This window comes from Gordonibacter sp. An230 (genome assembly GCF_002159915.1).
Taxonomy (GTDB): Bacteria; Actinomycetota; Coriobacteriia; order Coriobacteriales; family Eggerthellaceae; genus Rubneribacter.
This window is the reverse complement of sequence record NZ_NFJP01000018.1, coordinates 1-57,671: the sequence shown is the minus strand read 5'-3', so window position 1 is coordinate 57,671 and position 57,671 is coordinate 1. Positions and strand designations below refer to the sequence as shown.

Annotated in this window: 45 protein-coding genes; 15 read left to right on the top strand and 30 right to left on the bottom strand. The window is 66.2% G+C overall.

Annotation, left to right across the window (positions count from 1 at the left end):
* The first annotated feature begins 200 nt into the window (after positions 1 to 200).
* The 4 genes from B5F40_RS10285 (at position 201) to B5F40_RS10275 (ending at position 2,613) form a co-directional block, all read left to right on the top strand.
* Complete coding sequence (locus B5F40_RS10285; RefSeq protein WP_204217376.1) at positions 201 to 500, top strand: HIRAN domain-containing protein; 300 nt, start codon at positions 201 to 203, stop codon at positions 498 to 500.
* A gap of 64 nt (positions 501 to 564) precedes the next feature.
* Complete coding sequence (locus tag B5F40_RS16285; protein ID WP_162610958.1) at positions 565 to 876, top strand: hypothetical protein; 312 nt, start codon at positions 565 to 567, stop codon at positions 874 to 876.
* A gap of 97 nt (positions 877 to 973) precedes the next feature.
* Positions 974 to 1,615, top strand: a complete 642-nt coding sequence (locus B5F40_RS16280) for a DUF3841 domain-containing protein (protein ID WP_162610957.1) — start codon at positions 974 to 976, stop codon at positions 1,613 to 1,615.
* A 479-nt stretch (positions 1,616 to 2,094) separates the two neighbouring features.
* On the top strand, positions 2,095 to 2,613 hold the full coding sequence (locus B5F40_RS10275; RefSeq protein WP_162610956.1) for an LOG family protein: 519 nt from the start codon (positions 2,095 to 2,097) through the stop codon (positions 2,611 to 2,613).
* 354 nt (positions 2,614 to 2,967) lie between these two features.
* On the opposite strand, the gene B5F40_RS10270 is transcribed toward B5F40_RS10275, so the two are convergent.
* The 4 genes from B5F40_RS10270 to B5F40_RS10255 are packed head-to-tail and all read right to left on the bottom strand — an operon-like array spanning position 2,968 to position 6,366.
* Positions 2,968 to 3,621, bottom strand: a complete 654-nt coding sequence (locus B5F40_RS10270; RefSeq protein ID WP_087194246.1) for a tyrosine-protein phosphatase — start codon at positions 3,619 to 3,621, stop codon at positions 2,968 to 2,970.
* The gene (locus tag B5F40_RS10265; protein WP_087194245.1) at positions 3,622 to 4,437 is read right to left on the bottom strand and encodes a CpsD/CapB family tyrosine-protein kinase; all 816 of its coding nucleotides are present in this window, start codon (positions 4,435 to 4,437) and stop codon (positions 3,622 to 3,624) included. It abuts the gene before it with no gap.
* 12 nt (positions 4,438 to 4,449) lie between these two features.
* Positions 4,450 to 5,100: a YveK family protein gene (locus B5F40_RS10260; protein WP_087194244.1), complete on the bottom strand. Its 651-nt coding sequence runs from the start codon at positions 5,098 to 5,100 to the stop codon at positions 4,450 to 4,452.
* Positions 5,101 to 5,151: 51 nt separating this feature from the next.
* Positions 5,152 to 6,366, bottom strand: a complete 1,215-nt coding sequence (locus B5F40_RS10255; protein ID WP_239443004.1) for an LCP family protein — start codon at positions 6,364 to 6,366, stop codon at positions 5,152 to 5,154.
* 446 nt (positions 6,367 to 6,812) lie between these two features.
* Between B5F40_RS10255 and B5F40_RS10250 the strand changes: the two genes are divergently transcribed.
* Both B5F40_RS10250 and B5F40_RS10240 read left to right on the top strand, forming a co-directional pair.
* Positions 6,813 to 7,232 carry a peptide deformylase gene (locus B5F40_RS10250; RefSeq protein WP_087194242.1) on the top strand — a complete coding sequence of 140 codons (420 nt, stop codon included), beginning with the start codon at positions 6,813 to 6,815 and terminating at the stop codon, positions 7,230 to 7,232.
* 279 nt (positions 7,233 to 7,511) lie between these two features.
* A complete protein-coding gene (locus B5F40_RS10240) occupies positions 7,512 to 9,680 on the top strand; it encodes a HelD family protein (RefSeq protein ID WP_239443003.1) in 2,169 nt (722 codons plus the stop codon).
* A gap of 63 nt (positions 9,681 to 9,743) precedes the next feature.
* Here the strand turns inward: B5F40_RS10240 and B5F40_RS10235 are convergent, their stop codons facing one another.
* Positions 9,744 to 12,725, bottom strand: a complete 2,982-nt coding sequence (locus B5F40_RS10235; protein ID WP_087194240.1) for a DEAD/DEAH box helicase — start codon at positions 12,723 to 12,725, stop codon at positions 9,744 to 9,746.
* 397 nt (positions 12,726 to 13,122) lie between these two features.
* On the opposite strand from B5F40_RS10235, the gene thpR reads away from it, so the two are divergent.
* Positions 13,123 to 13,653, top strand: coding sequence for an RNA 2',3'-cyclic phosphodiesterase (thpR, locus tag B5F40_RS10230; protein WP_087194239.1), 531 nt, complete (start codon positions 13,123 to 13,125; stop codon positions 13,651 to 13,653).
* Between the two features lie 18 nt (positions 13,654 to 13,671).
* Here the strand turns inward: thpR and B5F40_RS10225 are convergent, their stop codons facing one another.
* Complete coding sequence (locus tag B5F40_RS10225) at positions 13,672 to 14,679, bottom strand: asparaginase (protein WP_087194238.1); 1,008 nt, start codon at positions 14,677 to 14,679, stop codon at positions 13,672 to 13,674.
* A 710-nt stretch (positions 14,680 to 15,389) separates the two neighbouring features.
* Between B5F40_RS10225 and B5F40_RS10220 the strand changes: the two genes are divergently transcribed.
* Both B5F40_RS10220 and B5F40_RS10215 read left to right on the top strand, forming a co-directional pair.
* Positions 15,390 to 16,814 (top strand): amidophosphoribosyltransferase, encoded by a 1,425-nt coding sequence (locus B5F40_RS10220; RefSeq protein ID WP_087194237.1) that lies wholly within the window; start codon positions 15,390 to 15,392, stop codon positions 16,812 to 16,814.
* A gap of 146 nt (positions 16,815 to 16,960) precedes the next feature.
* Positions 16,961 to 17,230 carry a hypothetical protein gene (locus B5F40_RS10215; RefSeq protein WP_087194236.1) on the top strand — a complete coding sequence of 90 codons (270 nt, stop codon included), beginning with the start codon at positions 16,961 to 16,963 and terminating at the stop codon, positions 17,228 to 17,230.
* 89 nt (positions 17,231 to 17,319) lie between these two features.
* Here the strand turns inward: B5F40_RS10215 and B5F40_RS10210 are convergent, their stop codons facing one another.
* From B5F40_RS10210 to B5F40_RS10200, 3 genes are all read right to left on the bottom strand, one after another.
* A complete protein-coding gene (locus B5F40_RS10210; protein ID WP_087194235.1) occupies positions 17,320 to 18,309 on the bottom strand; it encodes a diaminopimelate dehydrogenase in 990 nt (329 codons plus the stop codon).
* A gap of 784 nt (positions 18,310 to 19,093) precedes the next feature.
* Entirely contained in the window at positions 19,094 to 21,808 is a 2,715-nt protein-coding gene (gene fdhF, locus B5F40_RS10205) for a formate dehydrogenase subunit alpha (RefSeq protein WP_087194234.1), read from the bottom strand.
* Entirely contained in the window at positions 21,801 to 23,639 is a 1,839-nt protein-coding gene (locus B5F40_RS10200; protein ID WP_087194267.1) for an NAD(P)-binding protein, read from the bottom strand. Before B5F40_RS10200 ends, fdhF begins: the two co-directional genes overlap by 8 nt.
* A gap of 213 nt (positions 23,640 to 23,852) precedes the next feature.
* Between B5F40_RS10200 and B5F40_RS10195 the strand changes: the two genes are divergently transcribed.
* Both B5F40_RS10195 and B5F40_RS10190 read left to right on the top strand, forming a co-directional pair.
* The gene (locus tag B5F40_RS10195) at positions 23,853 to 24,179 is read left to right on the top strand and encodes an HIRAN domain-containing protein (RefSeq protein ID WP_087194233.1); all 327 of its coding nucleotides are present in this window, start codon (positions 23,853 to 23,855) and stop codon (positions 24,177 to 24,179) included.
* Positions 24,176 to 24,646 (top strand): hypothetical protein, encoded by a 471-nt coding sequence (locus tag B5F40_RS10190; protein ID WP_087194232.1) that lies wholly within the window; start codon positions 24,176 to 24,178, stop codon positions 24,644 to 24,646. Before B5F40_RS10195 ends, B5F40_RS10190 begins: the two co-directional genes overlap by 4 nt.
* Before the next feature lie 23 nt (positions 24,647 to 24,669).
* Here B5F40_RS10190 and B5F40_RS10185 read toward each other — a convergent pair whose 3' ends face one another.
* From B5F40_RS10185 to B5F40_RS10160, 6 genes are all read right to left on the bottom strand, one after another.
* Complete coding sequence (locus tag B5F40_RS10185; protein WP_087194231.1) at positions 24,670 to 25,656, bottom strand: helix-turn-helix transcriptional regulator; 987 nt, start codon at positions 25,654 to 25,656, stop codon at positions 24,670 to 24,672.
* A gap of 529 nt (positions 25,657 to 26,185) precedes the next feature.
* On the bottom strand, positions 26,186 to 26,446 hold the full coding sequence (locus tag B5F40_RS10180) for a hypothetical protein (protein WP_140396480.1): 261 nt from the start codon (positions 26,444 to 26,446) through the stop codon (positions 26,186 to 26,188).
* Between the two features lie 185 nt (positions 26,447 to 26,631).
* Complete coding sequence (locus B5F40_RS10175; RefSeq protein WP_087194229.1) at positions 26,632 to 27,432, bottom strand: ABC transporter ATP-binding protein; 801 nt, start codon at positions 27,430 to 27,432, stop codon at positions 26,632 to 26,634.
* 15 nt (positions 27,433 to 27,447) lie between these two features.
* On the bottom strand, positions 27,448 to 28,938 hold the full coding sequence (locus B5F40_RS10170) for an FtsX-like permease family protein (RefSeq protein WP_087194228.1): 1,491 nt from the start codon (positions 28,936 to 28,938) through the stop codon (positions 27,448 to 27,450).
* A 182-nt stretch (positions 28,939 to 29,120) separates the two neighbouring features.
* The gene (locus B5F40_RS10165) at positions 29,121 to 30,554 is read right to left on the bottom strand and encodes a sensor histidine kinase (RefSeq protein WP_087194227.1); all 1,434 of its coding nucleotides are present in this window, start codon (positions 30,552 to 30,554) and stop codon (positions 29,121 to 29,123) included.
* Positions 30,555 to 30,558: 4 nt separating this feature from the next.
* A complete protein-coding gene (locus B5F40_RS10160; RefSeq protein ID WP_204217375.1) occupies positions 30,559 to 31,284 on the bottom strand; it encodes a response regulator transcription factor in 726 nt (241 codons plus the stop codon).
* Between the two features lie 601 nt (positions 31,285 to 31,885).
* Here B5F40_RS10160 and B5F40_RS10155 point away from each other — a divergent pair.
* Entirely contained in the window at positions 31,886 to 32,842 is a 957-nt protein-coding gene (locus B5F40_RS10155) for an L-lactate dehydrogenase (RefSeq protein WP_087194226.1), read from the top strand.
* 70 nt (positions 32,843 to 32,912) lie between these two features.
* Here the strand turns inward: B5F40_RS10155 and B5F40_RS16275 are convergent, their stop codons facing one another.
* The 6 genes from B5F40_RS16275 to B5F40_RS10125 all read right to left on the bottom strand — a co-directional run bounded on the left by B5F40_RS16275 (position 32,913) and on the right by B5F40_RS10125 (position 40,811).
* Positions 32,913 to 33,536, bottom strand: a complete 624-nt coding sequence (locus tag B5F40_RS16275) for a hypothetical protein (RefSeq protein WP_162610955.1) — start codon at positions 33,534 to 33,536, stop codon at positions 32,913 to 32,915.
* Positions 33,537 to 33,731: 195 nt separating this feature from the next.
* Positions 33,732 to 34,109: a TrmH family RNA methyltransferase gene (locus tag B5F40_RS16680; protein ID WP_446718593.1), complete on the bottom strand. Its 378-nt coding sequence runs from the start codon at positions 34,107 to 34,109 to the stop codon at positions 33,732 to 33,734.
* A 14-nt stretch (positions 34,110 to 34,123) separates the two neighbouring features.
* Entirely contained in the window at positions 34,124 to 34,555 is a 432-nt protein-coding gene (locus B5F40_RS16675; RefSeq protein ID WP_239443002.1) for a DUF3592 domain-containing protein, read from the bottom strand.
* 60 nt (positions 34,556 to 34,615) lie between these two features.
* Positions 34,616 to 35,002 (bottom strand): DUF3592 domain-containing protein, encoded by a 387-nt coding sequence (locus B5F40_RS10135; RefSeq protein WP_087194222.1) that lies wholly within the window; start codon positions 35,000 to 35,002, stop codon positions 34,616 to 34,618.
* Between the two features lie 20 nt (positions 35,003 to 35,022).
* Positions 35,023 to 38,817 carry a VWA domain-containing protein gene (locus B5F40_RS10130; protein ID WP_087194221.1) on the bottom strand — a complete coding sequence of 1,265 codons (3,795 nt, stop codon included), beginning with the start codon at positions 38,815 to 38,817 and terminating at the stop codon, positions 35,023 to 35,025.
* Positions 38,818 to 39,401: 584 nt separating this feature from the next.
* Positions 39,402 to 40,811: a response regulator transcription factor gene (locus tag B5F40_RS10125; RefSeq protein ID WP_162610954.1), complete on the bottom strand. Its 1,410-nt coding sequence runs from the start codon at positions 40,809 to 40,811 to the stop codon at positions 39,402 to 39,404.
* Positions 40,812 to 41,035: 224 nt separating this feature from the next.
* Between B5F40_RS10125 and B5F40_RS10120 the strand changes: the two genes are divergently transcribed.
* A complete protein-coding gene (locus tag B5F40_RS10120) occupies positions 41,036 to 42,700 on the top strand; it encodes an FAD-dependent oxidoreductase (RefSeq protein WP_087194220.1) in 1,665 nt (554 codons plus the stop codon).
* A 240-nt stretch (positions 42,701 to 42,940) separates the two neighbouring features.
* Here the strand turns inward: B5F40_RS10120 and B5F40_RS10115 are convergent, their stop codons facing one another.
* The 3 genes from B5F40_RS10115 to B5F40_RS10105 all read right to left on the bottom strand — a co-directional run bounded on the left by B5F40_RS10115 (position 42,941) and on the right by B5F40_RS10105 (position 45,361).
* The gene (locus tag B5F40_RS10115; RefSeq protein WP_224758777.1) at positions 42,941 to 43,693 is read right to left on the bottom strand and encodes a TatD family hydrolase; all 753 of its coding nucleotides are present in this window, start codon (positions 43,691 to 43,693) and stop codon (positions 42,941 to 42,943) included.
* Positions 43,694 to 43,920: 227 nt separating this feature from the next.
* Complete coding sequence (locus B5F40_RS10110; RefSeq protein ID WP_087194218.1) at positions 43,921 to 44,667, bottom strand: tRNA threonylcarbamoyladenosine dehydratase; 747 nt, start codon at positions 44,665 to 44,667, stop codon at positions 43,921 to 43,923.
* 169 nt (positions 44,668 to 44,836) lie between these two features.
* Positions 44,837 to 45,361: a DUF6933 domain-containing protein gene (locus B5F40_RS10105; protein WP_087194264.1), complete on the bottom strand. Its 525-nt coding sequence runs from the start codon at positions 45,359 to 45,361 to the stop codon at positions 44,837 to 44,839.
* Positions 45,362 to 46,420: 1,059 nt separating this feature from the next.
* Here B5F40_RS10105 and B5F40_RS10095 point away from each other — a divergent pair.
* Positions 46,421 to 47,917: an ATP-binding cassette domain-containing protein gene (locus B5F40_RS10095; protein WP_087194216.1), complete on the top strand. Its 1,497-nt coding sequence runs from the start codon at positions 46,421 to 46,423 to the stop codon at positions 47,915 to 47,917.
* 90 nt (positions 47,918 to 48,007) lie between these two features.
* Here B5F40_RS10095 and B5F40_RS10090 read toward each other — a convergent pair whose 3' ends face one another.
* Positions 48,008 to 48,913 carry a hypothetical protein gene (locus tag B5F40_RS10090; RefSeq protein WP_087194215.1) on the bottom strand — a complete coding sequence of 302 codons (906 nt, stop codon included), beginning with the start codon at positions 48,911 to 48,913 and terminating at the stop codon, positions 48,008 to 48,010.
* A gap of 313 nt (positions 48,914 to 49,226) precedes the next feature.
* Here B5F40_RS10090 and B5F40_RS10085 point away from each other — a divergent pair, with 313 nt between their 5' ends.
* Complete coding sequence (locus B5F40_RS10085; protein WP_087194214.1) at positions 49,227 to 50,927, top strand: FAD-dependent oxidoreductase; 1,701 nt, start codon at positions 49,227 to 49,229, stop codon at positions 50,925 to 50,927.
* Positions 50,928 to 50,962: 35 nt separating this feature from the next.
* Here B5F40_RS10085 and B5F40_RS10080 read toward each other — a convergent pair whose 3' ends face one another.
* The 5 genes from B5F40_RS10080 to B5F40_RS10060 form a co-directional block, all read right to left on the bottom strand.
* On the bottom strand, positions 50,963 to 52,522 hold the full coding sequence (locus B5F40_RS10080; RefSeq protein WP_239443001.1) for a DUF92 domain-containing protein: 1,560 nt from the start codon (positions 52,520 to 52,522) through the stop codon (positions 50,963 to 50,965).
* Positions 52,519 to 53,400: a phytoene/squalene synthase family protein gene (locus B5F40_RS10075; protein ID WP_087194213.1), complete on the bottom strand. Its 882-nt coding sequence runs from the start codon at positions 53,398 to 53,400 to the stop codon at positions 52,519 to 52,521. The genes B5F40_RS10080 and B5F40_RS10075 overlap by 4 nt, the downstream gene beginning before the upstream one ends.
* Positions 53,397 to 54,914, bottom strand: a complete 1,518-nt coding sequence (locus B5F40_RS10070; protein ID WP_087194212.1) for a phytoene desaturase family protein — start codon at positions 54,912 to 54,914, stop codon at positions 53,397 to 53,399. Before B5F40_RS10070 ends, B5F40_RS10075 begins: the two co-directional genes overlap by 4 nt.
* A 255-nt stretch (positions 54,915 to 55,169) precedes the next feature.
* Positions 55,170 to 55,604 carry an RrF2 family transcriptional regulator gene (locus B5F40_RS10065; RefSeq protein WP_087194211.1) on the bottom strand — a complete coding sequence of 145 codons (435 nt, stop codon included), beginning with the start codon at positions 55,602 to 55,604 and terminating at the stop codon, positions 55,170 to 55,172.
* A 772-nt stretch (positions 55,605 to 56,376) separates the two neighbouring features.
* The coding region (locus B5F40_RS10060; protein ID WP_204217374.1) for a response regulator transcription factor at positions 56,377 to 57,671 on the bottom strand (1,295 nt) is incomplete at its 5' end.

The window sequence follows — 57,671 nt, the reverse complement described above, 5'->3', positions numbered from 1 at the left end:
CCTCGCAGAACGAGCAGAACCCCCAACAAGCCCCACCCGCCTCCGCAATGCCCCGCATAAATGGAGGGCAGGATGGAATGCAAACAGACCTGTCCCATGAAAGGGACAGGTCGAGCGAGCCGATGCCGTATCATCACCCTAGGAGAAGACGAACGGAGGAAACCGTGTACGAATGATCGAGGCATCTCGCCACCTGCTTCATTGCAGGATTCCAATATTGGGACGGCCCAGCCGCCATCAGCGAACTTGCGCCGGGAGCAACCCTTGTCCTGGAACCGGAACCGGACAACCCGTACGACCCTTCCGCTGTCGCCCTGCGCACGAATGGCATGAAGCTCGGTTATCTGCCAACCGAGAAAAACGATATGGCGTTCGCCCTGCTGCATTTCGGGCATGCCGACGCGCTGGAAGCCCGTATCCTGCAGGCAAACCCCGAAGCCGACCCTTGGAAGCAGGTGCGCATCGGCCTCTACATGGCCGATGCCAGAAAGAAAGCATAGCAAGGAGAACTGCCCCAGTCAGCGAATGCATCCAGCAAGCCATCGAGAGCCGAGGTACGAAACCATGTCAGAATCTCCCGAACCGCACCAACCCCCCATCGAGAACCGCAGCTATGCGGATATGCTCCAAGAGCGCGATTCGCTCATCGACCGTATCCGGGAGATCGAGGAGTTCATCGAGGGATCAAATGATGACGAATGGCGCGCGGCAACCAACCCCGGCGCTCAACTCGCATCGGATCTCGAACGCTTATCGGACATCGCAAAACGCATGTCCGATAAAGCATGCGGTTACCGTCAAGAAAACGACGAAGGAAGAAAGACCGTGCTCTCCTTCGAATGCGGGCCTTTTGGCATACAGATCCAAAAAGTATAGCCCTCCGGGTCTCGCCGAACGCGGGTTCAATCAAAACGTGCAAACGCAAAGAAAGCAACAGCCGCCGAAACTCCTCTTCGAAAAGGGAGATAGATCCATGATCCTCTGGACCCTCCAGCACCCCGCTGTTCTAGACGCCCTCGAAACGAACGGGCGCTATCTCGTCGAACCGAAGAACATAGTGTTTCCACCCGAGCAGGACAGCGCCACCGTTCACCTGCATGCCGCCTACCAGTGGCTCATCTCCAAAATGGAAGCCCGGATCGGACCGCCGCCCAAAGGAGCCGAGTATCCCATTTGGGCTTGGTACAAGCAGCAGGGACGCACCGACGGCAAGCCCGACATGCGACGATCCGGCCACGCCAAACCCGGAGAACCCCTCGTCCGGATGAAGCTCGACGTCCCCGACAACCTTGTCCTCTTGTCTGACTTCAACGACTGGCATTTCGTCCTCAATTACTGGCATTGTTCAAAAACCGAGGAGGAATCAGTCGCCTTCGACTTGGAATGCGAAAGCAGCGGCGTTTCCTTCCTCGATCTTGGAAACTTCGACCTCGACTCCCCCGCTTTGCGCAGATTGAGGCGAACGATAGTGAACAGCTGGGATTACGTCCTCGACGTCTATGCACCCCGCAATGAGGACTGGCATTCTCCTTGGCAGAAGCGAAGCATCCAAGCAACGTTTTGGGCGCTCGAAAAACGCCATGCCCTCTCGATCGAGCGATTCACGGCCCGGTAGCGAACGCCAAAGCGAAAACGCTCTAGCAGCGCCCCATGCCCCGCTTGCTACTGAGACGATTCGGTGCCAAACGAAAGCGGGCATGGTTTTAGCCGACCGCGTCCGCGGCTCCATGATAGAATCTTTCCGCAGGCAGAACGAGAGCGAAACGTGGGGAAACCGCCTATCGAGAGGAAGCGCGCCCAAGGGGAAGAAGCCCTCTCGCTCAAAGGAAAACCCGCTTGAACGCTTTGGATCGATCACACGCCGAAAACAGGCAGAGGCCGAACGAGGCATCCAAGCACAAAGGAGGCGTCAGCCGCCAAAGCCTGAAGCGCGGGAAGCACAAACGTAGCGAGTGAGAAACCCTGCTTGATCGGCAGGAGACGTTGCACCCGAGAACGAGGCGACCAAAAGCTGCCAGAATGCGCCCGGCTTCTCAGAAACCGCACGTCGATCATCCCTCCCCGACAAACCCGCCCCGGCGAAGGAAGAGATACATGAACATCACCGTCTATTGCGGGTCGAACCGCGGCATCAACCCTCGATTCGCTGACGCGGCAAGCGAATTGGGCACTTGGATAACCGAAAACGGCCATACGCTCGTATACGGAGGAAGTTCGGTCGGACTAATGGGAGCCTTGTCGCGCGCCACGCTCGATGCAGGCGGCGAGGTGCATGGCGTGGAACCTGGCTTCTTCGTCGAAGCCGGCGTGGCGCAGCACGACCTCACCGAGCTCCACGTCGTGGACACTATGAGCGAGCGCAAAGCGAAGATGGTTGAACTGGGGAATGCCTTCGTCGCACTGCCCGGCGGCGTCGGCACGTTGGAAGAGGCCTCCGAGATCCTGGCGCGAATACGTTTGGGATTCGATCCCGCCGAATGCTTCCTCTTGAACATCGACGGCTTCTACGACCCCCCCCCTTCAAAGCGCTTCTCGACGCCATGCTTGCGCAAGGATCCCTCGCGCAAGCCGACCTCGACCGATTCCACTTTCCTGGAAACGTCGCGGAACTGACCCGCCTCATCGAAACCGAAACCGAGCGAAAACCCTCATCCCAAGCAACAGCAACGGAATTTCATCCGAACGCTGAGTAGATTCAAATCCACCTTCGCCATCTGCGCAGCAGACAACATGTTAGCGCTCATTCAAACGGCGCTTAATGTCACCGTAGCGCAAGTCCCTATCATATCCGAAGAGGATCGAAGGGAGCCCTGTTGCGAATGGGAGGAGTACGGCAAAGCCAATTACTTGCAACCTTGAAACCCCATCGCGACACCCGCCCATCGCATGCAGTCCGAACAGCAGCGAAACGCGACAACGACGCCTCGCGCGCTCGTCGGCAAAACCGCCGCCGAAGCGCCGACACCCCTACACGCGCGCGTGGGCGCCGCGGGTTCGGTAGGTGCGCTTCGCCTCGGCGAAGAGGTCGTAATGCTCGACGCTGTGCGCATCGCTTGCGATGTAGCTGTAGAGGTTCTCGTCGAACAGCCGCTTCGCCGGTCGCTTCTCCTTGCCCAAGCGACCGCCGGCCACGAAATCGGCCGACGCCTGCAGCTTGCAGCCCATCCGCACGAGATCGCGCGCAATCCCAATGTCCTCCTGGATAGCCCGGTAGCGCTCGGGATGCGCGATGATCACCGTGTACCCTTTGCCCTGCAGCTCGAAGATCGTCCGCTCGTACACCTCGAAGTCGTGCTTGTGGCAGCGGCTTGAAAGCTCGAGCAAAAACTCATTCGAGCCGTCGAAATGCAGCCAGTCGGCCCACTCCATGCCCAGCTCCATGAGCTTGGAGTGATTGACCTCCCACCCCATGGTGAGCGGAAACCCATCGGCATGCGCGCGCAGGAGCTCGAACGCCCCGAGCATGGCCTCGTAGTCGAAGTAGGGGTCGCGCACGTGCGGCGTGCATACGATGGACGTGATGCCCACGCGCTTGGCCGCCTCGAGCATCGCGAGCGACGCCTCGAGGTCGGGAGCGCCGTCGTCGACGCCGGGCAGGATATGGCAGTGCAGGTCGCGCACTTACCGCCTCGCTCCCCGCTGGGACGCGCCGCCGTACGGCGCCTGCGAACGCGGCGAAGCCGCAAACGACCCGGAGCGCCCGCCGTGACCGGGGCTCGGAGGCGTCGCAACGGACGGAGCGCTCGCGGAGCCTTCGGCTTTCACGCGCTCGCCCGAGTTCGTGTAGTACGCATAGTAGTACTCGGAGCCCGAGCCCTCCACAAACGTGGCGCATACGCCGATGACGTTGGCATTGGCCTTTTGGAGCTGCTCGTAAGCTTCGACGAGCTCGGCGCGCTTCGTCTGGTTGGGGCGCACCACCATGACCGTCGCGTCCACAAGCGTGGACAAGATGGCCGCATCGACGAACGTCCCCACAGGCGGCATATCGAAGATCACGTAGTCGTAGCGCTCCTCAAGCGTGCGCACGAGCCGTCCGAAGCGCTTCGAGGAGATGAGGTCGGCCGGGTTGGGGATGTTCGGCTCGGTGTCGAGGAAGTACAGATTAGGCGTCGTGGTCCCGGTAACGGCAACGTTGAGCGGCGCCGCATCTGTGAGCACCGCGTACAAACCGGCGGAGGAGTGCACATTCAGCATAGCGTACAGGCTGCGACGACGCATGTCGGCCTCCACGAGCAAGACCTGCTTGCCCGACGTTGCGATAGCCTGGGCCAGATTCACCGATACGGTGGACTTGCCCTCGTTGGGCACCGAACTCGTGATGACGATGGACTTGATGGGATCGTCAACCGACATAAAGCGGATATTCGCGAACAGCGTCTTCGCGGCATTCTGGATCTCAAGCTGGTTCGACGACTGCTTTTTCTTCTTGGCCACGGCTCTTCCCTCCTAATCCTTGATGGTGGGAATACGGCCGATGACCGGCAATCCCAGCAGCTCTTCGGCTTCCTCGGCGCTGCGCACGCGCGTGTTCACCATGTCTATGACCACCACGATGGCCACCGCCAAGAAGACGCCCGCCAGAAACGCCACGGCAGTGTACATGGCCCGCGGCGGACCAGAGGGCGCAGCGGGCTCTTTCGCCTCGTTGATGGCGTTGATGGCCTGCACGTCCATGACCTCCTGCGCCACGCTGTCGGTGGTGGCGGCCAGCTGGTTGGCTATGATGGCCACCGACTGGGCGGACTCTCCGGTCACGGTAAGCGTGACGATGCGCGTGGTAGACTCGCTCGCCACGGATATCTTATACCCCTTGAGCGAATCCATCTGAAGAGCGCTCGCCGTGTCCTCCGCGACGCGCTCATCGGTGATGAGTGTGGCCACGTCGTTGGCAAGCTGCTGACTGGCCGAAAGATCCGTGTTGGCGAGGGAACCCTCGGCGCTGGCCTTGGTCAGCACGTACATCGAGACGCTCGCCGAATACTGGTTCGGCAGCGCGAGCCAAGAGAAGGCGGCGGTCGCCAAGGCGCACACGATGGGCAGCGCCACGACGAGGTTCAGGTGCTTGCGTATGAGCTTGAAGAGTTCGAGCAGGGTCATGGATGTCCTTTGCGCATGTCGGATCGGTCATCTGGTTCGAGCGCCGGTCGGCTACGCCGATCCCGCCTCCGCACCGGGAGATTCCCCCTCGGCCGGAGCCTCGTCTGAAACGGGCGCGTCTGCCTCAACGGCGGTGGGGTCCTCCCCGGCATCGACGCGCTCCATCATGGCCGCCCAATCGGTAGGGTCGACCACGACGTAGCTCACGCCGTCGAGCGTCATCGTTGAAGATGGCGCGAGCGCCGAGTAGAACGTCGTCGAAGTGGATTGGAACTGCCGCGCCAAATCGATGATGGCGGTGAGATCGTAATCCGTGCTCACGCAGCCCGCCAGCTTCTGGATAGTACCGGGAAGGTCGATCGGCGAGGAGCTGAGAACTTTCTTGACGATGGCTTCCGCAAGGATGCGCTGATTGTCTGCACGCTGAAAGTCACCCCGGACGTAGCCGTAACGCTCGCGAGCGAACGCGAGAGCCTGCTCGCCGTTGAGCAACTGCTCTCCGGCCTCGATATGCATGCCCGAGTTGCTCGAACCCGTCTCATCGTTGGTGACGGGAACGTCCACCCACACGCCTCCCAGCATGTCGACGAGCTCTTCGAGCTCTTCGAAATGGATTTCGGCGTAATGGCTGATGGGCACCCCGGCAAACGCGGAGACCGCCTCGACCGCGCCCGCCGCGCCCCCGTAAGCGTACGCCGCGTTGATCTTCTGGCGGCCATAGCCCTCGAGCTCGACCATGGTGTCGCGGGGGATGGACACCATGGTGATGAGGCCGTTGCTCGGATCGACCCGGGTGAGGATGATGACGTCCGAGCGCGACGCGGTATCGCCCTCGCGCGCGTCCGAGCCGAGAACGAGCACGTAGTAGGGCTGCTCGCCCTTCTCGTCATCAACCACAACCGGCTCGAGGACCGACTTCAGACTCTCGATCGTTTCTTTGTCCTCGAACGACAGCGCCTGGTTAATGGAGTTGAAATACAGCGCGGCGGCACCTCCGACCACGCCGAACACGCAGACGATCACCGCGACAACGATGAGCAGCGCCTTGCGGCCCGAGTGCTTCTTGCGCTTCTTGCGGATGCGGATGATGTCCTGGGATTTGGCGAGATCAGGGCCAACGGGCATGTAGGCGGATCCTTCGGCGCCGCGCGGCCGATCAGGCTCAAACGCACGGTGCGCGCCAACCCTGCCCTGATCGGCGGCGTGCTTCATCCCGGCGGGCCGCTCGCCAGCACGCCCGAACTCGTTGTGGGGTCGCTCCTGCATGCAGTAACTCTCCTGAACGCGTCTCAGACGCGCAAATATCTCGCATTCTGTCAGAGTATCGAAAGCAATGATATGCACTCTCCCACGATTTGGCAACAAGCCGACGATTGGACACCCCCTCCCATCGACATTTTCTCCATCAGTGCCGATCGAAAAGTCTCCTTTTTGTCAACTTTCCCGAAAGGCGGGCAAGGCGCGACGAAGGAGGTTCGGAAACGAACGCGTCCTCCGCAGCGGAAAGCCGCATGTGGCGGGAGAGGCCCGAAGACGCCCTCCTCGCATCGCGCAGGGCACCTGCCCGGAAGGTTTTCGCAAAAGCGGGAAGGCAAAAGGGCCAAAGCTTGAAAGAATTGCCGCTCGCGCGGGGGCCTCGTGATAGAATTCTTCGAATCGCATACCACCGTCCCAGGCCGCAAGAGAGCGGCGCGCATCGACAAGGAGCGACCATGATCAAAGAACTCGTGAAGGACGAAACCCTCCTCTCTAAACCGTGCGAGGAGGCCACCGCCGATGACGCCGACGTGGCGCAGGACCTGCTCGACACGCTTGCCTCCCTCGAGGATGCCGCGTGCCTGGCGGCCAACCAGATCGGCGTGGCGAAGCGCGTCGTCGCCTACCTCGACGAAGACGACCAGCCGCACGTCATGTACAATCCCGTCCTCAAGCTCGGCCTCGATGCGTTCAAGACGACCGAAGGGTGCCTCACGCGCGACGAGGAGTCGAAAGTGACGCGCTTCGATCGCATCAAAGTAGCCTACGACGAGCTGGCGGACGGCGAGCTCAGGCCGTGCAAACGCGATTTTTCCGGCTGGACGGCGCAGACCGTGCAGCACATGATCGACCATTGCAAGGGCAAGCTGGTGTAGCGAGGGCCCGCTCGGAGCCGACACGGCGAGGCCGTCCGGACGGTGTCCGGAGAACCGCGGAGGAGATCGATCGATGAGCGCATCTCGCGACGACGCGCACTGCGCACGGCGCGCGGAGTGGAAGCAGGCGTCGCGCGCCAAAAACGCGACGGGACGCCCCCCGAAGCCCGCGCCAGGACGGTTCCACGCGGGCTTCGGACCGAACAAGGCGGCCGGACGCAAGGGCGGCATACGCCGCCAAGGCTCGAAACGGGGATAGACGAACTGCAAGGAGAACCGGTGCAGCAAAAGGACAGCCAACCGTCCGAAACGCGGACGGACACACCAACCCAGCCTGACGACCCGATCTTTCGCGACGAGCAGCATCACCTTTCGGACACGTACGGCAAGATTCGGGAAATCGGACGCGACCTGGCGCACAAGATGGAACGCACGCGCGCGGCGGCTGCCGAGGACAAGCGATCCATGGCCGAGGAGCTGGCCCCGAACTTCGCAACGTATGCGGACGCGATGGAGACGTACGCCGACTTCGCCGCCATGAACCGCGTGATCGACGGGTACAACGCGGCGCAGGACGCCGACGCCGAGAAGCTGGCGAAGGTCGAGCTTCTGCTCAAACAGCCTTATTTCGCGAAGGTGGTCCTGCAGTTCAAGCCCGGCCAGGCGCCCAAGGAGCTCTACATCGGCACGGCGGGGATATCGGACGAGGCGTGCCGGCGCCTTGTCGTGGACTGGCGCTCGCCCGTGGCTGAGGTGTACTACAACCAAGACACAGGGCCAACATCCTACGTGGCCGACGGACGCACCATCGAGGCGGACCTCAAGCTGCGACGCCAGTTCGACATCGACGAGGACCGCCTGAACGCCTACTTCGACACCTCCGTCGCCATACAGGACTCGCTTTTGCTCGCATCGCTCTCGAAGCGCCGCACAGCGCAGATGCAGGCCATCACCGCCACCATACAGAAGGAGCAGAACCTCGTCGTGCGTCACGAGGACGTGCCGGTGCTCCTGGTGAGCGGCATCGCGGGCAGCGGAAAGACGTCCGTGCTGCTCCAGCGTATCGCGTACCTGTTCTACCGGATGCGCGGCACCCTCGATCCTCGCGACGTCTTCCTCATCACGCCGAATCCGGTGTTTCGCGACTACATCGCAGGTGTGCTGCCGGATCTCGGCGAGCGCAATCCCGAAAGCCTCACGTGGGACGAGTTCGCGCACGGCCTTTTGCCGAATGATCGAGGCATCGGCGAGGCGAACGTGCCCCTCGCATCCTTCGAGCGCATCGACGAAGCCCTCGCAGACTTCGAGTTCGACCCTTTCGACTTCTGCGACATCCGCGCAGGCGGCAGACGCCTCATCTCGGCCGACTCCATCCGGAAGCTTTCGGACAAGCTGCGCCGCGCCCCTGCTGGCCCGCACCGCGTCACGCTCATGCGCGAGGAGCTCGAAGCGCGTCTGGAGGCCAGGCTCGCCCAGTTGTCCGGCACCGACGAGATCCTCGACGAGCTTTCCGCCCTCACCCTCGACGAGCAGATGCGCATCTTCCACGAGGCTGTCGTCCCTGCAGACGAGCAAGAAGAGCGGGCGCTCGCGCTGCGCCTTGTGCGCGAGCGCTGTGCGGACGCTTTCGCCGCCGTCGGCAACGACGACTGGCTGCGCATCGACCGCATCGGCATGCGCCTGCTCGGCACCGACGGCCTCGCGCCCATCGAATGGCTCTACTTGAAGATGGCGCTCACGGGCCTCGGAAACCCGGATGCGAAGTACGTGATGATCGACGAGGTGCAGGACTACACCGCCGCCCAGCTGGCCGTGCTCGCGCGCTACTTCCGACGCGCGCGCTTCCTGCTGCTCGGCGACCCGAACCAGGCCATCGCGTCCGGCACGGCAACGTTCGACGAGGTACGGGAGGTGTTCGAAGCCGCGCGCGGGCAGGTGGAGGAATGCCGCCTGATGACGAGCTACCGTTCAACCCCCGAGATCACCAGGCTGTTCGCAAGCCTGCTCGGCGAAGGCGAGCGCACCTGCATCTCGGCCGTCCAGCGGGCCGACGAGCCCCCGGCCATCGTGCGCTGCCCCGACGAGGCGTCCTACGTCGCGGCGCTGCGCGAGGCTGTGGCCGCAGCACGCGCCGACGAAGGGCTGGCCGCCGTCGTCGTGCCGTGGAAGCACGAGGCGAAGCGCCTCCAGGCGCTGCTCGGAAGCGACGCTCCCCCGCTTGCGGACGACACGACGGCGCTCCCCGAAAGCGGCATCGTGCTCATCACCCTCAAACTGGCGAAGGGCCTCGAGTTCGACCGGGTCATCGTGCCCAACGCCTCGGCCCGCATCTTCCCCGACGGCGACCCGCTCGCGCGGCGACGCCTCTACACCACGCTCTCCCGCGCCACCCGCTCGCTCGTCATCCTCGCGCACGGCGAGCTGACGCCGCTGCTGCACGATGCCTAACGGGCAGGACGCCGGAACGCACGACGGAGGGGCTCCTCTGATCGCCTGCGCGTCCGAAACCGCTCACGCCCGCAGGATATCCTCCATCCGCTCGGCCAAGTGCTCTCGCGCCTCCCGGGAGTACTCCGGGCAAACGTACGGTCCGTCGGCGCTCCGGCCATGATACGAGGTCATGCCAATGCTCCTTCCCTGTTCGGAGGGCACGCGACGGCGAAGATCCCCTCCTTCGAGCACCTGGTAGCCCGCCCGCACCAGGCGAGCGTTCAGGTCGGCGGCGCTCACGCCCTTCAGCAAGCTGGCGAGCCGCGCATCCTTTCGCCATTCCGCCAGGCACTCCGTGATCTTCATAGGACGATTTCCGGACACGGAGCCGCAGTCCCGAGCGGAAACGGAAGGGGCGAAGCGGCCGGAAGCCGACCCCACCGCGCGCCACACGTCCTCGGCCACGCGCACCTCCGCCGCCTCGCCCCCTTCGAAGATCCCCTGCTGCGCCCGCACGTACTCCTCGATGGTCGGCGGTTCGTACGAGCTGGCGATGCGTTTGTCGGCGCCGATTCGGCGCGCCTCCCGGCGCAGCGCGTCGGTCTCCCAAAACGTGCTGCCGTCGGACGGAACGCGCAGGAACACGAACGACGACGAGGCCTTCATCCGGCTCGGAAAGCACGTCCAATCGCCCTGAGCTGTCCTTAAGCCCTGGGCGCCGCAAGGCAGGGATCCGTCGCGCACGGGCCCCAACCACGCGAGCGTCGCATGGCAGACGTCCCTCGCCACGACGTTCTTGGCGTCGTCGGCAAGCATCTGGGAATAATCGATGCGTCCCTTCTTCCTCTTGAAACGGTGGTTGCACCCGTCGACTTCGAGAGCCATCACCACCCGCCCGGTCGCGACTTCGACAATCACGAAGTCAAAGTGGGCCTCGGACGGACAGTCGTACTCGCTTTTGCAGCAATCGCTCAACCGGATGCGTCCGCCTTCGAGCAGCACCTGGTCGAACGTCACCTGCTTCACGACCGCCAATCCGGGGAGGCGCATCGCCCTCAACGCCTTTTCGATGCACCGTTCGGGAGCGTAATCCCCGCCCTCCCTCTTCGGATTCTGCTCGAAGGGGATATCGTCGAACACCGACGATATCACGGACCGATGGAACCCGAACGACGGATGGGCACGCTGGCGCTCGGCATCCCCTTCGGAAAGCCCGTCGATCGTCCGGCGCGTGTACTCAACGAGCTTGCGCACGAACATCTCCTGGTTCTCGGGATCGTCCTCGCTTTTCGCCGGCCTCTTGGCGTACGCCTGCCGACCTGCGAGCCACTCCTGGGTGTCTCCATCGAGGAGCTTCGTGGACAAGATCACCCGCAGCTCCTCCTTCGCGCGGGACGCCGCCACGTTCACGAGCCGCCGTCCCTGCGACCAAGGCCACTCCCAGTTGCCGTCCTCGACAGGAAGGAGATACACCACATCGAACTCCTGTCCCTGCGATTTATGAATGGTGAGCGTGTACACCTGCTCGAGTCCGACCGCCTCGCGCTCCTCCCCCTCGCCCGTCTCCAATTCGATCTCGTTTTCGGCGACGACGCCTTTAAGCAGCTGCCGGACGAACGCCCTCAGCAGGTAGATCTGCCCCCTGAACGGCGAGAGGATGCAGATGGACTTCCCCTTGGTCGCAAGGCTGAGGAGCTGCGCGCCCTCCTCCTCGCGGAGAATCGCCATCTGCTTGCGGTTCACGCAGGTTGCGCGCAGTTTCTTGTCGGGCTCTTCCTCGGGAGGGGCCGTCGGCGGCCAAACGCCCTCGCGGTAGTCGCCCTCGTACCAGCATATCCTAATGGGGCACGGGGCGCTCCCGCTTTGCACGGGCGTCTCGATCTGCAGTTCGCGGCCGTACACCTCCTCGTTGCAGAACCCGATGATGGCGGGATGGCACCGGTAGTGCTCGGTGAGCATCGTGCGCAGTTCGGGATTCTCGTCGCCGAACACCTCGTAGCACGATGAGAGGAAGCTATGGCCCTCGCGTGCCATGTCGTAGGGCGACACGCGCTTTTTCTTGAACGGCTTGAGGTCGTCGGAAACGCCCTTCACGGCGATTCGGTAGTCGTCGCTGATCACCGGAGGAAGCTGCTCCTCGTCGCCCACGACCACCATCCTGCGCGCGCAGCTCATGGCGACCACCCCCACAACGAGATTGGTCTGCGACGCTTCGTCCATGATCAGCAGGTCGTAACGTTTGGCATCGCCGTCGACGAAACACTTCTTCAAAGAGTGCACCGTGCTCGTGACGAACGGGAACTTGGCCGTGAAGGAATCGAACTCCTTGTTCAGCTCCCACCCCGTGACGACCTCGCCGTTGGGAAACGCGTGCTCTCCCGATTCGAACGCCAAAGACGCGCCGGTCAACGGATCGACGGCCCCCTCCCGGTTCCCCTTGCTGCCAAGGGCGACGTGCTTGCAGGCGGCCTGGTACGCGAGATCCCCTTCGAACAGCCTTTTGGCATCGGCGGGACTCCTGCGCCCGTAACGCTCGAGCGCTTCATCGACCTTCTTCTCAACATGTCGCACCGCCGCGGAATTCGTCGACACGACGGCGACGCGCTCGCCGCGCGCTACCGCCATCGCGGCGATGCGCAAGATGGTCTCGGTCTTGCCCGTGCCCGGCGGCCCTTTGATGATGGACAAAGGGAAATGGAGCGCCTTGTGCACGGCGATGCGCTGATTGCCGTTGAGCGGATACCTGCTTTGCGGGAACAGGCGCTCGAGCAGCTCGTCTTCGGCGCGCGTCGACTCCGGCTCGAGCGCCGGGGGATGGAAGACGTCCGGGATGTCGGCGCCAAGGTACGCATCGAGAAGCGGCGAATAGCGGTCTGGCTGGTCCCTGTCCAGATCGTCGCAGATGCAATTGCGGAAGTACCAGAGCAGGGAATAGAACGCCTGACCGTCCCGGTAGCAATCGTGACCGCGGACCGCCTCCGGCCCGGCCTCGCCGGCAATCCGCGCAGCCTCCTCCAGATACGCGAGAAGCCTCTTGCGCGTTTTGCCGCGTTTCTTTCCCATCGACCCTCTTCTCCGTCAAGCACGGGGTAGCAGCCCCCGATTCTCCTACAGTCGTCGATTATATAACAGCGCCGTCGAACTCGCCGAGCGCAAAACGAGGCCGTCCCGTATGCGCGCGACCCTAGCGGAAAAGGGCCCAAAGGGTTACAATCGCCTCGCGCGGATGGCCGCCGCATGAAGCTTCCCCGAAGCGCCCGGCCGCCGCTTCCGCAAGATCAGAACGCCGCCGGTCGATGTCGCGTGCGGCTCACTGCTCGCCGCCGAACGCAGGGCGTCCCGCAAAGCGCGCCGGACAGCAGCGCCGTCGCCGACCGTGACCGCACCGCGCCCTTCCCGAGCCCGCGGCAAAGGAGCCGCCCGGCATCTGGCAGCTGGAGAACTCCGAAAGGAAGCAGCCATGCGCACGTTTATCGCCCTCGAACTGCCCACGCGCTTCGCAGATGACACGTCGGCGCTCGCCCACCGGCTGGAAGCCGTCGTGAAGGGCCGCTTCCTACCACGCGAGGCCCGCCACCTTACGCTCGCGTTTTTGGGAGAGGTGCCCGAAGCCGACGTGCCGGCCGCTGCGGAAGCCCTGGAGGCTGCGTGCAAAGGCTCGCCGCGCATCCCGCTTCGCACTGCGGGCCTGGGCACGTTCGGCCATGAGAGCGACACGACGCTGTGGCTCGGCATCGATCGATCCTCGGAACTCGAGCGCCTTGCCGCCCGCGTGCGGCAAGAGCTTGCCGCGCGCGGGCTCTCTTTCGACGGCAAGCCGTTCAAACCTCACGTCACGCTTGCCCGACGCGCTTGCGTTCCCCGCAGAAGCCTGCCGCCTCTGCCCTTCCCGCTTGCCGATCAAGCCGAGACGGCCACGCTGTTCAAAAGCGCGCTTCGCAGCGACGGCGCCGTGTACGAGCCTCTCAGCTCCGTCCGTCTCGGCGGGTAGCACCCGGAATGGACGACCTCACGCCGTCGTGCGGTCGTGGTTCACCACGCGGCCGAACAGCGCGCGCACCTCGTCGGCACCGCTCGCCTGCCCGCGCGCCCACATGGTTTTCGCCACGAGCGCCTCGGTGGTCATATCGCCGCCGTCGAGAATGCCCGGATGCTCGGCGAAGGCGCGCCCAACTTCGTAGACTCCCAGGTCACACCCTTCTTCAGGCACCTGCGTGGTCAGCACGAGCGTGCGACCGGCATCCACCCAGTCGAACAGCGCGCGTTGAAAGCCGCCATAGGCGGGAACGCCGCCGACGCCGAACGTCTCGAGGATGAGGGCATCATAGTCGTGCGCGAGCAGGGAGAAGAGCCCCGGGCTCATGCCCGGCATCAGCTTGAGCACGCACACGCGCTCGTCGAGCCGATCGTAAACGCGGAGGGCGCTCTCGTCGGAAGCGGCGCGCGTCCGCGTCGTCGAGCCGGCGCGGACGATGCGATCGTTCCTGATGAGCGCGATCTCGGGGAAGTTCACGCTCGAAAACGCGTTGAAGCTCATGGTGCGCTGCTTTCGCGCGCGCGTGCCTGCGATCACGGCGCCGCCGAACACCACCGACACGTCGCGCGAGCGGTCGTCGGCGGCGTAAAGCAGGCTTTGGTACACGTTGAGCTTCGCATCGGTGAAGGGGTTCGCCATGGGCTTTTGCGACCCGGTGAGCACGATGGGCTTCGGGCTTTCTTGGATGAGGTAGGACAGCGCGGCGGCCGTGTAGGCCATGGTGTCGGTGCCGTGGAGCACGACGAAGCCGTCGTAGGCGTCGTAGGCGCGCACGATCTCGTCGCGGATGCGCATCCAGTCGGCGGGGCGCATGTTGGTGCTGTCGATGTTCATGGGCTGCACAACGTCGAGATTGCATAGGCCAGCGACCTCGGGCACGTAGCACGCGAGCTCCTCCCCGGTGAGGGCGGGACGAAGCCCGCCTCCGTCCTCGACCGAGGCGATCGTACCACCAGTGGCTATCATCAGGATGTTCTTCATGTTGACGACTCCTCGCTGCTCGCTATCGCACGCGCCCCGCAAAGTGGGGCCGCATCGGCGAGGCCGCTCGCCTCGACCGACTCGCCATCACGCGCTCGCGCCCTGCAGGCGCAGCGCCCCAGTATAGAAGTCGGCCGCTCAAACGGTCAAGCGCCGCTGCGAGCGAGCGCCCGACAAGCGGATTTGAAGCGCGGCGCGCCTGACCCCGGCCCCGGAGCCCTTCCGATGGCCGCCCCCGCCGCGGTTGCTGAAGTTCTTCGGACCTCCATGCGGCGCTCTCGGCAAAATCCGGCCATGAAAGCCCGCTCTAGCACGAAAGCATCTCTTCGCGCCATGGTTGCACCCATACCGCCTGGGCATTCGCGCCTTCTCCTTCCGCCTTCGCGCACAGGACGAAGCGAATCCGTGCCAAAACGGGCTTTCATGGCCAAAAGGCGCCCGAAACCCGCACGAGGCTCCTCCTCCTTCGCAAGCCCCTCTGAGAACCGCCGACGCGTCGAAGCCCGTTCGCGGCGGTCGTGCAGCCCTCACCCCCGCCCTCCCCCGTATCGCTGCCTGCGCCAAGCTCGTTCGCGCGCGCGGTCGTGCAGAAAACGCGAATCGTCGAGCAGCCTCGGCCCATTCGCGCGCGCGGAGCCGTATACTGATCTTTTCGCCGACGCGACAGCGAAAACGCGGCGCGGCGCATGGGTGACGAGGAAAGGCTGGCAATGGGCGGATTCTTCGGGGCGGCGTCCCACAACGACGTGGTGCTCGACGTGTTCTTCGGCGTGGACTACCACTCGCATCTCGGCACGAAATGCGCGGGCATGGTGTTTCACGATGCCGACGAGGGCTTTCAACGGGAGATCCATTCCATAGAGAACACGCCGTTCCGCACGCGCTTCGAGGACGACCTGCCCGGCTTCCACGGCGGCAGCGGCATCGGCTGCATCAGCGACACCGACCCGCAGCCCCTGCTCGTGCGCTCGCACCTCGGGACGTTCGCCATCACCACGGTGGGCGCCATCAACAACGCGGAGGAGCTCGTCGAGCAGAACTTCGCCAATGGAGGACGCCAGTTCATGGCCATGAGCTCCGGAAAGGTGAACACCACCGAGCTCGTCGCCGCGCTCATCAACCAGAAAGACGACTTCGTCTCGGGCATCAAGCACGCCCAAAACGCCATCGAAGGCTCGCTCACGCTGCTCATAATGACAGACGAGGGCAAGATTGTCGCGGCGCGCGACAAGATGGGCCGACTGCCGGTGCTCATCGGCAAAAACGAGGCGGGACACTGCATCTCGTTCGAGTCGTTCGCATACCACAAGCTGGGCTACCGCGACGAGTACGAGCTGGGACCCGGCGAGATCGTCCTCATCGACGCCGACGGCTACCGAACCATCTCCCCCGCCGGCGACAAGATGAAGATCTGCGCGTTCCTCTGGGTGTACTACGGATATCCGAATTCGAACTACGAGGGCGTCAACGTCGAGGTCATGCGCTACCGCAACGGCGCGATCATGGCGCGTGACGAGATTGCGCGGGCGGAGGCGCCGCAGGTGGACTACGTAGCCGGCGTGCCGGACTCGGGCGTGCCGCACGCCATCGGCTACTCCACTGAATGCCGCACCCCATTCGGACGGCCGTTCATCAAGTACACGCCCACCTGGGCGCGCTCGTTCATGCCGAGCAACCAGGATGTGCGCAACCGCGTGGCGAAGATGAAGCAGATTCACATCCCCGAGCTCATCCGCGGCAAGAAGCTCCTGTTCGTGGACGACTCCATCGTGCGCGGCACGCAGCTGCGCGAAACGGTGGACTTCCTCTACGAATGCGGCGCCTCGGAAGTGCACATGCGCTCGGCCTGCCCGCCCATCATGTTCAGCTGCAAGTACTTAAGCTTCTCAAGCACGAAGTCCGAGATGGACCTGATCGCACGACGCGTCGTGCAGGATCTCGAAGGAGACGAAGGGCACAAGCACCTGGCCGAATACGCCGACGGATCAACGGAGCGCGGGAAGTGCATGCTGCGGACCATCTGCGAGCGGATGGGCTTCGACTCGCTGGGCTATCAGTCGCTCGACGGCATGCTCGAGGCCATCGGCATCGACCCTGCGAAAGTGTGCACGTACTGCTGGACCGGCGAGGAGTGAATCACTCGATAGTTGCGATTCGGGCCTGGCGAGACATATCGCCAGGCCTTTTTTCCGCTGCGTCAATGTCCCATTATTGGTACTTTTAGATATGCGCGAGACGATATGATGCACGCGTACTCGAAAACGCGTCGCAAGGAGCCGCCATGAGCACAGTAGCACCCGTCTTAGCCGACACGCCGCGCCATGCCCCGAGAGGACGCTGCGCGACCGAGATCCGCGTTATTGCGGGCGGCCGCATCGATACGCAGAGCATCCCCCGGCACGCCCGCGTCGAACCCGTCGAAAACCGAAGCTCCCAACCAGCTTGGACCATGGCGGGAGCGCCCTACCCCCTCAGCGCCGACGACCGCGCTTTCGCCGTGATGATCGGCATCGCATTCTCCATCGTCTCGTTCGCCAGCGCGCTTGCATAAGGCAGAGAAACGGCGGACGGCCCCGCCGCATGCGGCGGGGCCGTCCGATCAAGCCCGAGCCCCCTCCGAAGGAGCCGATTCATGCGCGCCTACAGCAGATGGGCGCGCAATTCCTCGGCGCTGACCGCAGACAAGTATGCGGGCGGAACGTCGAACAGCGTCTTGCAGCCCGCCTGCCCCTCTTGGCTCATGCGATGGACGGCGCGAGCGCAGGCCACGAGCACGCTCCCTGTGAACTCGGGGTTGGAGTCGAGCTTGAGAGAGTACTCCACCACGTGGCGATGTTCGCCAGACTCTCCGGTCGAACCGGAGCGGATGACCGAGCCGCCGTGCGGGATGCCGGCATGATCGCGATCGAGCTCCTCCTGCGTGACGAACGTCACCGTGGTGTCGTAGTCGGCGAAGTAGTTCGGCATCTCGACGATGGCCTTCTCGATGGCGGCTTTGTCAGCGCCCTGCTCTGCCACGACGTAGCACTCGCGCGTATGCTTCTGACGGGTCGTCAGCCGGGGATTCTCGCCCGAGCGCACGGCTTCGAGCGCAGCGGGCACGGGGACGGTGTACTGACGCGCATCGGCGACGCCCTCAATGCGCCGGATGGCGTCGCTGTGCCCTTGCGAGACACCACGGCCCCAGAAGGTGTAATCCGAGCCGTCGGGCAGGATGCTCGTGGCGTAAAGGCGCGCAAGCGAGAACATGCCGGGATCCCAGCCGGCCGAGATGAGGGCCACCTTGCCGCCCTCCCGAGCCGCTGCATCCACGCGCGAGAAATGGTCGGGGATGTTCGCATGTGTGTCGAATGAGTCCACAACGTTGAACAATGCTGCGCAGGCAGGCGTCTGCTCGGGCAGGTCGTTCGCGCTGCCGCCGCACAAAACGAGCACATCGAGATCGCCCGCATGCGCCGCGAGATCGTTGGCAGAGTGCACCGCCACGCCCTCGGTAAGCAGCTTCACACCGGCAGGGTCGCGGCGCGTGAACACCGCCACGAGCTCCATGTCGTCGTTTTGACGGCAGGACAGCTCCACGCCCCTGCCAAGATTACCGTAACCCAGAATGCCGATGCGCGTCTTCGCCATATCTTGCTCCTTGCCTCTATCTTGTCGCCTGTCTGTCGCAACGATCATCCACGAACATCGTCCGCTCAGTCAACATGTGCAGGTCAACTCCAAGAAAGACCCATCGCAACGAAACGAGTTGGAAACGTTGGCTCCCTTTGCGCGGCCTCCTTCCGCTTAAAAGCTCGTTTCGGCAAACTCGAACCTGAGAAGCTTTAAGCATACGTTTGCCGCGAGCCCCGTGTCGACATGCCGTCATCTCACGACGTCCACCTTGAAAACCATTCTCGACACCGTACCCCCCCCCTCGAAAAAGGGACGGGACGCTACATGCGATTCGGGTCCGTTTCGGCAGAACATCCCGAGGTCCTGTTCAACCCATCCGAATCGGAGGATTCGGACAGAGCGGCTTTATCGCTGAACCTATTTTGGAGCAATCAGCAAATACCTCTAAACAGATTGTCGAAAGCGGCAACGACGATTTCAGCCCGGCATCGCCTCAAAGCCCTCCTCGCACGGAACAAGATGCCGAGCAGAAGGCGGAGCCGAAAACCCAGAACCGCAAGCGAAGCGCTCTCGCTCGCCAGACGAACAACGCAAACGGAAGCGACGGAGGGATTACACGCGCAGATCGAGCGAACCTCGAACATGGGCATCCGCTCCGTCCGCAAGGGAACAGGACGGAGGCACCCAGCCCTCCGACCAAGCCCGCCTTTCGCACGCAGGAAAATAGCAAACGCTCATACTCGCGCGCTCGGCACAATGCTCATTCTACGAGACGGAGCGCGTCCGTCCATCCCGTCGGCTAGCCGATCTTCTCCACCTTCACGGCGCACACCTTGTACTCGGGCGCTTTCGACACGCGGTCGAGAGCGGCGTTCGTGAGCCAGTTGCTGTTGCCGTCTTGGAAGTGGAAGGGCATCCAGGTTTGGCCGGGATTCGTCTTGCCGGACACGCGGGCCGTGGACTGGATGGCGCCGCGACGAGACGAGACGCGCACGCGGTCGCCGTCGGAAATGCCGAGGGCCGCAGCGTCACGCTCGTTGATCTCGATGAACGATCGATCGACGATCTCGTTCACACCGTCCGTCCTCCCGGTCATGGCGCACGCGTTGTACTGGTAGAGCACTCGCCCCGTCGTCAGCATAAGCGGGTACTCCGCATCGGGCAGCTCGGCCGAAGGCTGGTACTCGGGCGTCGAGAACGCGCCAAGCCCCAAGGAGAACTCGCCCATGTGCAGAATGGGCGTGCCAGGATGGGCCTCGCTCGGACAGGGCCATTGCAAACCACGGCCGGCAAGCGCCGCGCTGTCAAGGCGCTCGTGGCTCATCCCGCCGTAGGAGGGCGTGAGCGAGGCGACCTCGTTCATGATCTCGGCGGCGCTCAGAAGCGGCTGATCGTAGCCCATGCGGTTCATAACCTCGGTGAATATCTCGGTGTCCAACCGCGCGCCCACCGGCCCCTCGACCGCCTTGCGCACGCGCTGCACGCGCCGCTCGGTGTTCGTGAACGTCCCCTCCTTCTCGGCATAGCTGCGACCGGGCAGAACGACGTCGGCGTACTTCGCCGTTTCGGTGAGGAACAGGTCGTCCACCACGAGGAACTCGAGCGCCTCAAGCGCCCGGATGACGTGCGCCGTGTCGGAATCGGTGCGCACGGGATCCTCTCCGAAAAGGAACAGCCCCTTGATGCCGCCTTCGATCATGGCCGGGAAGCACTCGGTCGCCTTGAGGCCGCGCGTGCGGGGCAGCGGCACGCCCCACGCCTTCTCGAAGCGACGCGCCACCTCGGGATCGGCCACTTTCTGATATCCGGGCAGATCGTCCGGACCCGCGCCCATGTCGCAGGCGCCCTGCACGTTGTTCTGACCGCGCAGCGGGTTCACGCCGCCACCCGGTTTGCCGAGGTTCCCCGTGACCATCGCGATGTTCGACAGCGCCATGACGCCGTCGGTGCCTGTCGAGTGCTCGGTCACGCCGAGGCAGTACATGATGGCCGCGGCGTCGGCAGCGGCGTACATCCGAGCCGCCTGCACGAGATCGCGCCGATCGATGCCGCACGCCTCCTCCACCCATGCGGGCGTGCAGTCGCGCACGGTGGCGGCAAGTATCTCGAAACCCTCGGTGCGATCGCGCACGAAGTCCTCGTCGTAGAGGCCGTTTTGGATGAGGTAGTTCACAACGCCGTTCGCGAACGCGACGTTCGTGCCCGGCTTCAGCTTCAAATGGATGTCGGCCTGCGCCGCCAGCCCGATGTCGCGCGGGTCGACCACGATGAGCCGGCACCCCCGCTCGACCGCGGCGCGGATCTGCATGCCGACGACCGGATGCGCCTCCTCGGGGTTCGACCCCACGAGCATGATGATGTCGGCCTTGCGCGTCACGTCTTCGATTGAGTTCGTCATCGCCCCCGAACCAAGCATGGTCGCCAGACCGGCGACCGTGGGGGCGTGTCAAACACGCGCGCAGCAATCCACGTTGTTCGTGTGGAACGCTGCGCGGGCCATCTTCTGGAACAGGTAGATATCCTCGTTCGTGGAGCGTGAGCACGCGAACGCGGCGAGCGATTCGCCCCCGTGCGCGTCGCGCAACTCCGTGAAGCGGCGCGCCACAAGATCGAGGGCGTCGTCCCAAGCGGCGGGCTCGAGCTCTCCCGTGACGGGGTTGCGCACAAGCGGCGTGGAGAGGCGATCGGGCGCGTCCACGAAGTCGAAGCTGGCCGAGCGCCCCTTCACGCACAAAAGGCCGCGGTTGGACGGGCCGTCGGCCGCCTCGGCGTCCATGATGCGGCCGTCTTTCACCATAACATCGAGTTGGCAGCCCACGCCGCAGTGCGGGCACGTCGTGCGCACGCGCTCCGTCTCCCAAGAGCGGTAGGCCGCACGGCGCTTCTCGACGAGCGCTCCGGTCGGGCACGCTTGCGCGCAGTTTCCGCACGACTCGCAATCGGTGGCGCGCCATCCTTCGCCGAACGGCGCCTCGATGGTCGTGCGCGTACCGCGTTTCCCGGCGACGAGCGTGTGGTTGCGCGCAGCCTCGTTGCACGCCCCCACGCAGCGCTGGCAGCGAATGCACAGGTTGGGGTCGTAGGAAAGGAACGGGTTGGCGTCGAGCACCGGCTCGCGCTTCTGAGCCACCTCGTAGGAAGACGCGAGAACACCGAACTCGCGGCACAGGTCCTGCAGCTCGCACGCGCCGTTCTTCTTGCACGAGAAGCAGTAGCTCGTGGAGTCGAGCCCATGGTCGGCGACGATGAGCTCGAGCGCGATACGGCGGTAGGTCTCCACGCGCGGCGAGGACGTCGTCACCGCCATGCCCTCACGCGCAGGCGTCGAGCACGCCGGAACCGGATGCTCGAGGCCCTCCACGTCCACCACGCACACGCGGCACGAGGCGATGGCGCTGCGCTCTCGCAGATGACACAGCGTCGGAATGCGAATGCCGGCCTCCTGCGCAACCTCGAGGATGGTCGCATCCGGCGCGGCCTCCACCGCGACGCCGTCTATGGTGATGCTAGGCATACTGCTCCCTCCCTCCCTCGAGCACGCCGCAGCCGAACTGGTCGCAACGCAGGCACCGCCCGCATTCCTGCGCAACCTCCTCGCCGCTCATGCCCATCTCGACATTCGTGAAATCCCTCTTGCGCTCTCGCGCCGGACGCTCCCCCAGCTCAACGCGCCCCATGGGCGTGCGATCGCTCGGAAGGGCACTCGGCACCTTCACCTCGTAGGCCAGCTTGTGATGATAGCCCAGGTGCTCGTCGATATTGCACGCGGCCACCTTGCCCGCCGCGATGGCACGGATGACCGTCGCCGGCCCCGTCTGGCAGTCGCCGCCCACGAACACATGCTCGAAGCCCTCGGCGCGCAGACGCTCGTCGGCGACAAGACGCCCCCGGTCAACCCGCATGCCGAACTCCTCGAACGGCGCGGTGACGACATCCTGACCCACCGCGATGAGGACGACGTCAACGGGCATGCGCCTCTCAGGCTTGTCGGCCGCGACGGGCGCGGGCCGACCGCGCTTCACAGGGCCGATCATCTGCGGACGCGTGACGAGCGCCGCGCAGCGCCCCTCCTCGTCGCACTCGATGCGCTCCGGAGCCTCGAGCGTGACGAGCTCCACGCCCTCGGCTACGGCGCTCTCCACCTCGGCGGCGAGCGCCGTCATGTCCTCGCGGCGGCGCCGATACACCACCGACACCTCTTCCGCCCCCGCGCGCACCGCCGTGCGGGCGCAGTCCATGGCCACGTTGCCGCCGCCCACCACAGCCACGCGCTTGCCCGAGAAGTCGGGAAGCTCGCCGTCGCCGACGGCCCCCAGAAGCTCCACCGCCGAGAGCACGCCCTCGGTTTCCGCCCCTATCAGCGAAAGCCCTTTTCCCGCCTGCGCTCCCACGGCCACGTACACGGCGTGGTATGTTCCCGCTATGTCGCGCAGCGTCTCCGCGTCCACCTCGACGCCGCAGCGCACCGTGATGGTGCCAGCCTGCATGATGCCGCGGATGTCCTCGTCGAGGCGCTCGCGAGGGAAGCGGTACGCGGGGATGCCGTAGCGCATCATGCCGCCAAGCCGTTCGCGCGCTTCGAACACCGTCACGCGATGGCCCATGAGAGCGCAGAAGTACGCGCAGGTCAAACCACTCGGACCTCCACCGATCACGGCGACGGTGCGCGCGGTGTCCACGCTGCGCGGCGGCGGAGCCACAGTGTCCGCCGGAGCCGCGTCCACCGCGTATCGCTTGATGCCGCGGATGTTCACGGGCGCGTCGATGAGCGCGCGGCGGCAGCGCGCCTCGCAAGGATGCTCGCACACGAACGCGCAAGCCGTGGGAAACGGATTGTCCTTGCGCACGACGTTCACCGCATCGGCATGCGCGCCCGCAGCCACGCATGCGATGTAGCCCGGCACGTCCACATGCGCAGGGCAGAGCGTCTCGCATGGCACGGTTTGGCCCACCCCCTTTCGGCAGCGACCCAACCGCAGATGGCTCTCAAGCTCATCCGAGAACGCATCGAGGCCGTCGAGCAGGGCTGCGGCCGCCTCGTAGCCGATGGCGCAGTCCGAGGTGTCGCGCACCATCTCGGCGAGCGCGCGCATGCGCGCGACGTCCTCCTCGTCCGCCTCGCACGACGCAACGCGCGAAAGCAGCGCCGCAAGCTGCGGCAACCCATCGCGGCACGGCACGCACTTGCCGCATGTCTGCGCCGCCGACGCCTGCAGAAACGCCAGCTCGAACGCAAGGGGGCATGTCCCCGGCGGCACCGCACGCACGCGCCGGGCGAAGCGCTCAGCCACTGCGGCCACCGCCGCGTCGTCGCGCGCCCGCGGCGCGATCGATAATCTCGTCAACGTCTCCTCCGCCCCGATCAAAAAAACCTGCTTCGTATTCTAGCGCAAGCCCTGCCCCCTTCGACCGAGCGCTCGGCAAACCGACACGGTCAGCACGAACTTGCGCAACTATCGTACCGATGTTCTTTTTTTCGTGCGTCCCGCAGATGGGACAAGCGGGAAAAATTTTGCGCGTATGATGCGCCTCGAATCCACTAACGAAGGAGGAGCGCCATGTACGAGCCGTCACGTCACCTTGCAACCTTCCACCTCGCCGGCTTCCAGCACTGGGACGGCGCACTCGTCCTCGACCGGCTCAAACCCGGAACCGAGCTCGTCCTTGCGCCTGAGCCCGACAACCCGCACGACCCCGATGCGGTGGCCGTGCGCCTCGGCGAAACCAAAATCGGGTACCTGCCCGCCGACGAAAGCCCCCTCGTCGCGCTCATGAGCCGCTTCGGCCACGCCGACGCGTTCGAGCTGCGCATCCTCCAGGTGGATCCCGAGGCGGCACCGTGGAGGCAGGTGCGTGCGGGCCTTTTCGTGAAAGATGCCCGATGAATCGCGGCATCGACGCCGCGACGGCGTTCGCACGGCTCTACCACCGGTGGTTCGACGATCCGTTGGCCCTCGCCGACGAGGGCGCACGACAAGCGCATTCAGTCGTGGGCGAACAGGTGGTCGACATGCTCGCACTCTGGGACGAGCGCGCACGGTCCTGGCTCCCCGGCACGCCGACCATCCTGAGGCTCGAGACGCACGACCTCACCGCCTTCGCGATGCGCGCGCCGCACATCGCGCTGTTCTTCGGCGCCATCAACGCCGAGCCGTCCATGGCGGCGCCAGGATGCGCGCTGCGCTGGGAGAGCTTTCGGCCCTGTTCGTACGCCATCGGCCGCACCGTCATCGGCATCGCGTTGGAAACGGACGGAGACGGGCTGCTCGTCGGCGCCGAAGCCGTGCTCGACGACGGAGGGCGCGTCGCGCTCGGCGGGAGCGTCGCCCGCTCGCTGCCATGCGCGGTGTGAGCGCGCGCCGCCCGCGACGTCGCCTACCCTTCGTAGGAGGCCACGATGGAGCCAAGGTAGTCGCGGTACTCGTCGACGAGCGCTCGCGGCTTCTCCACGCGCACACGGTCGCCGAACTGCGCGAGCCAACCGAAGAACACGGGGCTCTTCATGACGGTCACATGCACATGCGCCCAACCCTCGCTGGCCAACGACGACCTCACATCGCGACCGAACTGATCGATGACCGCGCCCATGGCCTCGTCGCTCACCAGAAGCGTCGCCGCGACCGGGCTCCCGCTGTACATGCCGAACGCGCGGCTCTCGAGCTCCTGCGCATCGAACGTTGCGATGCGCTCGTTGCGCGCCGCCGGCTCGTCGAGCACGCGGATGCGATCCATACGGTCGACGCGGTACGTTGCGAATCCATCATGCTTCTCGTTGAACGCCACCAAATAGTAGTACCCTTCGGCGTACACGAGCTGCACGGGCGTCTCCACATAGCGGTCGCCGCCGTGCTGCGCCACTTTCTCCTTCGTTGCATCGTATTTGAAATAGAGAAACGATATCTTGCGCCGTTTCGCAAGCGCCTCTTGGATGCGGTCGACGCTGTAGAACACCGACTCGTTCTGCATCTTGATGCGGCCCTCCACGTGCACGCGCTTGTCGAGCAGCGCGCGCTGGCGCCGAGATGCGAGACGCTTCACCCCCTCCACGAGCGCATCGCTTTTACGCTGCGTGAGAAAGCGCGAGCTTTGCACCGCGTCCACGAGCAGGACAAGCTCCGGGAAGGCGAAATCGCGTTCCTCCACGGCATACTCCATCGGCGAACGCCGGTAGGCGCGCACGTCCACACCGAACTCGCGCAGGGCCTCGATGTCGCGGTAGACCGACTTGCGCTCTGCCGAGACGCCCAGCTCCTCCAGTCGCTCGAGCATCTGCGCCATCGTCAGCCCCCGCTCGGAATCCGTTTCCTCCATGAGCATGCGCATGAGGTAGAGCAGCTTGAGCTTCTGACGGTTCGCAGCCATGGCTCCTCCTTGCGTCGTACACGGTCTTCCCAAAGGCCAGTATAGAGCGACCGTCTCATTTTTGGAACAGGAAATCGGCGGACGCGCCCGATCCGCGCGCTCGCTTTTGCGGATCCGACACGCCCAGCGGATCCATGAAAAGCAACGGAACCGTGTTTGAAACGGGCGACCATCCGTCTCGGCCGGCACCGGATCGGAAAGCGAAGCGTGCTTGCATCGACGCTTAGAGGCCACAGGCAACCGGCACGCTTCGTGCAGCCGCGGACCGGTTCTCGACCGCGCGAAGCGAAGACAGGGCTGCGGACTCCCCTGGCGGACTGCAGCATGCAGCACGGTTCACCAGGGGAGTTTTTCGTCGCCCCGAACCTTCGCCGAAACGCGCGCCGAAGCCCCGCCGCAACGCGCGAGAAAAGCGGCGCGAAGGAGCTCGACGACATGGGCGGCTCTTCAAACCGGGGGAGCGACGCCGCCACCCCCCCCTCTTTCAGAAGCGCGACGGCAAGGGCCCGCAAGCGCATCGCGAACCCCGCTAGGCCGTGCATTCGGAGAGCAGGATCTCGGATTCGAGGGCAGCCTCGGTGGCTGCAGGGGTTTTGCCGAAGGAGGAGTACGACCGCACCTGCGAGAGACCCGCTTTCTGCAGCAGGCGATCCATCTCACCGGGGCCGTAGAGGTGCGTCTGGAAGTCCATCGGCTCGCCGCGCAGCAACCGGTCGCCGTCGTTGAGCTCGTAGACGCCCGGCGAGAACTGGATGCGCGTCGCCTCTTCGTAGCGGTGCTTGCTCCTCAACTCCAGGCTATCCGCGCTCGGGCCCAACCGTCATCCCGCGCGCCCGTCAAGGCCGCCGCCCCGCGCACGCTGCGGCGGCCGAACGAAAGGCGGCACGCGACAGCAGCCCCGTCTCATTGTCACCTCATGCGACCATTGTCGCGCCCGCGGAACCGGAGGGGCCTATCGCCACGCGCATCGCGCGCTCACGCTTTGATCAGCCTGCCCTTCGCCAGCCGGAAGACGCGGTCGGCCTTGCGGGCGAGCATTGGAGAGTGGGTGACGCAGATGACGCACTTGCCCATGCGGTGAGCGGTGTCGCGCAGTATGTCGGCGACACCCTCCGCCGCGACCTCGTCGAGGTTGCCCGTGGGCTCGTCAGCCAGCACCACGGGCGCCTCGCTGGCGAGCGCCCGCGCCACGGCCACGCGCTGTTGCTGGCCGCCCGAGAGGGCCAGCACGTTGCGACGCGCCTCGTCAGGGCCGATTCCCACTTTCTCAAGCAGCGGCAGCGGAGGGAGCTTCGTCGCCAGCGACACGTTCTCCGCCGCCGTGAGGTAGTCGATGAGGTTGTAGCCTTGGAACACGAACGACACGTTGCGCCGCCGGTGTTCGGCCAACCCGGCCGCGTCGAGCGGCTCCCCCGCAAAGCGCACTTCCCCCTGCTTGGGCAGGTCGAGCCCGCCTAGAAGCGACAGCAACGTGGACTTGCCGCAACCCGACGCGCCCACCACGGCGTACATCGTGCCGCGCCGAAAGGCAGCCGTGGCGCCCTTCAGCACGCTGCGCTTCGTGCGCGACTCCTTGCTGCCGTAAGAGTACCGCACATCGTCCACCTCGATGAGGGGAGGCTCTTCAAGCCCCTCGGCCGTCCTCGCGGCGGCGGCCACCACCGCCTCGGCCGTGCCAGCCCGCGCCGCCTCCGCGCGCAGAATGCGCGCCGCAGCCTCATCCGACAAAGACGCTCCGCCCGACGCGATCGGCGCCTCGCTTCTCGCATTCGACATACTGAACCCCTTCCGCTAGCTCATCGTTCCGAGAATCTCTTTGGGAGAGCGGCGCAGAAGCGGCACGCTCGAGCACACCACCGCCGCCGTCACGAGCGCAAGTCCCGCGCCGAACGCGATGACGGCCGATCGCCCGTCCACAAGCACCTGGATGTCGGTGAGGCTCTCGTTCGGCTCGAAGTCCAGCCCGAACGACGAGCTGTCCGCCACCGTCATGCCCGTCGCGCCGTCCGAACGCACGGAGCCGCCCCCGCCCGACCCTTCGCCGCCGTTCGCAACCTGCTCGCTCGCGTACTCCAGCAACCCGTCGCCCAGCCCCTGAGCCGCCACCGAACCGAGCGGCACGGACGCCGCGAACGCGAGCGCCGCCACCAGAACCGCCTCCACGAGGTACTGCCCCACGATGAGCCCGCGCGGCACGCCCAGGCTCAGCAGCACGCCGCTTTCGTGCATGCGGTCGCGCACGCGCGCCGTCAGCACGAGCGCCAGCACCGCCGCGCCGCACACAAGCACGCCTACGACCAGCCACAAAACCAGCCGATCCATGTTCTCGAGCGGCGCTGTCACGCTTTCCACCTCTCCGTTGTCAAAGCTCACCGTGAAGTCGCCCGATCCGTTGCAGCTAGCCTCGACGTCCTCCACGATGCGCCCCAGATCGCCAGGATCGTCCACATGGAAGGTGATCTGGTCGAACCCGTCATCCTTATGGGTTGGACGCACGCTTGCGAGCGTGTCGTAGGTGCAGTACACCGTGTTGCTTGCCGACCATCCGCTGAAGCCCGCCGTGCTTTCCGCAACCTCGCGGAAGATGCCCTGCACGCGCACCTCGGTGACGGTGTCCGTATCCTTCAGCTCGTCGCTGTCGTACACGCTCGACTGCTTCAACGTGAACGCATCGCCCACGGAAAGCCCGTTCAGCTCCGCGAACCTCTCGCTCACCAGCACGCCGTCGCCTGAATCGTGCCTCACCGGTTCGCCTTCGATCAGCTCAAGATAGCCCTTCGCGAAATAGGCGTCGAAACGCGTGTCGGTGGAAGCGGTCAGCGGCACGGTCTTGCCGAAGTCGCCGTAGCTCTGCAGAAACGCATCCTCCAGATCGTCCTCGCCGTCGCTCACCAGCTCCAAAAACTCGCCGTCCAAAGTCTGCGGCACACCCGCGTTGGACCACGACGCGTCGAACCCCTTGATGCCGTCCACCTCGCCCATGATGCGCTCGCCCAAATCGTTGGTGATGCGCTCGCCGGTGAACACCTGCTGCGTGCCCGCCACCACACCGCCCACGTTCATCTCGCGGCTCTCCCATTTCGAGGGATCGTCCATGTTCTGCCGCAAGGTGAACGTGCCGCCCAGCGCCTCGCGCACGTTCAGCTGAGCCGTCGCCGCCGCATCGCGCACTGCGATGCCCGAGAGCGCCGCAGTGGCGATCACGAGCAGGATCAGGAACAGCGTGAGCGTCTTGCCGCGCTTGCGCGCAACGTACAGCACCGCCCGCTTCGCAAACGACATGCCCGTCTCCTTTCCTCGTCGTCCCATGCCATCTCGCTCCAGTAAACCCCGCGCGCGTCAGCTTCCGGTCAGCGCAACGTTCGCTTTCGGTTTGGAACGGAAGCGGTAAGGGTCGAAGGCTCATGAGGCGAGCTTGGAGAGAGACGCCAAAAGCAACGGACGAGGGTAGGGCGGCGGGCTGGTCAGAAGCGTATCTCCGCGCGAAAGACGCCGCCTTCCGCGACGACGGAGAAAGGGAAGCCGTGAAGGGAGCAGATGGTTTTGGCGAGGTAGAGGCCAAGGCCGGTCCCGCCGGTGGCGGCGGCGCGAGAGGCGTCGACGCGGACGAACGGGTCGCAGAGAGCCGCGGCCTCCTGCGGCGCGAGGGGCTCGCAAGGGTTCTCCACCACAAGCGAGCCCTGAGACAAACGCACCGTGGCCGCGCTTGTCGCAGGGGCATGCAGAGCGGCGTTGCCCACCACGATGCCGACCGCCTTCGCGAACAGGTCAGGCACGGCCCATGCGACGGGCGATGCGAGCGGTTCCCCGTCGTCGCCCGACGCGGCCCCCTCCCCTTGCACCGAGATCGCCACGCCGCGTTCTCGCGCGATCGGCTCCACCTCGGCCACGGCAGCGCGAACGACGGCGACCACGTCGACGGGCTCGCGAGACAGCGTTGCGCCCCCGCCCGCCGCATCCAGCCGCGACGCCTCCAGTATGTCGTGCACCAGGGCCTCCATGCGCTCTATTGCCCCCAGCACACGCGGCAGATGCTTGTCATGGTCGGCGAAATCGCCGATGCCCAGCTGCATGCCCTCCACCTGAGCGCGCATGATGGCGAGCGGCGTCTTCAGCTCGTGCCCTGCCGCGGCGAAAAACGCCTTGCGCTCGCCCTCCAGCACGCGCACGGCCTCCATCTCGCTCACGAGACGAGCGTTCGCCCGCTCGAGATCCTCCATCGCGCGAGCGAGGTTTTCGGCCATCGCGTTCAGATTCCGACCGAGCGCGCCCACCTCGTCGCGACGGCCCTCCGGGCAGCGCCACGTGAGGTCCAGCGCGGCGAGGCGCCGCGAGATGCCGCTCACCTCCACGATGGGCCGCGCCACCAACCGGCTCGTGAGCCATGCGCCCATCGCCGACACGGCCACGACGAGCAGCAGCACCGCGGGCAGCAGCGCTTGAAAGACCTCGCCGAGGAAAGCCTCGTCAGCCGGCGGGCTAGTGAGCACCAGCATGCCGACCGCGCCGTCGGCGAACGTCACTTCCGCCGCAGCCGTGAGCAGCGGGTCGTCGCCCTCTTTCGCGGAGGGGACGACGAGCGTCTCGCGAGTGACTTCGCTTGCGCCCCCGAACGTCCATGAGCGCCCGTCCACCGAGAGCGTGGCGATAGAGCCCGTCTCTGCGCACCACGACGAGAGAAAGCCCACCCCCTCCTCGGGCGAAAGCCGTGAAAGCTCCGAGGCCGCCTCGGCGATGCGCACGTCCGCGCGCATGTCGAGAGCCTCGTCGTAGCTTCGGGGGAACGCCGTCGCCACCACGGCGTACAGCCCCAAGCCGGCCGCGAACAGCAGGCAGAACAGCCCTGCGAGCACCTTCGCCGCAAGGCTTTCCGAAAAGGCGCGCCACGCGCGCCGCAACGCCTCACGCGTCCTTCGCAACGCGGTACCCCACCCCCCGCACCGTCTCGACCACCTCGGCGCCCAGCTTGCGCCGCAGATTCATCACATGCAGGTTCACCATGCGCGCGTTGCCCACGTAGGAATACCCCCACACGGCCTCCACCAGCGCCTCGCGCGTGAACACCCGCCCCTTGTGCGCCATCATGAGCGCCAGTATGTCGAACTCCGTGCGCGTGAGCTCCACCGGCTCGCCCGCGCGGAGAGCCGTGCGCTCGTCCACGTTCAGCACCACGTCGCCCGCGGAGAGGATCTGCGGCGACCCCTCGGCGGCAAGGCCCGCGAACCCGTCCGCGACGGCCGCCGCCCCTCCCGGCGCCTGCGCCCGCGCCCCGCTGCGCCTCAACAGCGCCCGCACGCGCTCGCGCACAACGCTCAAAGAGAACGGCTTGGTCACGTAGTCGTCGGCCAAAAGCCCGAAGCCGTGCAACTGGTCGTCCTCGTCCGACAGCGCCGTCACGATGACGAGGGGCACCGCCGACTGCCGCCTGATGGCCTCGCACACCGCGAATCCGTCTATCTTCGGCAGCATCACGTCCAGCATCACGAGGTCGAACGGCCGCGCCGCGAAGCGTGCGAGCGCATCCACGCCGTCCGCCGCCCCCTCCACCTCGTGCCCTTCGTGCTCCAGCAGCTGCACCAGCGCATCCAGCAGATCCGCCTCGTCCTCCGCAATGAGAATACGCGCCACGCGCGCCCCTTCCGCATCGATTCCCGCAAACGCCTCCATTATACGCAGGGATGGTTTGCTTTCGATTTGGTTTTCCGCCGCTTCCGGGCCTAGCGACCGCAACGCGACGACATCCCAGCCCTTCGCCGCCCCAGGCAATCCGCGCGGAGGCAGCCGTGCGCCCGCCGCAGGCGACTCGGCACGAGAAGCGCGATCCATGGCGGGAAACGACGGAAAACCGCGTTGGCACGCATCGCCCTCCGCCCAGTCGAAGGAGGCCGAAGCGTCGATCAGGGAAGACGAAAGCCACCTCGCCAGCGCCCCGCCGTAGCCCCTCCCGAAAGGCGGTTTTCCGTCATTTCCCGCCACGGAAGACGCCCTCTCTGGCCGAGCGGCAGCAACCAGAGCAGAGAAGGGAGCGTAGCGCTGCCCGCCTTTTCGGCGCATCTCAAGGCCCGCGCACGCCTCAAGAGGCGCGTCCACCCTAAGGCCCGCGCACGCAAGGACCGCGCCCGCCCCGTCGCCCAATCTGGTTTTGCGCCGTTTCCGTTGCGGCGCTCCCTTGACGAGCCGGATGCGTTGCAGTAGGTTCGACCACGTTCGCAAGAGAAAGGAGGCGCGCATGGGCGCTGCCGTCAACGACCGGAAAGTGGCCATCGTCGGATGCGGGTTCGTGGGGTCCGCCACGGCCTTCGCACTCATGCAGAGCGAGCTGTTCACCGAGATGGCGCTCATCGACGTCGACCGCGACCGCGCCGAGGGCGAGGCGCTCGACATCGCGCACGGCATGCCGTTCGCCGCTCCCATGAACATCTACGCGGGCGACTACGACGACGCTGCCGACGCAGCCATCATCATCGTCACGGCCGGCGCGAACCAGCAGCCCGGCGAAACGCGCCTCGACCTCGTGCACAAAAACGTGCGCATCTTCAAATCCATCATCCCCGAGATCGCAAAGCGCGACTACCAGGGCATCCTGCTCGTCGTGTCGAACCCGGTGGACATCCTCACCCACGTGGCGCTCAAGCTCTCGGGCATGCCCGAGAACCGCGTGTTCGGCTCGGGCACCGTGCTCGACACCGCTCGCTTCAAGTACATTCTGGGCGAGCACCTCGGCGTCGATCCGCGCAACGTGCACGCGCGCATCATCGGAGAGCACGGCGACAGCGAGATCGCGGCCTGGAGCACGGCGAACGTCTCCGGCATCCCCGTGAGCACCTTCTGCGAGCTGCGCGGGCATTTCGATCACAATGAGTCCACGCAGCGCATCGCCGAGGACGTGAAGATGTGCGCTTACGAGATCATCGCGAAGAAGAGGGCCACCTACTACGGCATCGCCATGTCGGTGAAGCGCATCTGCGAGGCCATCGTGCGCGACGAGAAGCCCATCCTTCCCGTGTCCAACTACCAACGCGGTGTCCACGGGCTTTTCGACGTGGTGCTGTCCATGCCCGCCGTCGTGGGCAAGGACGGCGTCGAGTACCAGGTGCCCACGCCGCTGTCGGATGACGAGCTGGCAAGGCTGCATGCGTCGGCGGAGACGCTGCGCGAGGTTATGGCAGGGCTGGATCTGGGATAGGCGAGCTGCCCGGCAAGTGCACTGCCGCCCTGCCCACGCGAAGCCGACCGCATCGCCGCATTCACCGCGCCTAGCGCACAGCGGCAAACAACACCCCCGGCAACAAAGAGACAAACTGCATGATCCAGAGAGCTATCGGGGTGGCGAGGGCGATAACCCAATACAGCGCCATTTGGAAAGGCGGGTTTGAAAGCCTCTTGCGGTTGCAGAGCATGGCGGCGAACCCCACGCCCAGCGCGATCAACCCGGCGACAAAGGCTCCTATGATCGACGCCCCCATGCCGTCGATAAGAGCGGCCATGCCCTGCGACTCTCCGAAGAGAGCCACCTTGACGAGCGGGCCTATGATCATCGCGGGAATCACAGTGACGACCAGCACCCCGGCGGCGATGAGCAGGTAGCGCGCGCACGTATGCGTCGACGCAGGCTGAGCAGCAGAAAGATACGGGGGTGCCGACTGAGGGTAGGGGCTGGAATAGGGATAGGGGTTGGGGCTGGAATAGGGATAGGGGTTGGAGCTGGAATAGGAGTAGGGATAGGAATTGGGATTGGACGGGAAGCCGGCATGCGGGCTTCCCGTCGCGGCGGCTTCGCGAGGTTGCCCCGGAAAAAGCCCCTGATTCTCGACACGGAATTCCGAGACCTCGGGAACACCGCAGCCTTCTCCTTTGAAACCCGCTTTTTCGTCACTCATGGCCTAACCCTCTTTCCGCATTGGGCACATGCGAGCCTCCGACGCAACCGAGCATTTGTTGCCGCAAACATCACCGCCGCCAGCTTGGCAACGGCCCCTCGCCTCGTCCGCCCCGCAAGCGGGCAAGCTCGTCTCGCATAAGCTTACCACAGGCACCTCATTTCATAGGGATCCGCCTAGGTTTCACACTATGCTTTACCGCCACTTCGTGCGCAGTTCCCAGAAGGCCACGGCGCTGGCGGCGGCAACGTTGAGCGAGTCCACATCGTGGTCCATGGGGATCTTCACGGTGTAGTCGCAGGCGGCTATCGTGGACGCGGCAAGGCCGTCGCCCTCGGTGCCCAGCACGAGCGCGAGGCGCTCGTGCTTCTGCAAACGCGGATCGTGCAGATAGATCGCATCGTCCGCGAGCGCAGCAGTGACGAAGCCGAGCGAGCGCAAGAGCGGCACGCCCTCGACAGCCCAATCGCGCACGCTGCCGATGCGCGTCCACGGCACCTGGAACACCGCACCCATCGACACGCGCGCGGCGCGGCGGTAGAGCGGGTCGTGACACGACGGCGTGACGAGCACCGCGTCGTTCGCAATCAGGACGAAAGCAGAACGGGGAGCACCCAAAGAAAAGCCAGGGGCATCCCCATGAGAGCGCTCACGCTGAAGAAGAGCATGGTGCCGAGAACCTTGAAGGAGCCGTCGGTCTTCGGCATGAGCGAGCGATCGGGATCGCCGGGATTCACGTAGACGGTCCTCCGGTCGCCCACCTTCCTGTCGCGCTTGTCGCGATCCCCTCTCAGCTTCCTGGGCGCAACGTAGCTTTGCCCCTCGAGTTCGAAGCGCCACCACGAACGTGTGCCGTAGATCCTGCTCACCCCGATGCCCTTGCCCACGCGCACACACTCCGCCTCGACCGGCACGAAGATGCGCCTGCGAGTGCGCACGCTCACGAGCCAGGCGAGGTCGATGAGCGTGAACGCCATGACCGCGATGTGTGCCAGAAAGTACCCGATGAAAATTTCCATAATCGTCGTCCTCCGCTCAGCACGCCATGTCGAGCGCGAGCCTGCCGGCGGCCGCGCAGGCTAGCGGAGCCACAGCGGCATCGTCACTATGGCCGCCACGACGAGGAACATGACGCCGAAGACCTTGAAGCAGCCGTCCGTCTGCGGCGTGAGCGCGCGGTCGGGGTTGCGGGGGTTCACGTAGACGATCCTCCGGTCACCCACCTTCCTGTCGCTTCTGTCAAAGCATCCCGTCAGCTTCCTGTTCACGACGCGGGTCTGCCCCTCGAACTCGAAGCGCCACATGGAGCTCGAGCCCAGCCCTCCCTCGGGAAAAGTGCGCACGCACTCCGCCTCGACCGGCACGTAGGCGCGCTTGCGCACGACCACGCTCGCGAGCCAGGCGAGGTCGACGAGCGCGAACAGCATCAGGATCCGCATCGAAAAATTCGTCTCGAAAACATCCATAACCGTCGTCTCCTCCCCGCTCAGCACGCCATGTCGAGCCCGAGCCTGCCGGCGGCCGCGCGCACCATGCTCTCGCGCCCCTCGAGCCAGGAGTCGTCGTAGCCTTGGCCGATTAACTCCAGAAACGCGCCCGCGATCCCGTGGACGGATTCGTAGCCCGCGCACGCGCGCTCGCCCAAGATGCGCGTCTGGGCGACATCCGTCAGGGAAAGCGTCCGCTCAAGGCCCTGGGAGCGGGCGTGCAGACGACGGGCGGACGAGGTGATCTCGTCGATGCAGAGCATCTGGAAGCCCTGCTCGTAGTGCTCGCCCAACCCGAAGACCACGTCCACGGCATCCCTGACGGAAACGACGGCAAGTCCGACAGGATTTTTGGACACGAAGAACTCGAGAACCGCCATCCCTGCGGCCAAGCCGGCCTCTCCAGCTATGCTCCACATCGCACTCGCGTAGTTGCCGGCAAGCATATCGAGCACCGTGCCGGCCGCGCCTCGCACATTGTCGTCGGATCCGTTCTCCTTCAGATCGGCGAGCATCTCGGCGTTCGCGGAGAACACCGCGTTGTTCGCGCCCACCTTCCCGCACGTCGTGATGGAGGAGAGCGCGTCAAAGGCGGTCATCGTCGCAGTCACATTGTTGGTGAGCCGGTCGATCTCATCCGCAGCGCCTTGCGCCGCCGCGGTCAGGTTGACGACCCGCCGCGCCTCGACGGAGAGGGCGCGCGTCGTCACGGTGTACACCCGGCCCGGGCATATCTCCTCCACGGTCGTCACGACGGTCTCGAACCTCTCCCTGATCTCCAGGGAAACGTCAGGCGCCGATTTGAGCAGCCTATCCAGCAGTGAGTTGATGTCGTTGACCACCCCGTTGGCGTTGTCCAGCGCGGCGGTGCCGTCAGCGATCGCCGTGCTGATCGCGGCCCGCATCTGCTCGAGGACATCGATCATGGCGTCGCGCTCGCAGGCGGCCTCGGCGGCCTTCGTGCTGGCCGCGTAGTCGCTCATGTAGTCCACGAGCATCCCGCGGGTGACCGTGTCCTTGTTCGCCCCGAAGACGAACCCGAGCGCAGCATCGAGCGCGCCGAGGAAGTCGTCCCTCTTTTCCGCAACCGCGGCCGGATAGCAGTACAGCGCGTCGTTGAGCAGCGTCTCGGTGTCCCTGGAGGGGTCGTACTCGGACGGGTCGGACGGCTCAGGCGGGGCGGTGAGCGGATCGGAGTCCATGGCGAGGTACACGCCTCCGGCCGGCGTGGTCACGATGCGCAGCTCGTCGCCGTTCTTCACGCCGTCGTGGTCGTAGTCGTCTGACGGGTTCCCGTCTTTGTCGAGGTTGAAGTCGATGCCCGCGAGACGGCGCGAGCCGTTCGAGAGCAGCATGGTGCCCGCCTTGATGCGCTCGTTGTAGTAGTCGGGGATGCCGTCGGCGTTGGAATCGAGCGTGAGGTCGATCGTCTCGCCCTCGATCTCGTCGAATATCTCGTCGAGATCGAGCCCCGCCTTCGCCTCGTAGTACTTGCCGCCGGTGGCCTCGGCGATCTGCATGAGCAGCTCCTTGTCGGGATCAGAGCCTAAGCCAACGGTGTAGACGGCGACACCTTGCGCCTGCGCGGTCGCTTCAATGTCGGCATACGGGATCGAAGGCGGCGACGAATCCTCCCCGTCTGTCAGGAACAAGACGAACTTGTTGGGGGCGTCGGATTCGGCGAGCATCTCGAGCGCGGCGGAGATCCCCGCGCTGCCGTCCGTTCCCGAATACGCTCCATAACCGCTGTCGTTCACAATCCCATCGACAGCCGCCTTGAGCGCCTCTTTGTCAAAGGAGAGATCGCTGTCGACCTGAGCTTTGCGGGTGAACGTGACGACGCCCGCCCGATCAACGCCTTCCTTCAGCTTGTCGACGAACTGCTTCGAGACCAGCTTGCGCAGATCAGCGGCATCGTTGTAGTTCATGCTCTTCGACCGGTCGATGGCGAAGACCATGTCGATGGCCCCGTTCCCCTGCATGGGAGGCAGGATATCGGCTTCCCACGCCTTACCGAAGGGAACGTCGTTGATCAGAACGTACGTGGAGAAATGGGTCACCGGGGCGGACACGGTGTTGCCCTCGCGCGTCTGGTTCTCCAGCTTGTCGAGCGTGCCCGTCTCGTGGTTCACGTAGTAGATGCTGGGGCTGAAGCCGTCGTTGGGCAGCCCGAACACATCCTGGTTGTAGGAGAAGGTGATGACGGCATCACGCGGCTCTCCGTTCACGGTGAAGGAGTAGGCGGCGCCCATGTAGCCGGGAATGGACGAGTCCACCAGCGGCTCGTCAGTCGCAGAGGCGCGCGCCACCTCCAGCGTGCCCACCTGGGGGGCGTCAAGCTCGACCTTAACCGAAGCGGCCACCAGGTTGTCCTCGGTCACCGGCTCGGAGGAAACCATGCTTGGAAAGCTCTCGGCGGGGACAAGGGGATCGGTGCCGATCAGCACCTCCGAGGCGTCGTCCACCCCGTCGCCGTCGGTGTCGGGGTTCAACGGGTCGGTGCCCAACTCCATCTCGCGGCCATCGGAGAGGTCGTCGCCGTCGGTGTCGGGGTTCAACGGGTCGGTGCCCAACTCTATCTCGCGACCGTTGGAAAGCCCATCCATGTCGTAGTCCTCGTCGTAGTCGGACACGCCATCGCCGTCGGTGTCGGGCACAAGGGGGCTCGTTCCAAGCTCCACCTCACAGCCGTCGGTCAAACCGTCCCCGTCGGTGTCGGGGCTGTGGGGGTCGCTGCCCACAAACTCCTCTTGGCCGTCGGGAAGGCCGTCGTTGTCGGAGTCCGTCTCGTCCATGACCCATTTCGCCACAAGGACGGTGTCCTTGACGATAGGGGCGTCGAAATCGAAGGGCTGAGTGAGCGCCATATCGGCGTACCACCCGGCGAAGTCGGCGACGGGCGACACCGGATCCTCCGGACGCGCGAGACGCTCCCCCTCGACGATGTCGCGCGGTTCGAACGCATCGCGGTTGCTCACCAACACGTCTGAAATGCCGAGCATATAGCCGACGCTGTGCACGGGAACGGCAGGGTCGAGCGGCGGCGGGGCATCGTAGGAGACGACGGCCCCCACATTCTGGGGCGTGCCGTCAACGAAGACGCTCGCCTGGGCCGAAAGCGAAGCGCCAGACGCTTCGTCGGCATGGGCTTTCGCCGTAGGCTCGAAGGAAGGCAGCGTACCCGCAACCAGCGCGACGACCAGAAGCACGGTCAAAGGGGACCGCCCGCGCCCTGCGCGCCTTTTCCCGGTGAAGACGAAGGCCAGCACGACGAAGGCCGCGAGCGCAAAGAAGGCGGCACCCGCCATCAAAAGCGCAAACGGGTCGCCCGTCGGCAGCAGGCGGCCGAGGGGCTCGAGGATGGAACCGACCGGGCCATCGGCGCCCGTTCCCCCGCCCTGGGATCCCAAAGCCTCGACTGAGGCGCGCACCTCGAAAGTTCTGCGCTCTCCCACGGCCATGGTTCCTATAGAGGCAGACAGGGAGCCGGGGTCTTCCGCCTTCATGGAATCGGGCAGATTCAGGCTGACGCTCACGTTCGATGCGGCGCGCGGCCCATCGTTTTCCACCGAAAAACCGATGACCGCCGCATCGCCCACGGCATAGGAGCCCTTGTCCGCCGTCACGCTCAGCACGAGGCCGTCTTGCGAGCCTTCGGCCAGAACGGGCGCGTCGCCTGCGGCTGCCGCCTCGTCGGCAAGCGCAGGGCGGGCCGGCGCGCCCAAGAACAGCGCCGCAAGCGCGAAGGACGCGACGAACAGCGCGGCTTTGGCTCTCATCGAAGACAGAGACATAGGCCCTCCATTTCACGAAATCCGATCATGGAAACACTCGAAAACATCGCGCGCTCTTGACGCGCGCATGCCGATACGATTCATTCGACAACCGTTTCGCTCATCACTTTAGCAGCAACCTTCTCTGCAAATCCACCGCATGCCCAATATTGGGACGGCGTCTGCGGAGCGTTCGTTTGTTTCGAGCATGCCGCGATGCGCACGAGCAAACGCGCAATGCCCCGCTGATCGCCCTGCGCAGCACGGCGAAGAGGGCTTCCCTAGCTGAGTCCGAGCACCCCGCACCCCGCTGACGGCACCCCGCTCCTTCACCACGCCCCTCTGACGAGCCGGACGCGCTGCGGCGAGTTCGACCTCGCTCGACGGCGTGCCGCAGGGAGTCGAGTCGCAGACGGCTTGCGTGCCAAGCGACCCCGACGAGAACGATGCGGAGCTGGCCGGCCCCGAAGCGCTTCCGTCATGCTGCTCCGTCGCCGAACCCGAGCGCAGCGGCATCGCATCGAGCAATCTCGTGGACGATAGCGGTCCGGACACGCGCTCTGGCGAGGGCGGGCCGGACCACGCCGACTACGCCCCTACGCGCCTCACTCCCCGCGCACGAGATCGAGCAGCTCCTGCTTGTTGTGCACGTCGAGCTTGCCGTAGATGCGGCGCGAGTGGGTGCGCACCGTGTTCTCCGACAGGTACAAGGTCTCAGCGATGTAGGGGCGCGAGCGGCCCTTGCACAGGTACTGCATGATCTCGATCTCACGCGGCGACAGCCCGCGGCGCTCCCCCACCGCGCGGCAGCGCTCGTCGATGCCGTCGCCGTCACCGATGGCCCGTCGTCCCTCGTCGTTCAGGTCGGACAGCAAGCGCTGCACATCGGGCGAGCGCGACGGCAGGAAGAACGCCACCATCACCACAGCCACCACCAGCAAAAACGATGCGATGGCGGGGTTGAGCGACTCCAGTCCCAGAAACGACGCGGCGCTGCGCCCGAGCCAATCGGGCAGCGAGTACAGCAGCATGCCGGGCAGGAATACCATGAATGGCTTGAATGGGCCGTGGTGCGCCACGTTCGCCAAGCCCAGCCACAGAAACATCTTCGCCACCACCACGGCAGCACCCGTGAACGCCTGGATGAACTGCGCCATGCCGAACGCAGTGAGCATGAACAGCGCGAGCGCCATAAGCACGTACGTGAAGCGCCACACCACTGTTATGTCGAGATGGCGGCGGCGCGCAAACACCCATACGTACACGAACGCGCAGAACGCGAAGAGGATGATCTGGGACAACAGCGTGTAAAGGGGCGTGGCGGCCGTGCCGAAGCTGTAGTGGCCGGTGCCGTACTTCAGCGTCATGTTCAGGATGGACCAGATGAAGAAGAACACCGCCACCGCCGCCACGATACGACCGAACGAGGGCAGCGATGAACGCGCGAACCACCGCTCGGCAGGACGCTCTCCTCCCGCGTTGCGCTGGCGCAGCGCGAGCATCCCCATTGACAGGAACGGCAGGGCTAGCATAAGCGCCATCGTAGCCGCCTCCGGAAGGAACGTGGTCACGCACTTCACTGCAGCCACCAACGCGATGGCCAACAGCAGCGCACGCGTCACGTCGTCGGTGGACGAGCGCGCGTAGCACAACCCCCACCGCGCGACCATCCACGTCTGCGCCGCCGCGAACAGCAGGAGGCCGACCACGTCCCCGAGCGGCTCCAACAGGCCCGCTCCGCCCGACAGCACGATGAACGAACCGGCGTATACGGCGGCGAACGCCCAATCGAGCGCCCTCCCAACGCGCCTGGGAACGGGTACGCGCCACAAGACAACGCACGCGAGCACGGTGACGATCACGACGGCGCCCGACTTGTTAAGCCACCAAAACGAGAACGAGGCGCCGTAGGTGAGAGCGCTCACCCAGTTCGAGCACGTGTACCACACGAAAAACCCCACGGCCATCGCCACGGTGCCCGCCCGCGACCCCCCGCCGTCCCGTTTGCTTTCCATGCCTCCCCCTTTCACGCCCCGCATTATCGCACCAAACAACACGCGCGTCTTTTCCCCAGCGCGCGCGAAAGCAAGTTCACCCGAATCGGGCGACACGCCCATCAGGCGTTTGCTCCCTTCCGGGTCTCATCCCGCACGCCCTCGCCGACATAGGCTGTACGGGCGGAACAGCACGACGGCGAGCGCAGGAGCGCTCGCGAAGAAGCACGAACCGAGGAGGAGACATGGAACAGAAGGACATGGTTTCACGCCGCAACTTCATCAAGACGAGCGGCATGGCCGCGTTGGGCGCCGCTGCGCTCGGATTGGCCGGATGCGGGCCGAAGCCGGCGCAGAACGCCGCGAACGACGCCGCGACCTCCGTCGCCGACATCTCCTGGGACGAGGAGTACGACGTCGTCGTGGTGGGCGCGGGCGCGGCAGGCCTCGCCACAGCCGTCGCGATGGCCACCGAGGGCGGCGACAACACCACGCTTCTGCTGGAAAAAGGGGCGACGCCCATCGGCAGCGGCAACTCGCCGGTGTGCAGCGGGTCGTTCCACATCACCGAGGACCCGGACGCCTTCGCCGTGTACATGAAGGCGATGCTCGGCGGCATGACGGCCACGCCCGCCTCCGTCTACGAGACGTACGCACGGGGCGCAGCCGAGAACTGGGATTGGCTCACCGGGCTGGGCATGACCGAAGACGACGTGAAGATCACGCCGCAAGGCGACGGCAAGGCCGAGTGGTTCGAGCTGGAGAACTCCGATTCGTTTTCCAAATGCCAGTTCAAAAGCGACAACGCCGACGAGAACCGCCAGCATATCAGCAAGTTTCTGAGCGCGGTGCTCGACGAGTACCCCGAGCAGGTGACGCGCAAGACGAACGCACCCCTGACCGCGCTCGTGCAGGATCCCGAGACGAAGGCCGTGCTCGGCGGCGTGTACGAGGACAAGGGCAAGAGCGTGTACGCGCGTGCGCGCAAGGGCGTGGTCATGACCTGCGGCGGTTTCGAGAACGACCCCGAGATGCTGCAAGACTATCTGTCGTTCGAACGCATGCACGCAGCGGGCGCCTCGCTCAACACCGGCGATGGCCATCGCATCTGCGCGAAGCTCGGCGCCGGCATGTGGCACATGAACAGCTTCGCGGGCGCCTGGTCGAACGGCATCAGCCTCGATGGCGAAAAGACCATGCCCTACCGCAGCCTCAAGAAGGCGCTCGGCATCGTGGTAGGCGTGAACGGGCGCCGCTTCTATCAGGAGTGGGAAGGCACCACCATGTTCACGAAGGGCGAGGAGGGCCCGCTGTCGCTGCATTACGGCTGCCGCCACGGCCACCAGAACTTCGGCGGCGAGTGGAGGATGCTGCCTTTGCCCGACAAGCAGTGGTTCGTGTACGACTCCGAGGGCAAGCGCTTCGGCGCCTACATGGGCAAGGACGTGATCAACAACACGCTGCAAAACCAGACCGAGAAGACCGAGATCGACCCGACGATCGACGCCGTTGCCGACGGCTACGCGCTGACGGCCGACACCATCGAGGAGCTGGCCGCGCTCATGGAGGTGCCGGTGGACGAGCTGGTGAACACCGTGAACGTATGGAACGCCTCGTGCGAGAAGGGCGTGGACGAGCAGTTCCACCGCCCCTCCGACCAGATGGCACCGGTGAGCACGCCGCCGTTTTTCGCCATCCCCTGCATCCCCGAAATCCTCAACACCGACGACGGCCCGCGCCGTAACGAAAAGGCGCAGATCCTCGATGTGGACGGCGAGCCCATCCCCAACCTGTATTCGTCGGGCGAGTTCGGCTCCATCTGGGCTGCGAAGTACCAGGGCAGCGGCAACATCACCGAGTGCATGGTGTTCGGCCGCATCGCCGCCCGCGAGCTGATCGCGAAGGCGTAACCTCCTGCCTCCTTCCGCCGGCCGGGCACGCATCCGCGCGCCCGGCCAATCGCCAATGGACCAGACGAGCAACCTGATCAGGCACGATGGTGCGAAAACATTTTCACTTGCGCGAGCGCATCGGCAAGCGCGAGGGACAGATGCCGCGCGCACGAATCGAGGCCCTTCGCGAATGCGCGGCGGCTGCAAAGCTCGACGCCTGTGCGCGCTCGAAAGGGCCGCAAGCCGATGCGACCTGCATTAAGTGAACGCCAGCAGTTCCCGGCTGGTGCGCACAACGCAGTCGGCGAGCACCTCGACATCCTCGCGGCGCAGGCGGGCGATCTCGTCGAGGGCGCCTTCCAGCAGGCGAGCGAACTCCCCCGCCGGCACGGCCGGGCCGGCCTCGGGCGGCTCGTCGGTTTCCAGCAGCAGGCGGTCTCGCGGGATGGCCTGCGCGTAGGCGCGACCGCGCTTCGAGGCCAGCATGTGCGGGCCCACGGAGAAGAAGCAGCCGAGCTTCGCGGCGCGTTGCAGCTCGTCGGACGTGCCGGAGAACCAGTGGAGGATGCAGGCGCTGCCGTCGAGGACGCCGTAGCGCTCGAGGACGTCGAGCACGGTTCCCGCCGAGCGCACGGCGTGGATCGAGAGCACCTTGCCGCCCTCCGCCGCGCAGGCTGCGACGATACGATCGAACGCCGCCACCTGGGCCCCGTGCGTAGCCACGTGCTTGGGGCCGAAGTCGAGCCCCACCTCGCCCACATAGCGCGACGCGGCCGCGTTCGCAACGGCGCGCTCGACGGCCGCCTCGCCCGCCGGCCCTTCTTCCACCCACCAGGGATGCAGCCCCGCCCCCGCGCACACGTTGGGGCACGGCGCGAGCAGGCGCGCGGCCCGGTCGAAGCCCGCAGGCGTCACCGTCGTCGAGAACGCGCCCGTCCCGCACGCCGCCAACCCGTCCGCGAGCGCACGGGGATCGGCGTCGAAGTCCAGATGGCAGTGCATATCGAACATCCGCAGACCGATCAGGCCGCCATCCCGGGCAGAAGCTTCGGACGCGCATCTTCCGCCATCGCGATCGGGATGGCGCGGTCGAGGGGTCGAGGGGCTCCGTTCGATACCGACAGAGACGCCGCCCGTCGACGCCGCGCGGGAACCTTCGACTTCCCATTGCGCGCTCCGCCCAGAACGACGAGGGCCGGGTTGGCGCTCTCGCCCGGAACGACTGGAGGGCACCTCGCTCATGCGCGCTCGATCCCCGCCAGCGCGCAGATCACCTCGCCGGCTATCATCTGGCCCATGATGGGCGGCACGTACGACGCCGTGCCGAGGTTCGACCGCTCGCGGCGCGCGGCGCCCTCGCGCACGGGCACGTCCACCGGCTGCTCGCACGAGTACAGCACGCGCAGATGCCGGATGCCGCGCTTGCGCCCCTCCTTGCGCATGATGCGGCAGAGCGGGCAGTTCACCGTGTCGTACACGTCGGCCATGCGGAAGCACTCGGGGCGCAGCTTGTTCGCCGCGCCCATGCTGCTGATCAGGCGCAGCCCGCGCTCGTCGGCGTACTGCGCCACGGCGAGCTTCGCCGATATCGTGTCGATGGCGTCCACCACGTAGTCCGCCCCGCCGGCGTGCGCGTCGAGGAACGCCGGCACGTTCTCGGCCAGCAGGAACTCGTCGATCGCCTCCACCTGCGCCGCGGGGTTGATATCGGCCACCATGGCGCGCGCCACGTCCACCTTCTTGCGCCCGATGGTGCTCGTGAACGCGATGGACTGGCGGTTGATGTTGCTCGCCTGCACCACGTCGTGGTCGACGATGACGAGGCGCCCCACCCCGCCGCGCGCAAGCGCCTCCACGCAGTTCGAGCCCACGCCGCCCACCCCGAGCACCATGACGGTGGAAGCCGCGAGCCGCGCGAGGCCGTCGCGTCCCATGATCGGTTCGAGTTTCGAGGTGGCGGTGTCGCCCGCGCCCGCTGCAGTCATTGCCGTCCTTTCTGTCGGCGACCATGGTAGCATGTCGTGGAGGCGCAGCGCCCGAAACGCTTCGCCGGAACAGCCCGCCCCCCTGTTGTCGCCCGAAACGGTCGGTTTCGGCGCGAAAAACGACCGTTTAGGGCGACAACGCATTTGCGGCCGCGGCCGTCCGCCGCGCCTACGCCGACGATCCGATTCCCAGGCGCTCGAGGTCGGCGGCGAAGCGCTCGCTCGGCAGGCCGAGCCCCTCGAAGCCAGCCGCCCTGCAGCGCAGCTGCTCGTTCGCGATGCGGCACGCCTCGAGCGGAAACGGCTCGCGCACGTCAAGCGAGGGCGAAAGGGGCAGCAGCCTCTCCACGAGCACGTTGAGGAATGCCACGGGGCGACGTCCGTGCGTGCGCGTTACCGAAGGCGCGCCGCCGAAGAACAGGTACGCGTCGATCGTCGACGCGTCAAAGCCCGCATCCGCGAGAGCGGCGCGCAACGCGGCGAGCGCCGCATCCTGCCAGCAGCGCCAATCGCCCGGCTGCATGCGGGCGAACGCCGCGAACCGGCTGCTCGCGTTCACGAGCAGCAGCACATCGGCGGCGCCGAACAGCACGCGATGAGCCTCCCAGCAGAAGGCGAGGTCGTCCACTTCGCCGTACGCGGGCCGCGGCAAGCGCAGGTGGCGCTGCAAGGGTATGGTGATGCCGAATTCCATGCAACCAGCATACAGCGAAATTATATGATTGCGATGGTCATGGACAAAAACTCTCGGTTTCTCTAGCTTCTCGAGGTTCTTCGAAGCCCGCCGAAGCCTTTCGGAGAACCAAGGTGCAAACCACCCGATCACAAGCTCATCGTTCCGGTTATGCTCTAAAGGGAATAGAGAATCTGCGCGTTTTTGCCCACTGCGCACTCGCGCCAGACGCAGAATCAGAGCCCGAACTGCCGCGGACCGGCACGCCAGACGGCATGCGCGCGCTTTTCGAGTCGCTCGCAAGGCGGACGCTGATTCCGCCTCCTTACCAATGATTAAATGCCTCACCTGCGCTTTTCGAGTCGCTCGCAAGGCGGCACAATGCACGCGCCTCTCGCGCCTCGAGGCGGAGGCCGATCGATAGCGCGCTTGCGCCATCCAAAACGCAGCAACCCGAAAAGAGCGGAAGGACACCCCGCGCTGCAATGTCCGCGATGCTTTCTGCCGGCATCGCGCGGAACCCTTCGACCTTACGCTTCCGATCCACTCGAGACGACGCGAAGCTCGCCATTCTGCGGCACGCCAACAGCGGCTCGACGGCGAAAAACGAGCGCGCTGCAAGATTCGGCGACCCCCACCCCTTCATCAGGCGCGCCCTTGGACGACGCGCGCCCATGCCCTTTTCGAAGATGCACCTGATCTGCGAAAGCGAAGAGCAATACAGGAGAGACCGGGGAAACCGACGAGCAGAAGGCGGATTTTCGCCATTTTTGGTCACAAGCCCCCTTCTTCCGAGGTCGCGACGCTTGCCGCCGCGCCTCGGCACGTGCTACACTGACGGCGTCATGCCCCGCGACCGCCCCAATGCCAAGCGGCCGCTTCTGCAAGGAGAGCGATACATGAAGTTCTAGCGATGCCCCTCAGCCGACGTATTCCTTGGCGCCCGCACGGCGCCGGGCTCTGCGCGGAACCGCATCGCAGCTTCATAGGCGCCCTCACCCCGCACACGCACATGCACGCACTTCGCACGCGACGCTGCCCGCGAACATCCGCGCAGGCCCCTTCACGAAGGAGGCCTCCATGGTTCTCACCTTGCACGACATCCGCTACACCTATCCCGGCTCGCCCGCACCGGCGCTCGACGGCGTGTCCGCCACGTTCGCAAAGGGCTGGTGCGGCATCGTCGGCGACAACGGCTGCGGCAAGAGCACGCTCGCGCGCATCGCGTGCGGCCTGCTCGCACCCGATGCCGGCTCGGCGTTCCCGTGCCTGACCGCCATGTACTGCCCGCAGGACGCCTCCACATCGCCCGACATGCTGGAAGACTTCTCCTGCGACTTCTCGCGCGAGGCCCAACGTTTGCGCGAGAACCTGGGGATCGACGACGACATGCCCTGGCGCTTCGACTCCTTGAGCTTCGGCGAACGCAAGAAGATCCAAGTTGCGTGCGCGCTTTGGCAGAATCCCGCCGTGCTCGCCCTCGACGAGCCGACGAACCACGTGGACGCGCGCTGCCGGGAGGCGCTCTCGCACGCGCTCGAAAGGTTCCGCGGCATAGGGCTCCTCATCTCGCACGACCGCGCGCTGCTCAACCAGCTGGCCGATCGCTGCCTCATGAACGAGGCCGGCAGCTGGACCATGCGACCCGGCAGCTACGACCAGGCCCGAAATGAGCAGGAGCGCGAACGAGCCGAAGTCTCCGCCCGCAAGGAGGCCGCCAAGCGCGAGGCTGCACGCCTCGCGACTGAGGCCGACGCACGGGCGCACCTTGCTGCGCGCACCGCAAGCCGCCTGAGCGCACGTCGCCTCGACAAGCACGATAGCGACGGACGGAGTCGCCGACAGCTCGCCGTGTTCTCCGGCAAGGACGGACAGGCCGGGAGGCTCGCCACGCGCATGGACGCCCGCGCTGCGCGGGCGAGCGAGAAAGCCGCCTCCATCCGCGTCGCGAAGCGCTACGACGGCTCGCTCTGGATGGACGCCCGCCCGCATCCGCGCGCGACGCTCCTGTTCATGGAGGAGCACAGCATCCCTTGCGGAGGAGGGCAGTTGCGGCTGCCGAAGCTGGCACTCGGCCATACTGATCACGTGGGCGTATCCGGCCCGAACGGCGGCGGCAAATCCACTCTCGTGCGCCACCTGCTGCGCCAGCTGCCCGCCGACGTGCCCGCGCTCGTCATCCCCCAGGAAGTGAGCCGGGACGAGGCCGACCGCGTGCTCGCCCGCCTGCACGACGCCGACGAAGCGCGGCGCGGCCGGCTGCTGTCGTTCGTCACGCTGCTCAACTCCAGCGCCGAGCGCATCCTGGCCGGCCGCGACGTGAGCCCTGGCGAGCTGCGCAAGCTCATGCTGGCCGAGGGCGCGCTCGACGGCCCGGCCCTCATCGTGATGGACGAACCCACCAACCATCTGGATCTCCACTCGACCGAAGCGCTCGAGCAGGCGCTCGCCGCCTACCCTGGAGCGCTCGTGGTGGTATCCCACGACGAGGCCTTCCTCGAGGCCTGCACAACCACTCGCTGGATCGTCGACGAAGGGAGGGTGAGAACCGGGCGAGCGGGCAGCGAACGGCGCTAGGCCCCCTCCCCGCGACGCAGGCCGCAGGGAGGGGCCTCGCAGCGAAAGCGCGCTCGACCCGGCCAGGACGCCGAACTTGCCGACGGCGGCTCACTGCGAGGATGCGGAAGACGAGCCCCGGCCGTCGCCTGTCCCGCCATCGGCGGAGGAATCGCCCGACGAGCCGGAGTCCGGTTGCGTCGAGGACCCGCCGGAAGCGGAGCCGCTGCCCGCATCGGGATTCGCTTCCGAACCGGAGCCCGCGTTCGGACCGACGGGCTCGGCCGAACCGTCGTCCTTGCCCGCGTCCGTGCCGGGGTCGGCCGTCGCGCCCGACTGGTCTTTCGGGGCGTCCTTGCCCGAATTCTGCGCGCCCGCATCGTCGCCCTCCGCAGGACCGGGCTGCGCGTCGGATGGCGAGGGCGCGTCCTGGCCCGCCTGGCCGCTTGCGCTGTCCCCGTCGACAGCCGCCGGCTGGCTGCGCGCGGGCAGAAGGGGCTCGGTCTTCGCACCAACGCCCTGGCCCGACGACGCGAGGTCGACGACGACGGCGCTCACGGCGACGGCGACGAGCGCGGACGCGACGGACACGATCATCACGCCGCGTTTGACCCTGCGCTTGTGCGCACGCTCGGCACGAGCGCGCCGCACTGCGGACTCGCCGGTTCTAAGGGCGTCGTCCACACGCGCCGCACCGGCCGCATCGGCGGCATCGGAGCATGCGGGCGCCGATGCGCCAGAGGCGGCGCCTCCCGCCCCCTTCGACCCGGCGATCTCCACAGGCGTGAGCTCGCGCAGTTTGTCGGCCGACCGCTGGAGGAACCTCTTGTACAGCTGCGAGGCCACCGCCGACACCACCGAGCCAACGCCCACGCCGATGGCCGATCCGTAGATACCGATCTGCGACGCCAGCAGCATCGATGTCACCGCCGCGAGGGCACCAGCCGCCACCTGGGAAAACGATAAATCATCGAACAAACCGCCCCGCCGATCCTCTGTATGCTCGCCCTTCGCCATCGTCTCCCTTTCCCGCACTTCGCGCCGCGCCCGCGCGGCCAGCGACCGAGCGCCCGCGCAGTTGGACGTCGCACCCGGGCTCGCCGCTCTCGCCCGACCATACCGAAGCGATATGGAGCCACGGCGGAGTTCATCCAAGCGTTACCGCACGACCATGAAACGTCCGCACACCCCCTTTGCGCGGCGCAGCGCAACGACCGACGGAGCGAGGCAACCACGAAACGTGCGCACGGCCGACCCCCCTGCACGGCGCTTGACGAGGAGGCCCGGATAGGATAGGTTCCGATACGACCGATCAAGGGAGGAGAAGCGCATGGAGTTCGAAACGACGAGGACATTCGACGTGCTCGTGGTCGGAGGCGGCATCGCCGGCACCACGGCCGCCCTGCACGCGGCGCGCTCGGGAGCGCGGACGGCCATCGCATGCGCGGGCGCGCTGTTCTCGGGCTCGAGCTTCTATCCGGGCACATGGGGCCTGGGGCTCGTGGGGCCCGAATCGTCCGACGACGAGGACGACCTCGTCCGCGCGATCCTCGAAGTGGGATGCGGAGCGGCGCTGCCGAAGCTCGTCTCGGTGTTCGTGCGGGACATCCCCTCCGCCATCGACGAGCTCGAGGCGGCGGGCGTGCGCCTCATGCGCCCCGACCGCCCCGACGAGCGGGAGTTCGTCCCCTGCTTCGATCGGAAGCACCGGCTCTGGCGCGGCATCGTGCGCGAGAGCTACGAGGAGGCGGTGCGGCGCGAGCTTGAAAGGCTCGGCGTGGAGGTCCTGCCCGGGCGAACGCTCGTCGACCTCGTCGAACGCGACGGCGCCGTCGCAGGTGCAGTGCTGGCCGCACGCGGAAAGGCAGCCTTCGAGCCGGTGGACAGCAAAGCCACGGTGCTTGCCACGGGCGGGTTCGGCGGCCTGTTCGAACGGCGGCTCACCGCCAACGACGTGACGGGAAGTGCGCACGCGGTGGCGCTCGCCCATGGATGCGCGCTCGTCAACCTCGAGTTCATGCAGATGATGCCGGGGCTTGTGAGCCCCAAGCGCGGCATCGTGTTCAACGAGAAGACGTTTCGCCACGTGGCCCTGCGCAACCCCGACGGCACGGATCCCTTCGCGGGACGGTCCGACGCTCAAGCGCTCCTCGAGGAGAGATCGGGGCACGGTCCCTTCACCGCGCGACTCGCATCTCGCGCGATCGACCTCGCGATGGACGCCGCAGGGCCGAAGGGGCTCGCAGTGCGCTACCGCATCGGGGACGCAGAGGACGGCGCCGAGAGCGCGGCGCTTCCCGAGTTCGTGCGCACCTACTTCGACTGGCTCGAGGAGGCGGCGGGCATCCAGCCCACCGACGAGCTGCGCATCGCGCCCTACGCCCATGCAGCCAACGGGGGCATCCTCATCGACGCCGACGGATCCTGCGGCGTGCCGGGCCTGTTCGCCTGCGGCGAGGCGACCGGGGGCATGCACGGGGCCGACCGCATCGGCGGGCTCTCGAGCGCGAACGGCCTCGTGTTCGGCCGCCGCGCGGGACGCTCTGCGGCGGCCTGGTCCAAGGAGCGCGCCGAGGTGCGCCGCAGCGGCGATGCGCTGTCGGCAGACGTCCCTCGGCATGCGCTGCCCAACGCGCCCGAGATCGCGCGCTTGCTGCGCCGCACGATGACGGAGTCGTGCATGATCGTGCGCACGGAAGACGGGCTCGAACGGGCGCTCGCGACCATCGACGAGCTCGCTGAGCGAGCGCGCGCCGAGGTGCGCCCCGCATCAGACGCGACCGCGATCGCCGAGGCCGCTATCGTGCGCAACCAGCTCATGCTGGCAAAGGCCTTCGCCGAGGCCGCTATCGTGCGCACCGAGAGCCGCGGCGCGCACTTCCGAGCCGACTTCCCCGCCGAGGATCCCGCCCAAGCCCGCCCCCTGCTCGTCGAACTCGATGCGCAGCGCGCTCCGCGCACCCGCCCGCTCGCGCCCGACGCCCGCAACGCCCCGGCCGGGCTCGAACCGGCCTCCGGCGCGCGACGCTAGCCGCGCGCCTCTCGCAAGCGCCAAACGGCAAAGGATCAGAGGATCGCAATCAAGCCGAGCGCCACCGCCGCGACGCCGCTCATGAAGTTCACCGCGTCGTTGGTGGCCCACGCTCGCCCGGACACGAGCGCCGCCGCGGTGCCCGAGGCTGGCGGCCTCTCCACGATGCGCCCCGCCTCGGGATCGCGGTACTTCGCCTGAAGGCTCGCACCCAGCACGCTGTCCACGAGCGACCCCGCCACGCCGCACGCCGCGATGAGGAGGAATGCGTCGGGGCCCGTCGGAACCGCGAAGCCGAACGCGCGGAACAGAAGCGTCGCCAAAAGCGCCGTCGAGACGGCGCCAGCGCACGTGGCCGCCAGCCCGAGCGGGCTCACGCCGCCCGAAAGGCCGCGCTGCAACGGCTCCCGCGTGAGGATGTCCACAGGAGGGTTCTTGCTGTGCACGCCCACCTCCGACGCCCAGGTGTCGGAGGTGCTGGCAGCGAGCGCCCCCGCCGACACGACGAGCAGCCACCCGTCGCCCGAAGCCGCGTACGCCAGCGCGCAGAGAAGGGCCGGCGCACTGTTCGCGAGCACCTGGCGCAGCCTCCGCGGCCCGCTTTGCCGATGCGCCTGCCGCATGTGCGGCTCATCCTCCTCGGCGCGCGCACGCGCCGTCCGAACGCGGCGCGCCATCGCCCTCGACGCGAGGTTCGAGCTGCCGAAGAACCACATGAGCAGAAGCCACAAAGGCCATCCTCCGACGCCGAACAGCAGCGCGCCCACCACCGCGGCCCCGAGCGCTCCCGGCTTCGTGAGCAGCCGCAATCTGAGCGATGCGAGGGCCACGGCACCGGAAAGCGCAAGTCCCGCAGCCACCGGCGCGAGAGGCGAGCCCGGTGAAAACAGCGCCACGTAAACAGCCGAAACGCCAAGCGGCACGGTCAGGTTGTCCAAGCCGTCGGAGGAGAGCAGCTCGAGCAGCGTCGCCACGACCGCGAGCACGGCCGCGACGCCGAGCGCCGCCACGACCTCGGGCGCCGCAAGCGCGCCTCCTCCCCCGCCCGCCGCGCCCGCCCCTACCGGCGGTGCGGCTACCAGCACGAACGCGCACGAGAGAAAGCTCGCGACGAACATCGCCGCGCTGCCCGCGACGGTTTTGCCGCCGCCCGCGATGGCGATCCGCCGCCGACCGAAGCGTCGTCCCGCCACGGCCGCGAGGCCGTCCCCGAAGCTCATGCAGAACACGCCGAGCGCGCCCACGTATGGTTCGCCGACGCCGAACGCGCAGAACGCGAGCACGGCAAGGGAAGCCGCGTAGTACACGGTGCCCGGCGTGTCCTCGCCCTCTTCTCGCGCCATGAACGAAAGGCGCCGCGTGCGGTACGCGATGCCGTTCACGACGACGAACGCCGCCGGCAGCGCAGCGGCCCACAGCGCCGAGCCGACGAGCAGCGACGCGATGACCCACCAGCCTCCCAGCCCGATGTGGACGACCTTGCGCGCCGTCTCGGCCGATGCGCCCGCTCTCGAGAGCAGCCACGCCGCCGCGAGCACGACCAGCACGTACGCTCCCGACAGCGCAACCCCCACAGCATCTCCCACCAGGCTCACCGCCCCTCGGAAAGCGCGTTCGCTGCGGCCGCCACGAGCCGGCGCGCCGAGCGCTCCGGCACCGAGCAGCGCCTCGTCAGGCACGCGTAGCCCGAGGCGCGCACCTCGTCCATGATGGCCCGGTACAGCACGAGCGAAGAAAGCGTGGGAAGGCGGCTGTCCTCGTCCAGCTCGAACACGTCGCGCTCCATCGGACGGTACAGCTCCTCGGAGCGCCGCGCGACGACCTCCCACGCACGGCGAAACGAATCGTCGACGCGGTGCGCGCGAAACCCGTCGAGCGTGCAACCCGCCTCTTTGAGCACCGATACGGGCAGGTACACGCGCCCGCGCTCGAGATCCTCGCCCACGTCGCGCAGAACGTTCGTGAGCTGCATGGCCACGCCGAGCGCCACGCCGCTCTCGCGCAGACGCCCGCCCGTCGGCGCGGACGCGCGCAGAAGCGGCAGCAGCATGAGCCCCACCGAACCCGCCACATAATAGGCGTACTCCTCCAGCTCCTCCATGGTGGCCGGCTGGCGGAACGCCAGATCGCGCCGTTGCCCCTCGATCATGTCGTAGAAAGGGCCCTCGTCGATGTCGAACGCCAGGAACACGGCCTCCATCGCGCGCCACAAAGGCGTGTCGGCGACCTCGCCCGCGCAGAATCGGTCGAGCTCGCCGCGCAGAGCGTCGAGAGAAGCCTCGTCCGCTTCGCGGTCAGCGCAGTCATCGGCAACGCGGCAAAACGCGTAGAGCGCGTACACGCCCTGCCGCTTCTGCTTCGGAAGCCCCGAGAACGCCCGGTGGAAGCTGCTCGAATTGCGCGCGATCACCGACTCGCACCAAGCGAAGTCCCCCTCCCGCTCAGCAAAGAGCGCGTCGACCACCGCGCTCATCGGCCGCCCTCCGCCCCGGCCGCGCGTCCGTCGTCGCGCAGAAGCTCCTCGACGGCGAGCTTCGCGCTCAGAAGCACGATGGGCACGCCCGCGCCAGGATGCACGCTGCTGCCGCAGAAGTACAGGTTGTCGCACGCGGACGCCTTGTTGTGAGGACGCCAGTAGTTGCTCTGGAACAGGGTGGGACGCAAGCCGAACGTCGCGCCGTTGCACGCGTTGAACCGCTCGGCGAAGTCGAGCGGGGTGAATGCGCGTTCGAATACGATATGGTCGCGCACATCGCCGTAAGCCGTCTCGCGCTCCACGAGGTCGAGCACCAGATCGCGTCGAGCGGCAACCTCGGCGGGCCCCCAGGCGGGCCCGTTCGCCGACAACGGCGGCACCGGAACGAGCACGTAAAGCGTCTGGCAGCCCTCAGGCGCGAGCGATGCGTCGAGGGAGCAGGGCGCGTAGCAGTAAAACGAGGGGTCGTCGGGAAAGCGCTCGTCGTCGAAAAGGTCGGCCACATTGCGCTCGAAGTCGGGCGCGAAGCGGATAGAATGCACCGCATCGGTCTCGTAGCGCTTGTCGAGGCCCAGATAGAGCACGAAGCACGAGCACGAGTAGGACATCGAGTCGATCTTGGCGTCGGTGTACTTCCCGCGCGCCCGGGCATCGCCCACGAGGCGCTTCATCGCGTAGGGGAAATCGGCGTCGCACACCACGTAGTCGGCCCGGTCGAGCCTCCCGCCCGCCTCCACGCCGCGCGCGCCGCCGAACTCGATCGCGATGCGATCCACCGGAGTCGAAAGGTGCAGCTCGCCACCCTGTTCGAGGAACAGGCGCTCGAGGCCCTGAGCCATCGCGTACATGCCGCCCTTCATGAACCACACGCCGTACAGAAGCTCGATCATCGGGATGATCATGTACAGCGACGGCCCTTCGTAGGGCGAGATGCCGATGTAGAGCGTCTGAAACGCGAGCGCCTTGCGCAGCCGGTCGTCCTTCACGTATTTGGACACCGACGAGTACGCGTCCCCGAGCGTGTGCAGCCGAGCGCCCGCCACGAGGCTCTTCGGATTGTAGAAATCGAGCGGGCCGCGAAACGACCTCTCGAGGAAGTTGTCCTTCGCGATGAGGTAGCGTTTGTAGAGCAGCGCGAGGTAGGTAAAGTAGCCCTGCGCGTCGCGCTCGCTCACGGCCTCGACCGCCTCGGTGACGGACGAGAGGTCGTTCGACAGGCGCAGCCGCTCGTTCGGACCGAACGAGACGTCCATGAGCGGCTCGACCTTCTCCATGGGAATGTAATCGTCGGCGTCGCGCCCGCACGCTTCGAACGCCTCGCGGTACAACGCGGGCATCATCACGATGGTGGGACCGACGTCGAAGGTGAACCCGTCCCCGCGGATACGGCTCATCTTCCCGCCAACCTGCGGCTCCTTTTCGTAGAGGGCGACCTCGTAGCCGGCGTGCTGCAACCGTACGGCCGCCGCGAGGCCGCCGATGCCGGCCCCGATGACGATTACCCGTTTCATGCGACTCCTTCGATGCGTGCGCGATACGCGTTTCCGTCATTGTAGGAGCGGAAGGCGCGCCATCCCGACCGGGGGGCGCATCATAAGACGAGCCGTAGCGCCCGCGTTGCGAACGCGTCAGAATCGCAAAGAGGGCGCATCGCTTCGCGCCCGCCCGCCAAGCACCCGAAGGCCGAGCGCGCGACGCGGCAAGAAAGCCGAAGAAGGGGCGAAATCGAGAGGGGAAGCCGCCTCCGGCCGGTCAAGGCGAGGGCGTCAATCGAGGCAGGTGCTTGCGGAAGCGCCGGGGAAAGCGAGGTCGGCGAGGGTCGCACCGTCCACATAGCGCTCGATCGCCTCGCCCAAGCCCTCCCAAAACCGGACGGTGGCGCACGAGCTCTCCCGCGGGCACATCGCGCCCTCCTCGAGGGCACGACACGCCACCGGCGCAGTCGTGCCCTCCACAGCGCGCAAGACATCGCCAACCTTCACGGTCGAGGGGTCGTTCACAAGCGCGTAACCTCCCCCCTTCCCGCGCACGCTGCGCAAAAGCCCCGCCTGCACGAGCGGACGGGCGAGCTGTTCAAGGTACTTGAGGGAAATGCCTTCGTGCTCCGACACCTCGCGCAACGCCACCCTGCCCCTCGATTCGAGCTGAGCAATCCGCACCATGAGCCTCAGCGCATAGCGCCCTTTCGTCGACACGAGCATCGTCGCCATTCCTCTCTCGCGCACGTTTCCAACACTAGGTCGCAGGCGGGCGAGCGCCCCGACCCGCATGGCCCTCCGCGCCCGATCCGCATCGCACCGCGCAAGGCGAGATGCAGCGCGCCCTCCGCGCGGCCCCGCAGCGCGAACATCCATGCGCTCCGCAGCCGCCCGAGCCCCTCGACCGCCAAGGCCGTCCGAATCCCAGAGCCCAGCCCATCGAACCCCGCACCCTCGAAACCGAACGAGCGCTTCGGTCGAAGCAGCCGCATCGACGCTCACTCGCACGGCCTTGGCCGCACGAAGCCGGATGTCTCGGCAGCCTCGGCCCTCCGAAGGCGGCGGGGCCTGCGCAGGCGGGCGCTATCCTTCCCGGCGCCATGTGATCGAAGGAGGCAAGGGGTCCCGCCTCCACAGTCGCCGCCCCGTAAGACAACGCCCTTCCGAACGCGCCTCGGGAGGCCGCCCCTCCGCAGCCATCGCCGCCTCTGCCGCCGAAATCCGCACGCGACCGACCCCCGGGAATCCATTCCCCTTTAATTCTAGCAAAAACCTAGGATTACATTGGAACATCCTCACGCGAAATCCTTCGCGCATCCCTTCCGACTCCGAGGGAAGGGACGAGCGAACGCGCCGGGCGGCAACCGGACCTCGCATGCCCCTTCTCCGGCGCACCGGAGCGGCGAGCAGCTCAGACCCTCGCGATTCGCGCCCGACCAGCAGCCCGCCCGACAGCGCCCGGCGTCACCGGCCGCCCGCCCGACAGCGGCCGACGTCACCGGCTGCCCGCCCCGTCTTCCGAGACCTCCGCGCCGTGTCCGACGGATCCCGCCGACCCCTGTCCGTAAACGCGATCCAGCAGCTCGCCCTTAGTGTGGATTCCGAGTTTCGCGTACGCATGCTTCATATGGGTTTTCGCCGTCTCCCTCGATATGAACAGCTCGTCGGCCGCCTGCGGCACCGTCCTGCCCTGCGCCACAAGCGCCACGACCTCCTCCTCCCTTCGCGTCAAACCGAACGCGCGGGCGAGCAGCGCGCAGCGCGCCACCTGCGAGTTGAGCGCGTCTTGCGAGCAGGCGCCGACCGGCTCCTCGCGCGACAGCCTCCAACTTCGGATGAAGTTGTATTCGTTCAGGAAGGTCATAGAAGACACCACGATCAATAGCATCGAGATCGAATAGAGCGCCTCCACCTTCATCCAGTCGAACAGCCCCTCCCCCACCGCGAAGACAAGCCACGCCCCGACAAGCTGGCTGGGCAAAAGCGCGCAGCGGAGGAAGCCGTACGCCCATGCGGAAGGCACCCCGTGACAGCGGCAGTTCTCGTTGAGAACCATGACGGAAAGGAGGAGAAACCCGAGCACGCCCGCGTTCACGAACGCGCACGACACGATCTGCGCCTGCTGCGAGAGCAAAGGGCCAAGGAGCAGCCCTCCGGCCATGAGCGGGAGCGACACTTGGTAGAGCATCCTCACATCGAAGCGATCAGCCAGCGCGAAGCACCCGACCAGAAACACAAGCGACACGCACGCGCACCCCAACGCCAGCGATAGCGAAGAGGTGCGCTCGTCCGCGAACGGGAAGGTCGCGAAGCACCCGGCGAACTCGGCCGCCGCCATCATGATCATGGGCCTGACGGGAACGACGAGCTTCTCGCGGGCAAGGGGAGGCGTCTCGCGAACGGAAGCCCCGAGGGGAGACTTCCGCCCGAACGCCCGTCGAGCGATCAACGCGACGCCCATCAGAACGGGCAAGACGCTTGCGGCGAGAGCGAACGGCCCAACCGGAAGCGACGACAACGCCGCCGAAAGGCCCGCCACCCCGAGAAGGGTGAGGGAGAGCGCTTTGCCGACGCTGCGTATCCCCAAACCCGAGAGGCACTCCATCGCAACTATGAAGAGCACCGACATGCTCGCCCCGATGCACGCGCACGCCACCAAGCGAACAACCTCCCGCACAAGCGGATCGAGCGTCAGCAGCATCAGGCCCGTCTTTGCGGCAGTCCCCGCCGTCGCAAGCGATGCCCCACACGCCCCCACCCCCTCTCTCGTATACACATCTCCGAGCCCAC

Excerpts from the sequence above, each read along its gene's own strand:
- B5F40_RS16285 (WP_162610958.1), top strand. The coding sequence starts at position 565 with ATGTCAGAATCTCCCGAACCGCACCAACCCCCCATCGAGAACCGCAGC.
- B5F40_RS16280 (WP_162610957.1), top strand. The coding sequence starts at position 974 with ATGATCCTCTGGACCCTCCAGCACCCCGCTGTTCTAGACGCCCTCGAA.
- B5F40_RS10275 (WP_162610956.1), top strand. The coding sequence starts at position 2,095 with ATGAACATCACCGTCTATTGCGGGTCGAACCGCGGCATCAACCCTCGA.
- B5F40_RS10260 (WP_087194244.1), bottom strand. The coding sequence starts at position 5,100 with ATGACCCTGCTCGAACTCTTCAAGCTCATACGCAAGCACCTGAACCTC.
- B5F40_RS10255 (WP_239443004.1), bottom strand. The coding sequence starts at position 6,366 with ATGCAGGAGCGACCCCACAACGAGTTCGGGCGTGCTGGCGAGCGGCCC.
- B5F40_RS10250 (WP_087194242.1), top strand. The coding sequence starts at position 6,813 with ATGATCAAAGAACTCGTGAAGGACGAAACCCTCCTCTCTAAACCGTGC.
- B5F40_RS10235 (WP_087194240.1), bottom strand. The coding sequence starts at position 12,725 with ATGGGAAAGAAACGCGGCAAAACGCGCAAGAGGCTTCTCGCGTATCTG.
- thpR (WP_087194239.1), top strand. The coding sequence starts at position 13,123 with ATGCGCACGTTTATCGCCCTCGAACTGCCCACGCGCTTCGCAGATGAC.
- B5F40_RS10225 (WP_087194238.1), bottom strand. The coding sequence starts at position 14,679 with ATGAAGAACATCCTGATGATAGCCACTGGTGGTACGATCGCCTCGGTC.
- B5F40_RS10220 (WP_087194237.1), top strand. The coding sequence starts at position 15,390 with ATGGGCGGATTCTTCGGGGCGGCGTCCCACAACGACGTGGTGCTCGAC.
- B5F40_RS10215 (WP_087194236.1), top strand. The coding sequence starts at position 16,961 with ATGAGCACAGTAGCACCCGTCTTAGCCGACACGCCGCGCCATGCCCCG.
- B5F40_RS10210 (WP_087194235.1), bottom strand. The coding sequence starts at position 18,309 with ATGGCGAAGACGCGCATCGGCATTCTGGGTTACGGTAATCTTGGCAGG.
- B5F40_RS10195 (WP_087194233.1), top strand. The coding sequence starts at position 23,853 with ATGTACGAGCCGTCACGTCACCTTGCAACCTTCCACCTCGCCGGCTTC.
- B5F40_RS10190 (WP_087194232.1), top strand. The coding sequence starts at position 24,176 with ATGAATCGCGGCATCGACGCCGCGACGGCGTTCGCACGGCTCTACCAC.
- B5F40_RS10185 (WP_087194231.1), bottom strand. The coding sequence starts at position 25,656 with ATGGCTGCGAACCGTCAGAAGCTCAAGCTGCTCTACCTCATGCGCATG.
- B5F40_RS10175 (WP_087194229.1), bottom strand. The coding sequence starts at position 27,432 with ATGTCGAATGCGAGAAGCGAGGCGCCGATCGCGTCGGGCGGAGCGTCT.
- B5F40_RS10170 (WP_087194228.1), bottom strand. The coding sequence starts at position 28,938 with ATGTCGTTTGCGAAGCGGGCGGTGCTGTACGTTGCGCGCAAGCGCGGC.
- B5F40_RS10155 (WP_087194226.1), top strand. The coding sequence starts at position 31,886 with ATGGGCGCTGCCGTCAACGACCGGAAAGTGGCCATCGTCGGATGCGGG.
- B5F40_RS16275 (WP_162610955.1), bottom strand. The coding sequence starts at position 33,536 with ATGAGTGACGAAAAAGCGGGTTTCAAAGGAGAAGGCTGCGGTGTTCCC.
- B5F40_RS16675 (WP_239443002.1), bottom strand. The coding sequence starts at position 34,555 with ATGGAAATTTTCATCGGGTACTTTCTGGCACACATCGCGGTCATGGCG.
- B5F40_RS10135 (WP_087194222.1), bottom strand. The coding sequence starts at position 35,002 with ATGGATGTTTTCGAGACGAATTTTTCGATGCGGATCCTGATGCTGTTC.
- B5F40_RS10130 (WP_087194221.1), bottom strand. The coding sequence starts at position 38,817 with ATGTCTCTGTCTTCGATGAGAGCCAAAGCCGCGCTGTTCGTCGCGTCC.
- B5F40_RS10125 (WP_162610954.1), bottom strand. The coding sequence starts at position 40,811 with ATGGAAAGCAAACGGGACGGCGGGGGGTCGCGGGCGGGCACCGTGGCG.
- B5F40_RS10120 (WP_087194220.1), top strand. The coding sequence starts at position 41,036 with ATGGAACAGAAGGACATGGTTTCACGCCGCAACTTCATCAAGACGAGC.
- B5F40_RS10115 (WP_224758777.1), bottom strand. The coding sequence starts at position 43,693 with ATGTTCGATATGCACTGCCATCTGGACTTCGACGCCGATCCCCGTGCG.
- B5F40_RS10110 (WP_087194218.1), bottom strand. The coding sequence starts at position 44,667 with ATGACTGCAGCGGGCGCGGGCGACACCGCCACCTCGAAACTCGAACCG.
- B5F40_RS10105 (WP_087194264.1), bottom strand. The coding sequence starts at position 45,361 with ATGGAATTCGGCATCACCATACCCTTGCAGCGCCACCTGCGCTTGCCG.
- B5F40_RS10095 (WP_087194216.1), top strand. The coding sequence starts at position 46,421 with ATGGTTCTCACCTTGCACGACATCCGCTACACCTATCCCGGCTCGCCC.
- B5F40_RS10090 (WP_087194215.1), bottom strand. The coding sequence starts at position 48,913 with ATGGCGAAGGGCGAGCATACAGAGGATCGGCGGGGCGGTTTGTTCGAT.
- B5F40_RS10085 (WP_087194214.1), top strand. The coding sequence starts at position 49,227 with ATGGAGTTCGAAACGACGAGGACATTCGACGTGCTCGTGGTCGGAGGC.
- B5F40_RS10075 (WP_087194213.1), bottom strand. The coding sequence starts at position 53,400 with ATGAGCGCGGTGGTCGACGCGCTCTTTGCTGAGCGGGAGGGGGACTTC.
- B5F40_RS10070 (WP_087194212.1), bottom strand. The coding sequence starts at position 54,914 with ATGAAACGGGTAATCGTCATCGGGGCCGGCATCGGCGGCCTCGCGGCG.
- B5F40_RS10065 (WP_087194211.1), bottom strand. The coding sequence starts at position 55,604 with ATGCTCGTGTCGACGAAAGGGCGCTATGCGCTGAGGCTCATGGTGCGG.